Origin of the sequence: Paenibacillus sp. CCS19, assembly GCF_033239625.1 — a bacterium.
GTDB lineage: Bacteria > Bacillota > Bacilli > Paenibacillales > Paenibacillaceae > Paenibacillus_T.
Genome location: NZ_BTCK01000019.1, coordinates 1 through 57,671, shown reverse-complemented (window position 1 = coordinate 57,671; position 57,671 = coordinate 1). Strand labels below are relative to the sequence as shown.

The following is a 57,671-nucleotide window of genomic DNA, read 5'->3' as shown; positions in this document are numbered from 1 at the left end:
CTAAATAATTGCTTCAACTGCAAGGCAACGCCATGCAATTGGGAGTGGGACCCGCCCTCGAATACATTGATAATGGGCACATCGCGGTAAATTTTCTGGAACAACCCCCATTGCAATTCCTCTCTCAGAAAGAAGCGCGAACCGAGAACCGATACAAGCCGGTGAATACTAGATTCCAATAGAGTAGGGACCATATATTTCACAATCGGCGACCATACGCTGATCTGATCGGTATTGAAATGCCAAGCGCGCATCGTCGCTGTTGTCAGACAATCGCAAATATAGATGTCCAGCAGGACGTCCGCCATAATGGCTCGGGCATTCTCGATCTCATAGAGGCTCTTGCCATATAGCTGTCTCTCCTTAGCGAATGAGAGCGTCGTACGCAGAGCGGTGTCCGCAGCGCCAAGCATAAGTCCGGCGCACAGCGAACGCGTAATGAGTGTGCTTCGCGTAGCTAATAGAAGGCCATCGCCTTCTTGGCCGATCAAGGTATCTTTAGAAACCTTACAGTTGTCAAATGAAATGCCGCTGAGGTCGTGAGCGCGCAAGCCTAACGTTTTGATTTTGGGCAGGTGATGGTACTCGTCGGCGTTAAGCTCCGGCTTGTTGATGAATAACATGGAGTGGCCTCTTGGCCCTCCGCCCGGAGAAGTTCTGACATAAAGCGATAGCGCATCGCTTCGCGTTGCGTGACCGACGGTCCATTTGTACCCATTCAATACATAATCGCTCTGGGAGCGGACGGCCGCCAGTTCATTGGCCAGCAGATCATGCCCGTGTTCTTTCTCCGAAAGCGCGAATCCCAGCTTCTTATGCTCCGACAGCAAACGAGCGACGAGCTGCTGCTGCTCTTGTGTACCTGCTAGCCACACGGGAATGGAGCCGAGCAGGCAGACGCCATTGGCCACTGCAACGGTCAGATCCCGCCGCGCGATCGATCTGCTCAGCGCCGTCAACTGCTCCAGCGATACGAGCCTGCCGCCTGCGAATGTCGGAATATGATATTGCTGATACCCCCAACGATTGATTACATCGAACAGCTCTTGCGGGTAGGTTTCTGTTTCATCGTGTTCAAGCACGTTCCGATAGGAGAACAAGTTGTCCGAGTCGTTAGGATCGCCGAGGTGCCGTTCCAATTGCTCAACGATTTCGTATTGGCGAAGCCGAGTCCTCAAGGGTTCACCTTCTCTCGTTCAGGAGTTGCTGAAGGCTGTACCCAATCCTCAACCACTCGATTGCGAATAACGGCGAGCAGGGCGGGAAGGGTTTGGTCTAGGAATAACGATTTGCATTGCTTTCGTTGAATTTTGCCGCTCGTTGTTTTCGGGACGCCTCCGGGATTGCAAATAATTAATCCATAGAGCTGAAGGGAGTGCTCCTCCGCTATTATCGCCCGCACTGCTTTCACAACAGGCAGTAAATCTTCTTTGCGGAACTGCTTCTCGATTTCGACGACGACGACGAGCTGTTCATCCTGCTGCTCATCCAGAACCGAGAACGCTCCGCAGGCATCTTTATTGAGATTGGGGTGGCTATGCACGACACTCCATTCGATGTCGTTCGGATAATGGTTCTCTCCGCGAATCATTATGATGTCCTTCAACCTTCCTGCAATGAACAGCTCGCCGGACTGCTTGAAGCCAAGATCGCCAGTCCGGAGGAACGAGACACCTTCTTCGCCTGCAATTCGAGCGCGGAAGGTCGATTCCGTAGCCTCGGGGCGATTCCAGTAGCCCTGCGCAACCGCGGCGCCCGCCATCCAGATTTCCCCTATTCGATCAGGCGGACATACGATCCCGCTATCGGGATCAACGATTTGCAGGTTAAGCTCATCGCTGATCGGGCCGCAGTTGACCAGCTCCGTCAGCTCGTTTACATTCGGGCCTGCCAAGAAGTCGTCAGAGGCGATGACGATTCTGTTCTGGAGCAATGGCTTCTTATGCACGATAAGCGACTTCGGCGCTTGGTCGGATTGTGCTCCAGAAACCATCAGCGTAGCTTCGGCAAGACCGTAGGATGGACAGAATGCTTCGCTGCGGAAGCCTGCACGGGCAAACCTATTGATGAAATTGCGGGCCGTCGACATCTTGATCGGTTCTGCCCCGCACAAGGCGTGCGTAAATGCGGATAGATCCAGTGCATCGATTTGCTCTTCTTTAATTTTTCTGGCGCATAGGTCATAGGCGAAATTAGGCGCAGCCGTGATGTTGCCTTTATGCTTCGAAATTGCATTCAGCCAGGTGATCGGACTTTGAAGGAATGTAACAGGGGATAACAGGACGCAGTGAAATCCGTTGCATGCGGAGCTGAGCATCATTCCGATTAGCCCCATGTCATGAAATAAAGGCAGCCAGCTGACGAATACCCCTTCAGCGGGGAAGCGATATGTATTTCTCATCATTCGGATATTCGTCATGATGTTATCGTGCGTCACCATGACGCCTTTGGGAGAAGAGGTCGAACCAGAGGTGTATTGCAGGAAGGCCAAGGTGTCAGGCTCGCAAGGGTGAATATCGAACGAATCGAGCTGCTGCACGTCCTCATCCACCGTTGGCGTTAACCAGACCGTATCCTGCTTCAGGTATTCCGAGTTTCTGAGCTTCAGGCTGTTGAGAACGTTAGGCGATGTTACAACGATGGCTGCTCCGGAATCATCCAGAATGGAGTCGAAGCGAGCGTCCTTCTTAGACGTTCTGGGAGGATATACAGGTACGGCTATAGCTCCAGCCATCAGACATCCGAAGAAGGAGTAGATGTATTCCAAGCTGCTATTATAAGCGATAATAACCCGCTCGCCGGCTGCGCCGTGTTCACGGAGCGTACGGGCAACGGAATAAGAGCGTTCAAACAGCTGCTGATAAGTAATCGTTTCTTCAACTTCGCTGTCCATAAACGTGAAAGCCTTATCATTTGCTTGGTTGTGAAACCGTTCCTCTAGCACCTGCGTGATAGTTGGCGGTAGTTGAAGCATTAGAATGTAAATTCCCTCCTTCTATTCAAATCGTTTTGAGCATTTGCGAGCATGGAGACATGGATGGATTGCACGATGTCAGAGAGGTAATCGTGTATGAAGAAATGGCCGCCTTCGTATGGCTTGTATGCGAAGCGATTGTCTGTATGGGCTGCCCATTGGGCTGCATCCTGATCGCTTACAGTAGCGTCCTGCATACCTCCGAATACGTGAATCGAGCTTCTGAGCTTCAAGAAATTGACTCGCGGCTTATAGTTCGAGCAGAGCATGAAGTCGGCTCGAATCGTCGGCAGTATGATGTTGAGCAGCTCCGGCTGCTCCAGAATTTCCTTAGGCGTTCCGCCCAAATCGCGAAGCTTAGTCATGATATCGTCATCGCTGTACGACCGCGGTAATGATAACCAGCCGTTGGAATGGGGAGAACGGCAAGCTCCGATGAACAAGTGCTCGGAGTAGAGTCCATGCAGGTTTTGTAAATAATAAGCAAGCTCGTAGGCGATAATCCCGCCCATGCTGTACCCCATAAAGCTGAATGGGCGCTCAAGCATAGGAAGGATCTGAGGGGCCAAGCTCTCGATGAGGTTATGTACATGCAAGAAGGGTTGTTCGAACAGCCGTTCATCTCGGCCGGGCAATTGGATCGCCACGACATCGATATCTGGAAGCAATGCGCTCCACCTTTTGTAGAAGGAAGCGCTGCCACCGGCGAAAGGCAAACAAAACAAGATCGCTTTCGCGTCAGGTTTAGGCAAATAAGAAGACGAAACCCATTTATTCTCCAAGGCACCACCCCTCCTGTCAGTATCTTTTTTTAATACTATATTTTTCTTTTTTGGAAATCAATATAATTTACAACTGTTATATAATTGGTAAATGATTGGTTGGTCCGAACATCGATTGGATAGCGTTCAATAACTTTCGGACCATGTGAACGAATATAAATATTGACAACGAACATTGTGGGAGGTAAAAGTATTAAGTGAGCAATTTACCACTTTTTGATTAATTTGTCGAAATTATGAAGAGAGAGGTCGCGATCGGAATTTGATTAAGAAAGGCTGCTGGATCTGCTCAGCAAGTGTACTCGAACTATAGTTGGGGGGAATTTGATGATGTCGGATTGGATCGATCTGTCGTCCAATCAACAGCGTATTTATACCTTAGCGCAGCAATCGAACAACTGCTCGTTCGTATCCCGATGCGTCATACGATTGCAGGCGAGGCCGAATGCGGACAGGCTGGCCGCAAGCATAAGCAGCGTATTGTCTTTATATGCCGTAGGAACGGGACATTCATTCGAAATTATGAAAGCGCCTTTATCGCATCTGAAGCAAGAAGCGATCTTCTCCGCGTCAGAGCAGGATCGACTGGATCCAAGGGCTCCTGTTCTTCGTTCGAGATTAATGATCGCAGAACCGGATAAGTGGTACCTCGCATTAGAGATTTCTTCGCTCTACGCCGATAAGCTGGGGCTGCGTGTCTTGGCTAAAGCGATTATCGAGCAATATGCCGGCGATTGTCCGAGCGAAGTCGAAATTGCGAATCGGCCAACCTATGCGATGGTCGCGGAGTGGAAGAACACGTTATGTTCCGATGTAGAGGGAATGCATGCAAGAGCGTTCTGGCGGAACCTGATGGATGACTGCGAACAGAGCTTGAGCTCTGCGGCGGCAGGGGAATCGTTCATCTCCGAGGCAATCGAGCTGCCGCTGCCGATCTCAACGTGGCAAAGCATGGATAAGCTGTGCCGCGCTAATGGCTGGAGCAGCCAGTCTTTCATATGGTCTTGCTGGCAATCGTTGATATGGCGTGCTAGAGGACGATATGAGGAACATAGCGGTCTGGTCGTTTCGGGGCGAAATTACGCGGAGCTGCTTTCCATCGTCGGTCCATTGTCTGCTTGTGTGCCAACAAAGAAATATGACCTCCAATCCCTTCGTTTTAACCATCTCGTATCCCAGCTGGAAGCGGATCTGTCGGAATTCGAACAATTCCAAGAATACTTTTCTTATGACAAATTTTACGAATCGACGGCCTATATTCCCATTCAGTTTGAATATGCTCAAGATGTCGACCCTCAGTGGGAACAAACATACAACGTTATGATCGTAAGCGAACAGGAGCTGTCGGATCGATTCGAGTTGAAGCTCGAGTATATCGATTCCATGCATAGACCTGTCATTCGGCTCCATTATAACAGCGGCAATCTGTCCTTGGGCAGTGCCCAAAGTTACATATCTTGTCTCCAGACGTTGATTATTCATGCGATTGCTAATCCCAATCAACCGATTGAGGAGCTCGAATGGTTGGATGATGAAGAAAAGCAGCGCATTTTAAAGGATTTTAACCCGTCGGAATCGCCGATCGTGGGCCTTTATGCCCATGAGTGGTTCGAACAGGCTGCAGCGGAAATGCCTGATCATGTTGCGATCATGTTCGGCGAAGAAGAGATTACCTATCGAGAGCTGAATCAGATGGCTAACCGGTTGGCGCACTGCTTAAGAGCGAAAGGCGTCACTACGGACACCTTGGTCGGGATTTACATGGAAAGAACGCCTGAATTGATTATAGGAATTCTCGGCGTGTTAAAAGCTGGCGGCGCGTATTTGCCTCTAGAAACGCAATACCCACCGGAGCGGCTCGCGTATATGCTGGAGGACTCGGCATGTCCGATCGTACTTACATCAAGCTCCGCGAGTCTTAATCCTCCGGCAGGTAATCACGAAATCGTTCGCGTCGACGTGACCCAGCTGCAAGATGGACCTCACGACAACTTGAAGATTCTTATCGATGACAAGGATCTTGCTTATGTCATCTATACATCCGGTTCGACCGGCAGGCCGAAGGGGGTCATGATTGAGCATCATGGTCTTCGCAATTACTTGTCCTGGTGTTCGCTTGCCTATAGGAGCAAGCATCGTAATCGTTCACCTGTGCATTCATCGATCGGATTCGATTTGACCGTAACCAGTTTGTTCACTCCCTTAATCTCGGGTGACGCATTGCACTTGGTTGTTGGCGATGATCCGCTGAGCATTGTCGATGAGCTTGCACGATTAAGCGGATTAGGACTAGTAAAGATTACGCCAGCGCATCTTGAAATATTGTCACGAATGCTTCCCGGCGATAAAGCGGCGAATTGGGCGGAAACGATCGTTGTCGGCGGCGAGCAATTGTACGGAGACAATCTAAGCTTCTGGCGGGAATACGCACCTAACACCGTCATCGTGAATGAATATGGACCGACAGAGACCGTTGTTGGCTGCTCCGTCGCTTCCTTCAGCGCGGAAGATCGGCAGACCGGCCCCTTAACCATCGGCAGACCTATTCCCAATATGAGAATCCACATTCTCGATTCTAAGCTTAGGCCTGTGCCGGTCGGGGTAGTGGGAGAGTTATATATCGGCGGGGTTGGCGTGGCGCGGGGGTATTTGAACCGAGAGGATTTGACGCGGGAACGTTTCATCGCAGACCCATACGGGCCGCCTGGCTCGAGATTGTATAGAACGGGAGACCTAGGCAGTTATAGGCAGGATGGCCAACTCGACTATCATGGACGAATGGATGACCAAGTGAAAATTCGCGGCTATCGAATCGAGCTGCAGGAGATCGAGGCTGTCGTCGTTGCATTCCCGGGCATTCGCGAGTGCGCCGTATTCGTCGATGAGAGCAACGGCGGGGATAAGTCGTTGAAGGCCTGCTTTGTTCCGGTCCATCATCCTTATGCCCAGCTTAACGACCTCCTCGCTTACTTGCACGCCAACCTGCCCGGCTATATGGTTCCGATTCAATGGGTATCGCTCCCTCGACTGCCGCTTACGATTAACGGCAAGGTTGACCGCAGCAAGCTTGTACAGCTTGCTCGTGAGCATCAAGCTGCGGAAGTAATGCCTGCAGAAGAACGAACACTGACGGAGGAAGCGTTAGTTTCCCTATACAGAAACCTCCTTGGCAAAGAAGCGATCAGTATTACGCAAAGCTTCTTCGAGCTTGGCGGCAACTCGATCCAAGCGATTCAGTGCGTTTCTCGCATACAATCCATGTTCGGCGTCGAATTTCCGCTGCGCGACTTCTTCGATTACCCTACGATTCGGCAATTGTCTTCTCATTTGGACCAACTGCTGGAGCAGCAGCTTGCGTCGGAGCTTGAAGGTCTGAGCGAAGAAGAGGTTTTGGCATTGCTGAAGGAAGCTGAGGATAGTCCTATACGCTGATCGCTGCGGGACCCAATTCTTCCGCTGCAGGTAGCGCTGGCTTCCAAGCCAAAGGGCTGCTTGTATCCGCGTGGGATAAAGCAGCCCTTTGATAGCATTATTGATTCACGATTACAGCAGCCTTACATTCCTAAGTTCACATAGCTCTCTCATTCGTTTGGGCCATACGGAATGTTGAACCTCGCCGATATGCGCTTTCTCCAGCAAGAACATACACAAGCGGGATTGACCGATTCCGCCGCCGATCGAGTACGGCAGACGACGTTCAAGAACGGCCCGATGGAAGTTAAGATGAATGCGGTCCATATTGCCGGCAAGCTCTAACTGCGACAGCAGCGCTTCTTCATCGACGCGGATGCCCATGGAGGAAATTTCGAAGGCGGATTGCAGCAGCGGATTCCAGACGACGATGTCGCCGTTCAACTGCCAATCGTCATAGTCGGGCGAGCGTCCATCATGCTTCATTCCCGATTTCAACGCCCCTCCGATTTGTCCGATGAACACGGCTTTGAATTGTTCGGCAATCAAATCTTCTCGCTGCTTAGGCGTTGCATTCGGATACCGGTCTTCAAGCTCCTGCGTCGTAACGAAGGTGATATGCTCTGGCAGCTTATTGCTGAAGAGAGGATAGTTCCGATTAATCTCGGTTTCGGTCTCTTTCATGCACTCATAAATGATACGAACTGTATCGTGAAGTTTGTTCGAATGCCGCTCGCTCCTGTCGATGACTTGCTCCCAGTCCCACTGATCGACATAGATCGAATGAAGATGGCCGACCTCTTCGTCTTTCCGAATGGCTCTCATGTCCGTAACCAAGCCCGTGCCTGGCGCCATGTCATACCTGCCGAGGGCCGTTCGTTTCCACTTCGCCAAGGAATGAACAATCTCGAGCTTCTCGGAATCAATGTGGGATGCTTGAAAGCTTACAGGAGCTTCGATACCGTTCAACTGATCGTTGACGCCGGTACCGCTTTCTAGAAATAAAGGGGATGACACGCGTTTCAGGCTCAGTCGGCGTGCGAGATTCTGTTCGAAGTTCAGCTTCACCAGATGGATAGCATCGTTTACTTCGGTCAAGCTCTGAGCGGAAACATAGCCCTCCGGAAGAAGCTTTTGTTCAGTTAGCATGAATGTAATTTACCTCCCATATTTTATATAATTTGTAATTCATATCTAGAATAGTGCAACGTAAATGAGAAAACAACATGTCCTGCAAATTTATTTTCATTAGTTTAATTTGTTAAACTCAATTCATAAATGGAGGGATTCATAATGTCATCAACAATGTCGATGAACATCCGCACGTATTTCTTGAATGAGGGACAACGCTTGCCGCTCGTTGTTGAACCGCTGGAGCCTAATATCAATGCGGTTGAATGGGCAGTGGACAATAAGGACTGGATCAGGAATCAATTGGCGGAATACGGGGGCGTATTGTTTAGAGGGTTCCGCGTAAAGGATGAGTCGGTATTCGAACAAATGATACATGGGCTTTCGGGCGAGCTGCTTGAATATAAAGAACGTTCGTCACCTAGAAGCCAAATCGCCGGCAATATTTATACATCAACCGACTACCCGGCGCATCAACGCATTTTCTTCCACAATGAAAACTCCTACGCACATGCCTACCCGATGAAAATTTCCTTCTACTGCAAAACCCCCGCTCTCAAATGGGGAGAAACGCCGATTGCCGACGTCCGCAACGTATACAAGCGCATTCCCGAGCCTATTCGCACGAAGTTCGAACAAAAACGAGTGCTGTACATTCGTAATTTCAAGCAAGGCGTAGGGTTGTCCTGGGAATCCGTGTTCCAGTCCTCGGACCCTAAGGTTGTCGAACAATACTGCAAGGATGCGGGATACGCTTTTCAATGGATGCAGGACGGCGGCTTGCGCGTCGCGCGAACAGGCCCCGCAGTAATCGAGCATCCGATTACGAAGGAGCCGCTCTGGTTCAATCATGCCGCGTTCTTCCATGTTTCCACGCTGGACGAGAGTATCCGAGAAGCGCTGCTGACCATCTATAAGCCGATCGAATTGCCGAACAACACTTATTACGGGGACGGAACCGAGATCGAGCCGGAAGTTCTGGATCTGATCAGGGAAGCGTACGATGCCGAGTCTATTAAGTTCACATGGGAGCTTAACGACGTGCTGCTGCTTGATAATCTAATGGTCGCCCATGCCAGAGAACGGTTCGAAGGTCCGCGCAAGATTCTGGTGTGCATGTCGGAATTAACAAAGGGCTAGAAGCGGCTTTTGGAACCTATTAAACGACTTCTATTAGGGTTCAATTGCCGATCCCTTATTGTACAAGGAGGCTAACGTATTGGTCGACTCGCGAAACACCAACGATGATTATCCTGTGCCTAATGCCAAACAAGCTTTGCTAGCCCGACTGAAGGAAATGAAGACGAGAGCAGCGGTTGCGACGCTGGATCATAACGGTCAGACAATCCAGTCTTCCCCGCTGGCTGCCAAGCCGCTTTCTTATAATCAGCGCAGCATGTGGTTTCAAGAGCAATTAAACCCTGGGCTTCCATCGTACTATGTCCCTCTAGCCATTCGTCTTGAGGGGGCGCTTGACAGCGAGGCATTAGAGCGGGCGCTGCTGGAGGTGATGAACAGGCACGAAATATTGCGAAGCCGATATGCCGTCGTTAACGGCATTCCCCATCAACTGGTGGACGATGACTTTTCCTTCCGATTGCTTCCTATCGAGATTCCTCCCGGTTCGGAGCGGGAATCGAATCTTGCGTCTACGCTCCGCAAGGAAGCGTGCAGGCCGTTCCATTTAGAAGAAGGGAATCTAGTTCGCGGTTTGCTTGTTCGTCTTGGCGAGAAGGAGCATGTCCTATTCCTGACGATGCATCATATGGTTACGGACGGATGGTCTGTGGGCGTTCTTCTAAGTGAAATGAAAGCGCTGTACGAAGCGGAACTGGCAGGCCGGCCGGCCCAGTTGGCCCCACTTCACATTCAATATGGCGATTACGCGGTATGGCAGAATGAGACGGCCAACTCGGAAGCAATGAAGGGGAAGCTGGCCTATTGGAAGGAGCGGCTGCAAGGAGCCCCTAAGCTGCTCGATTATCCGCTTGATTATGCAAGGCCAAGAGCGGCGAGCGGGGCGGGCAAGTCGATTGCGTTCCAGCTGCCTGAACAGAAAGTGAAGGCATTGACTCAGATTGCGCAGCAAGAGAATGCTACGTTATTCATGGCTCTGCTGGCTTGTTATCATATGCTGCTATCCAAATTAGTAAGGGGGAATGACATCGTAATTGGGATTCCGTCGGCCAACCGCGAGTTGGTCGAGACGGAGCCACTGATCGGCAACTTCGTTCACACGTTGCCGGTCCGCATCGATTCGGAGGGCTTGCACTCATTTGGTGACATGCTCCAACATGTTCGGCATGCAACAACGCAGTCTTATCAGCATCAAGACGTACCGCTGGAATTAATCGTCGATGCGATGGGCGTCGCGCGTGATATCAGCTACACGCCGTTGTTTCAGACGCTGTTCGCGTTCAATAATACGCCGATTTCCGCATTGGCATTCGGGGGGCTTGTGGCGAGTCATCTGCATGTGGATACCAACACGGCTAAGTACGACGTCAGTATGGATCTATGGCCTACAGCGGAAGGACTGTCCGGCCGATTGGATTACAGCACCGATTTATTCCGAGACGAGACCGCTCAACTCATGCTGAATTATTGGTTGAGAATCGTTGACGCCGTTATTCAGTCGCCTGCGCTTCAACTGCAACAGCTGTCGTTGACGACGGAGGATGAGAAGAAGCAGCTGTTGGAGATGGCGGCGCCAAGCCGAGTCAACCGTGATGCCGATCTGTATGGTCTGCATCGCCGCTTCGAAGAACAAGTGGAACGGACGCCTGATGCTGCTGCATTATTCTGCGGCGGAGCGAGTTGGACGTATGGACAGTTGAATGAAAGAGCCAATCTTCTAGCATGGCAGCTTCGGAAGGAAGGCGTGACTGCGGGAACGCTCGTCGGTTTATATATGGCCAGAACAATGGATACCGTCGCTTCCATAATCGGCGTGCTCAAGGCTGGCGGCGCATACGTTCCTATCGATCCGAATAGCCCGAAGGATCGAATCTCGTATATTTTGGAAGACGCAGGTCTATCTGTCATCGTTACAACGTCCCGGCTGGCCGCGAATTTGTCCGATCTGCCTTGCACGCTCGTGGACATGGATAATCTCGATTATGAGGCAGACAAGAGCAATTTGGAGATAGCGGTCGATCCGGAACAACTCGCTTATATTATTTATACTTCCGGCTCGACGGGCAAACCCAAAGGCATCGAGATTGAACATCGCAACGTAGCGCGGCTGTTTACCTCGACTGAAACGTTCTATCGATTCGGCAGAGATGACGTCTGGACGTTGTTCCACTCCTTTGCATTCGACTTCTCCGTATGGGAAATGTGGGGCGGATTGCTGTACGGGGGCAAGGTTGTCGTCGTGACATATGAGGAAAGTCGAAATCCGGAAGCGTTCTATCGTCTGCTTATCGAAGCGAAAGTGACCGTATTGAATCAGACGCCAACGGCATTTCGTCAATTGCTGGCAGCGGAGCAGGAGGCATTGAATCGCGGCATTCCGCTTGTACAATCGCTTCGCTGGATTATTTTCGGAGGCGAGTCGCTGGAATTCCACATCCTGAAGCCGTGGTTCGAGAGACACGGAGAAGGCCGCACTGCGCTCGTGAATATGTACGGCATTACGGAAACGACAGTTCACGTTACCATTCAACCGATTAACGCTTCGGATGTGGACGAACGGAACTCCCTCATCGGGCAGCCGATTGAAGATTTGCAGCTCTATCTATTGGACGAGAACAGGAATCCATGCCCGATCGGCATTCCGGGAGAGCTCTATATCGGGGGAGCCGGATTGGCAAGAGGCTACTTCAACCGCCCGGAATTAACGAAGGAACGGTTCATCGCGAATCCATTCGCAGCGGGGGGACGACTCTATCGAACGGGCGACTTGGCAAGAAGATTGCCGGACGGGAATGTCGCTTATATCGGACGTGTCGATCATCAAGTCAAAATCCGCGGGTTCCGCATCGAGCTGGGCGAAATCGATTATCAGCTTAGCCTGCATCCTCATGTGCGTGATTGCGCATCTGTCATCCATGAAGACGAAGGAGGCAATAAGCGGATTTCTGCCCTTGTCGTACCTGAGGGGGAACACCGGCTGACGATATCGGAGCTTGGCATTTTTCTCCGGAGATCGCTCCCGGACTATATGGTCCCGCAGCTCTTCGTATTCGTTGACAGCATTCCTATGAATCATAACGGCAAGATCGACGTTACCGTATTGAATACCTACACTTACGACCGCGGCGATATGGGTATTTCTTGGGAGCCTCCGTCAACGGAAGCCGAGTCGCTGCTGCACGAAGTATGGATCGAGGTATTGGCTGGCACGGAAATCGGGGTCAACGATAACTTCTTCATGTTAGGCGGCGACTCCATCCGGGCCATTCAAGTCGTGGCGCTATCGAAGCAGCGAGGGCTTAATTTTACGCTGCAGCAGGTGTTTCTGCATCAGACGATTCGCGAATTGGCAGAGGTCTCCAGTCAGCAAACGACAGCCGACGATGTATGTCCGAGGACGCAGCGGTTCCACCGAATAGCGGAGGAAGATCGTTTGCGGATGCCTGAGGACGTGGAGGATGCTTATCCGCTGACGCAATTGCAGCTTGGGATGATCTACCACCTGGAATACAGCGACGATTCCACCTCGTATTTCAATACGACGGGTTTCAAGATTCGGGGAGAGCTCAAGAGAGAAGCGCTTCAGCAAGCGGTAGACGAAGTTGTGCGCAGACATGCCGTTCTTCGGACTACCTTCGACTTCACTTCTTATCGCGAACCGCTGCAGTTGGTGTATCGCGAAGCGAGTTTAATGCTCGAATTCGAAGACATCAGCGCCTTGGGCGCAGCGCAGCAAGAAGCTAGATTAGCGGCGTGGAACAAGGAGGAAATGCGGCGTCGTTTCGACCTGAAGCAAGCACCGCTGCTTCGAATCATGGTTCATGCGCTGAGCAAGGAAACGTTCCAATTCACGATTACCGAATGTCACGCCATATTGGATGGATGGAGCTTGACCTCCATTATGCGCGAAATATTCGATGTCTATCTACATTCGTTGAATGGAGGGGCTGCGCTTCCGTATGAACAACCAAGCCTCTCTTTCCGGGATTATGTCTGGTTGGAACGGGAGTTAATGGAGACGCCGAGACTGGAAAATTATTGGAAATTAAGGATGCTTGATTATAAGCCGACGACCGTGCCTCTATGGGACCCCAAGCAAGACCTTCCTGCGGAGGATCGGAGCTTCCAGCGTCGTCTGCAGTTTTTCTCCCATGAGCTTCAGCGCGGGATTCAAAGCTTGTCGGGCGAACTGAACGTACCGATCAAATACATTTTGCTGGCTGCGCATTTCAAGGTACTAAGCGTGCTCAATGGTCAATCCGACGTCGTGACGGGCGTCGTGGCGAATGGCCGTCCGGAAGGCGAAGACGGGGACCGCGTCAGAGGGCTATTCCTTAACACGCTGCCTTATCGCGTGGACGTAGGCAATCGGACATGGCAAGAGCTCATCCAGGCCGTGTTCGCGGCGGATGTCGAGATGATGCCGAATAGAAGGTATCCTTTGTTTGCGATTCAGAAGGCGTTGGGCGGCGAAGAGTTATTCGATACAAGCTTTAACTTCGTCCATTTCCACGAGCTTCGTCAGATTGAGCGATCCGGCCAGCTGGAATTCCTCGACCTTACCGAGGTCGCGGATACGAACTTCCTGCTGCAAGCGGCATTCAGCATCGTACCGATGACGGGCGGCATCCTGCTTATGCTGGATAGCGACGGCAGTCGTATTACGTCCGAGCAAAGCGACGCTATCGCTGGTTATTACATGAGGACGCTTGAAGCGATGGTGCGCAATCCGGCTCAACCTCATCATGCGTTCAGTGTGTTATCCGAACGTGAGCGGGCGGAAGTGCTTGGCGAATGGAGCGAAGGACCACGTGTCATGGCGGCAGAGCCGCAGCTGATCCATCGTTCCTTCACAGCGCAGGCGAAGCGTACGCCGGAAGCGGCGGCGATCGTGGACGAGCAAGTCGCGATGACCTATCGCGAGCTCGACAGACGATCGGATGTATTGGCGAGCATCTTGGCCGCCAAGGGCATTGGACCGGAGATGCGAGTCGGCTTATGCGCGGATCGTTCGGCGAGACTGATCGTCGGCATGCTCGGCATCCTGAAGGCGGGAGGCGCATACGTGCCGCTCGACCCTGCCTATCCGCAGGAACGGCTTGCGTTCATGCTGGCGGACAGCTCGGCTTCGGCGCTCGTCACCGAGCGGGGGCACGAGCAGCGTTTCGCGAATTACCGCGGGGACATCGTGCTGCTCGATGAGCTTGAAGCGGCTGCCGACGCGGACGCGAATGCCGATACCAATACAGATACAGATACAGATACAGGTGTGATCCAGCCAGCTTCAGCAGAGCCTCATCATCTGGCGTATGTCATGTACACATCGGGTTCGACCGGTCAGCCTAAGGGCGTCATGATCGAGCATCGGAACGTCATGAACTACGTCGACTGGGCCGCGGCGCATTACCGAGGGACAGAAGGAACGGGAGCGCCTGTCCATTCGTCGCTCGCCTTCGACTTGACGGTCACGAGCGTGCTCGTGCCGCTGCTGTCCGGCACAACCGTGCGGCTTCTGCCGGAAGGCAAGCGGCTGGCGGCGGAGGAACTGGCGGACACGTTGCGAGGGAAGGCGGACTATACGCTCGTGAAGCTGACGCCTGCGCATCTTGGCGCGCTAGGCCATCTGCTGTCGGAAGCCGATGGGGCGGAGAGCGCCCGAACGCTCGTCATCGGCGGCGAACAGCTGCTGGGCGAACAGCTGCGATACTGGAGAAACCATGCCCCGAACATTCGGCTCATTAACGAATATGGACCGACAGAAACGACGGTCGGCTGCTGCATCTATGAAGTGCAGCCTCAGGATCCATCGACGGGGGCAGTGCCGATCGGCCGTCCGATCGCGAATACGCGGTTGTATATTCTGGACGAGCGGATGCAGCCAGTGCCGGTCGGCGTGCAGGGCGAATTGTACATCGGCGGAGCGGGCGTGGCGCGCGGCTACTTGAACCGGCCAGAGCTGACCGAGCAGCGGTTTGTTCCCGATCCATTCGACGCCGAAGGCGGACGGTTGTATAAGACCGGCGACTTGGCGAGGTACCGAATGGATGGCGTAATTGAATATCTGGGACGGATGGATGATCAAGTCAAGATAAAGGGTTACCGCATCGAATTAGGCGAGGTCGAAGCGGCGCTTGTGCGATGCCCAGGCATACGTGAAGGAGCGGCGGCTGTTCGCACCGGCCAATCAGGCGACAAGCTGCTGGCGGCCTATCTGGTGCAGGACGATGAGGCGAAGTCAGGCACGAACGCAGCGGCGGTTCGAGAATGGCTGAAGGAGCGCTTGCCGGAGCATATGGTGCCGACGGCGTATCGGTTTATGAATAAGCTGCCGCTGACGATCAATGGCAAGGTGGATCGCGCGTCGCTGCCAGATCCCGAAGTGCCTGAACGGGAAGTAATCGAAGCAGCGTCCGAGGCGCCGAGAACCGAGATGGAGGAGAAGCTGGCTGCGATCTGGAGCGAGGTGCTCGGCGTGCCGCATATCGGCCTTCACGACAATTTCTTCGAGCTGGGCGGAGACTCGATCATGGCCTTCCGAGTCGTATCGATCGGCAATGCCAGAGGCATTCAATTGAAGCCGAAACAGCTATTCGAATGGCAAACCGTCAGCCGATTGGCGAAGGTTGCTTCTTATATTAATGGCGTAACGCCAGCCAATGATGACAAGGTGACGGGTGAGTTGAAGGCAACGCCGATCATTCGATGGTTCTACGACCAGAACATACCGAATCGATACCATTACAATCAATCGATGTTCATCCAAGTTCCTGGCCATATCGGCGAGGCGCAGCATCGCGAGATCTTGCAAGCGCTAATTCGGCATCATGACGCGCTGCGCATCCGAATGGATGTCCTTAATGATAGTCCCGTCCTGCGGCAAGCAGAGGTGAATGAAGAGCAGGACCCCCTCGTATGGATTGATGTGACCCATACAGAAGAGAAGGATATGCAGCAGTTGATTGAGTCGACCTGCGAACGATTGCAGCGAAGCTTGAATTTGGCGAACGGGCCAATCATGCGAGCAGGGCTGTTCTTCCGAGGCGTGGATCAAAGCGCATATTTGCTCCTTGTTGTCCATCACTTGGCCGTAGACGGCTTATCGTGGCGCATTCTTCTGGAGGATTGGCAAACGGCGCATAGTCAGCTCCAACAACGGAATTCGATTCAGCTTCCGAACAAAACTGCGTCTTTCCAGCGCTGGGCGGATATGCAGCATGAAGCTGCTCAGACGGAGCAAGTCAAGAAGGAGGCGGCATTCTGGAAGTCCCAAGTATCGGACGACAGCGCAGCAATTCCGGTGGATTGGCCGGAAGGCGACAACCTCGAACAATATAGCGGACGAATTACGATTGAGCTGGGAGAGGAAGAAACCCGAAATCTGTTATCGGATGCGAATAAAGCGTATCGTACGCAAATTAACGATCTGCTGCTAAGCGCGTTAGTCTCCAGCATGGAACCATGGACACTGCGTCCAACCTTGTCCATCGATCTGGAAGGACATGGACGGGAAGAGATCGGGACGACGTCAATCGATGTAACGAGAACGGTCGGATGGTTTACTTCGATGTATCCCGTATTGTTGGACAAGTCGGGGAAATCCGGTCCGGGAGAGACGCTCGTCGCCGTCAAGGAACAGCTGCGTCGAATCCCGAACAAAGGGGTTGCCTATGGCATGCTTCGGTACTTAACGACCGACCCGGCGATATCGGAAGCGCTTGCCTCGCTTGCACAGCGATCGGTTCGATTCAATTATCTAGGACAGTATCAATCACCGGACGAAGAACAGTCCGACAATGGGTTAGCGCCTTATCGATCAGGAGCAATGGTCGATCCCGGCAGCGTGAGTTCCCATCTGCTAGGCATCGACGGATGGGTCGTATCAGGCAAGCTTCATCTATCCTGGACATTCAGCGAGCGCAAGTTCCGTAAGGAGACGATTCAGAAGGCAGCTGATCGTTATCTAGAAGAGCTGCGTAAGCTGATCGCCCATTGTCTTGAAGTGAAAGAGCCTGCTTTCACGCCGTCCGACTTCCCGAATGCCCGGATTTCGGCTGACGATTTGAAATCCATCTTGAATAAATATTCGTTGAAACAAGGAGGGGCTTAGAGCATGAAGACTTCCCAAATTGAAAATATATACGAGTTGACGCCCGTTCAGAGAGGCATGTTGTTTCACAGCATCAACGAAACGGATTCGGAATTATACGTTGCCCAATTCAGATATACCTTGCAAGGGACGATCAAGGAGGCAGCCTTCGAGCGCTCCTGGAATACGATTGTGCAGCGCCATCCGGTGCTGCGATCCGCTTTCGTCTGGGAAGCCGTCGAGAAGCCGCTGCAAATCGTATTCGATCATGTCGACATTCCGATTGCGAAGCTGGACTGGCGGCATTTGAGTACGGATGAGCAGCATTCGGCCTTGCAGCGTTTTGTGGAAGAGGACCGTAAGCAAGGATTTGACATTACGAATCCGCCGCTGATGCGGCTGACGTTGATCTCGCTTGGACAAGATTCCTGCCACTTAGTATGGACGACGCACCACTTACTGCTGGATGGATGGTCGCTCGGCATTTTGTCCAAGGAGCTGTTCGCCTGCTATCGTGCTTATTCCCAATCAGCGGAACCGGAGCTCGCGCCTGTTATGCCATTCTCCTATTATGTGAACTGGCTGCAAAGCCAGGATGAAGCTGCCGCGCAATCGTATTGGGAGCAAGCGTTGAGCGGCTTTAATAAGCCGACAGCCTTGCAGATCGGGCAGCAAGCGGATACGGCCGACGCTGTCATTCGGATCGATGAACAGAGCTTCATGTTGTCCGCAGACGCGACCTCGAAGCTGGTTTCGTTCACCAGAGAGCATCGAATTACGCTTAATACGGCCATTCAAGGCGTCTGGGCGCATCTGTTAAGCGTTTATAGCGGCGATAAAGATGTTGTGTTCGGCGCGACGGTATCGGGACGGCCGGCGAGTCTGCCTCGGGTTGATGAAGTCGTCGGCATGACGATCAATACGATTCCCGTGCGCATTCAACTTCATGATGGGGAGTCTATCACCGCCATGCTGTCTCGTATTCAACGTGAGCATGCGGAGGCGCTGCAATATGAATTCACGCCGCTGAGCAGCATTCAGCGTTGGAGTCCGCTGCCTGCCGGCGTTCAACTGTTCCAGAGCATTGTCGTGTTCGAGAACTTCCCGATTGACGAATCGTTGACGGAGCGGGCGAAGGACATCGGTCTCGTCGATATCGATGCAACGGTTCGAACGAATTTCCCGCTGACCATCACGGTCGTGCCGGGAGAGCGTTTATTCGTTCGGATGGAGTACGACATTCAGCGGTTTAGCGATTCCGATGTGAACAGGCTGTTGAAGCATATGGGCTTGGTGTTGGAAACGATCGCGCAAGATTCGACCAAGCTTGCTGCGGAGCTGCCAAGTACGACCCTGCAGGAGCGGACGCAAATGCTCGCGGAATGGGGAGAAGGACCAAGCGTCACGGCAGCAGAGCCGCAGTTGATCCATCGTTCCTTCGCAGCGCAGGCGAAGCGTACGCCCGAAGCGGTGGCGATCGTGGACGAGCAAGGCGAGATGACCTATCGCGAGCTCGACAGACGATCGGACGTATTGGCGATGTGCTTGGCTGCCAAGGGCATTGGACCGGATATGCGAGTCGGCTTATGCGCGGATCGCTCGTCAAGTCTGATCGTCGGCATGCTCGGCATTCTGAAGGCGGGAGGCGCCTATGTGCCGCTCGACCCGGCCTATCCGCAGGAGCGGCTTGCGTTCATGTTGGAAGACAGCTCGGCGTCGGTGCTTGTCACCGAGCGGGGGCACGAGCAGCGCTTCGCGAATTATCGCGGTGACATCGTATTGCTCGACGGGCTTGAAGCTGTTGCTGGCGCGGACGCCGATACTGATGCAGATGCAGGTGCGATTCAGCAGCCAGCTTTAGCAGAGCCGCATCATCTAGCGTACGTCATGTACACATCGGGTTCGACCGGTCAGCCTAAGGGTGTCATGATCGAGCATCGGAACGTCATGAACTACGTCGCCTGGGCCGCGGCGCATTACCGAGGGACGGAAGGAACGGGAGCGCCTGTTCATTCGTCGCTCGCCTTCGACTTGACGGTCACGAGCGTGCTCGTGCCGCTGCTGTCCGGCACAACCGTGCGGCTTCTGCCGGAAGGCAAGCGGCTGGCGGCGGAGGAACTGGCGGACACGTTGCGAGGGAAGGCGGACTATACGCTCGTGAAGCTGACGCCTGCGCATCTTGGCGCGCTAGGCCATCTGCTGTCGGAAGCCGATGGGGCGGAGAGCGCCCGAACGCTCGTCATCGGCGGCGAACAGCTGCTGGGCGAACAGCTGCGATACTGGAGAAACCATGCCCCGAACATTCGGCTCATTAACGAATATGGACCGACAGAAACGACGGTCGGCTGCTGCATCTATGAAGTGCAGCCTCAGGATCCATCGACGGGGGCAGTGCCGATCGGCCGTCCGATCGCGAATACGCGGTTGTATATTCTGGACGAGCGGATGCAGCCAGTGCCGGTCGGCGTGCAGGGCGAATTGTACATCGGCGGAGCGGGCGTGGCGCGCGGCTACTTGAACCGGCCAGAGCTGACCGAGCAGCGGTTTGTTCCCGATCCATTCGACGCCGAAGGCGGACGGTTGTATAAGACCGGCGACTTGGCGAGGTACCGAATGGATGGCGTAATTGAATATCTGGGACGGATGGATGATCAAGTCAAGATACGGGGTTATCGGGTTGAATTAGGCGAGGTTGAAGCGGCGCTTGTGCGATGCCCAGGCATACGCGAAGGAGCGGCGGCTGTTCGCACCGGCCCTTCAGGCGAGAAGCTGCTGGCGGCCTATCTGGTGCAGGACGATGAGGCGAAGCAAGGAGCGAATGCAGCAACGGTTCGGGAATGGCTGAAGGAGCGCTTGCCGGAGCACATGGTGCCGACGACGTATACGTTTATGGATCAACTGCCGTTAACGGTCAATGGCAAAGTGGACCGCTCGTCGCTGCCGAATCCTGAAGCGCCGCCTGAGCAAGCCGAGAGCGAAGCTCAACAACAAGAGGCGCCAAGAACGGAGCTGGAAAAGAAACTGGCCGGAATCTGGAGCGAGGTGCTTGGTTTGCCGCAGATCGGCCTCCGCGACAACTTCTTCGAGCTCGGCGGAGATTCGATCCTAGGTATCCAGATTGTTGCGAAGGCGCATAAGCAAGGAATCCATTTTAGCCCGACTAAGTTATACAGCGCACCTTCGATAGCGGAATTAAGTGTTGCATTGAGCGAAGAGATCATCGAGGCCGCTTCCGTCGAAGCCGAAGACCAAGCCGAGCGGAAGCTGCTGACGCCGATTCAACGGTGGTTCTTCGAAACCGAAGGCATCCGCGTACCGAATTATTACAATCAATGCATGCTAGTAGAAGCGCAGATCGGGGTTCGTTACGAGGGGCTTCAGGCTGCCGTCGCTGCATTGATTGAACACCATGACGCATTGCGCTTTGCCTACCGGAAGGACGACTCCACTCATGAATGGTACGCAGAGATCGCGCATGTCCATCCTGAGCTGCTCTGCATACGCATTGACTTATCGCAGCTTACGGAAGAGGAGCAGGCCGCTAGTCTTGTCGAGCATTCCGAGAGGCTGCAATCGCAGCTTCAATTAGAGCGGGGCTCGCTGTTCCAGGCCGTATGGTTCGATTGCGGTCATGATCGTCCGAGTCAGGTGCTGTTCATCGCTCACCATCTCGTGACCGACGGCGTGTCCTGGCGAATTCTGCTGGAAGATCTTGCCCAAGCCTATGAGCAGTATGAGCAAGGAATGAAGCTTGCATTGCCTGGAAAAACAACATCCTTGCACGCATGGAGCAAGCACCTTATCGGCTATGCAAGCTCCTTGGAAATGTTGACGGAGCAGGCATACTGGACGTCTCCAGAAGGGGCTGCCTCAGCGCTGACGCTGGATATGCCGGAAGGTACGAACGAGGAAGCGTCGGCTTTATTGATAAGAGAGCAATTAAGCGAAGAAGAAACGCTCGCGCTGCTGCAGCAGATTCCGAAGCTGAACAAGCTGCAAATGAACGATCTGCTTCTAGCCGCTTTGTGGCTGACCTATCGGCATAAGACCGGTTCAAGCACGCTCCATGTCGAGATGGAAGGCCACGGCCGGGAGGATTTGTTCGACCATGCAGATCTATCCCGGACGGTGGGCTGGTTCACCTCTACCTATCCGTTGTCCCTTCATGTGGATGATCGGGAAGGCGAGGGCGCATTGCTTCGCCAGGTGAAGGAACAACTTCGCAAGGTGCCGAACAAAGGAATCGGTTATGGCGTGCTTCGCTACTTGCACCCGGATGAATCGGTAAGAGCAAGATTGAGGAACCGGCAGAAGCCGCAAATCATTCTGAATTACTTGGGCCAATTCGACCAACATCAAGCAGACAGCAGCCGTTTCTCCATCTCGCAGCACAATATCGGAAGGAACCGGCATGCGTCAACGATCAGAACCCACGAATTGCATTTGGACGGGTTCGTACTGGATAAGAAGCTGCATCTCATTCTGACTTACAGCGCGAATCAGTTCTATTCTGCGACCATGGAAGGCTTCATGGCATCGTTCAAGGAACAGCTGCAACGGTTGATCTCGTATTGTTTATCCACTGAGGAGACACGAGAAGAGGAGCAGGATTTCCTGTCCCAGATGAATCAGAATGACTTGCTCAGCATTATGAAACAAATCCAACAGGCAGAGGGTGAGTGAGCCGCTCGTGAATAAAGCGACAATCGAGGACGCATATCCTTTGACACCACTGCAAGAAGGACTCTTATTCCATACGCTGTATGAACCGGAAACGGGCGTATACATCGTTCAATCGACGCTCGATTTTCAAGGCCGAATGGATATCCCCGCTTTCGTCCAGAGCTGGAACGAAGTGATTCGACGGCATGCAGCGCTGCGCACGACTTTTCATTGGGAGGACGTCAGCGCTAACGTTCAGGCCGTGCATAGCGCGGCCGATGTGCCGATGCGGATGCTGGATTGGCGGACGCATGACCATGATGCCCAGCAGGCGATGATGTTCCATACGTTGAAGCACGAGCGCAGAGATTTCTCGCTCTCATCCGCTCCGCCTGCACGTTACCTCCTCATTCAATTAACGGAGGATGTTTTCCGGTTCGTATGGACCTACCATCATATCATTCTGGATGGATGGTCGGTGGGAATTGTATTAGGCGAGGTGTTCGAGGTTTACCGGCAGCTTCGGGCAGGCGGACAGGCTGCACTGCCGCAGCCGCCTTCGTACCGAGACTACATCGTCTGGCTCAAGAAAAGAAGGATGGACCATGCGAAGGCGTATTGGCAATCGGTTCTTGAAGGCTTCACGGAAACGACGAGCTTGCCGGACGCCAGGCTGAAGGCAGGCGATCCGTCGATAGAAGCGGAGAAGCTGACTTTCTCCGCAGCAGAGAGCAGGCAGCTGGAATCGTTCGCCAGAGAACAACGAATAACCGTCAACACGCTGTTCCAGACCGCATGGGCACTGCTTCTAAGTACATACAGTGGCAGCACGGATGTCGTCTTCGGCACCGTTGTATCGGGCAGGCCGCCCGATCTGCCTGGGGCGGACAAGATGGCAGGGCTGTTCATTAACAGCTTGCCCGTACGCATCACTTACACGGTTGAAGACAAAGTCGCCGAGCTGCTGAGGCGCGTCCATGTGGAACAGGCGAAAGCGCGGGAGTATTTCCATGTGCCGCTAACGGAGATTCATCGTTGGAGCAGCTTAAATCGTCAGCCGCTGTTTCAAAGTTTGCTTCTATTCGAGAATTTGCAGCGCAACGATGTTTTTGGCGTGCAGGATGAGGAGATTACGTTCCGGTCGCTGCACATTGATGAACAAACGAATTATCCGATGACCGTTACCGTTGCGCCGGAGGACGAATACGTCATTCTCATGCAATATGACAAGAACTGGTTCGAAGCGGCGTCCGTGAATCAACTCATTCGTCAATTGCGTGCTTTAGTGCTGGATATGGCCAAGCGCCCTGAGGCTGAGGCCGGCAGTTTGTCCATGCTTACCGAGCAGGAGCTGGCCGTCCTGTTGGAGGCGCATGGGCGAACGAAAGCCCGCATTCCGAAGGGCGGCATCCATCAGCTGTTCGAAGCGATGGCGGAACGATATTCGGATCAGCCGGCTGTTAGATTCCAAGATGGCGTCTTATCGTATGACGGGCTCAATCGCCGTGCCAATCAAATCGCTCATCGGCTGCAAGCGATGGGCGTCCAGAACGGCTCGCTTGTTGCCATATGCTTAGAGCGTTCATCTGATCTGGTGGCAGCCGTACTAGGGGTGTTGAAGGCGGGGGGCTGTTATGTGCCTCTCGACCCTGCTTATCCGGCAGATCGGTTGAATTGGATCGTTGAGGATGCAGAGCCGGCCGCTATCATTAGCACTTCTCAGTCTATTCTAATATTTGGCGGAATTGACATGCCTCAGCTGCTCTTGGATCAAGCTCAGGTCAGCTTGAGCTTGAGCGAGAAGCAAGACAGCAACTTGAATCTGATGTGCGACCCTGCTCAATTAGCGTATGTGATATACACCTCGGGTTCGACCGGAAGGCCCAAAGGCGTTGAGCTGACCCATCGAAGCGCCGTTAACTTCCTGTCCTCGATGAGACGAAGACCGGGAATCAAACGCAAGGATGTGCTCCTTGCCGTAACCTCCTTGTCGTTCGATATTTCGCTGCTTGAGCTGTTCCTGCCATTAACGGTCGGGGCAGTCGTCGTCATTGCATCGGCCCAAGATGTGCTTGACGGAGATCGGTTGATGAAGCTTATGAAGCAGAGCGGAATCACCATGATGCAAGCGACGCCGGCGACTTGGCGATTGATGCTGGATGCAGGCTGGAGAGGCGATCGCATAACGGCGCTGTGCGGCGGCGAAGCGCTGTCGAATGAGTTGGCTACACGGCTGCTGGACCGATGCGAAGCATTGTGGAACATGTATGGTCCGACCGAAACGACGGTGTGGTCGACCGTGCACCGCGTCGAGTGGGGAGCCTTGAACGGCGCAAGCGTCAGTCTTGGACATCCGATCGATAACACGAGCGTATATGTGCTCGACGACCGGTTGAAGCCGGTAGCGCCAGGGGTGCCCGGCGAGTTATTTATTGGAGGGGAAGGACTGGCCAGAGGTTATCGGAATCGCCCCGATTTGACGCAGGAACGGTTCGTAGAAGATCCGTTCCGGCCCTTTAAGACAGCGAGCCGAATGTACCGCACGGGCGATCTCGTGAAGAGGCGAGAAAATGGCACGCTTGAATATATTCGGCGAATGGATGATCAGATCAAGCTGCGGGGTTACCGCATCGAGCTTGGCGAGATCGAAGCGGCGGTTCGCCGAGCTTCTGGCGTCGGCGAAGGGGTGGTCCTCGTTCACGAAGGAGACCAATCGGTGAAACGGATCGTCGCTTACGTTGTGCCGACTTCGGGGTTCACGCTTGACTCGGCGGCGATCAAGCGCGAATTAAGAGCCTTCTTGCCAGACTACATGATACCCTCCGAAATTATCGTATGTGAATCCCTGCCATTGACGCCCAACGGTAAGGTGGATCGCAAGCAGCTGCTGGATATAAAACCTACTAGCAGAGCGCGAGAGATCGTTGAACCCGTAACGGATACAGAGCGCGCAATCGCCGAGGCATGGAGAACGGTTCTTCAAGTCGAACGCATCAGCTTAACGGACAATTTCTTCGATCTAGGCGGAAACTCGTTATTGGTCATGCAGATGGTGGGGCAGATACGCAAGCGGCTTGGGGTCGATGTACCGATGAGAGAGGTATACGAGGCGGAGAGCTTGTCTGTTCTAGCCGAACGAATTGTCGACCTTCAACACAGCTTAATACCACGCTAGGAGGAAAGCCTAGGATGACGACTGTTTATGACGTTCAGCAGCTGTACAAAAGATACGACGCCAAATCTCCCTACGCGAATGAAGATATCACGCTTCAAATCATGCAAGGCGAGGTCTACGGCTTACTTGGCCCGAACGGGGCTGGCAAGAGCACATTCATTAGACAGCTGGCCGGGCTGTCGCGGCCTACTTCCGGCGTCATTACCTTGTTCAATCAGGATCTGGTTGCCCATCCTGAGGTTGCTGCGAATTTGATCGCCGTGCAGCCTCAGGGCTCCTCCCTGCCGGTGCAGTCCAATCCTGCAGAAGTGATCGAAATTACGGGCAGGCTGAGAGGTCTAAGTCATGATGCAGCGAGAGCTGCAATGAAAGAGCTGCTGGAGAGGTTCGGCTTAACCAAGCATGCGAACAAAAGAATCGTACAGCTCTCCGGCGGGCTTCGGCGTTTGGTTAATATCGCGGCCACGTTAATCGCTGAACGTCCCGTTCTTATTCTGGATGAACCAACCAACGATTTGGATCCAGAGATTAGGCGGACGATATGGCAGTGTATCCGAGATACAGCCCGTAACGGTTCGACTATTCTGCTTGTCACCCATAATGTGGTGGAGGCCGAACAAGCGCTGGACCGCGTCGCCATTATTAAGAATGGGAGAATATTGGCGGAGGGCACGCCAAGCGCCCTCAAAGGCAAGGTCGAGAATAAAGTGCGAATGGAATTAACGCTTCGCGAGGGAGCTGCGGCGTTTGCCTTTCCGCAGGGGGTCGAGATGACGGATGTAGGAAAAAACAGACATGTGCTCATCGTAGAGCGAGAGGATGCGGAGAAACAGATCGCCTATGTGATGAATCAGTTTCACGTGATCGAGGATTTTCGAATTCTAACGCCTACATTAGAGGACGTGTATATTCAAATCAGCGGAGGTGAACGGCTTGTCGGAAGCGCTAACTAAAGAAATTTCGCTCGGCGCAAGGCAGCAGGTTAGCGGCGCTCAGATGCCGATCATGAAGGAGTTTATGCTGCTGCTTCGGCTCCAATACTCGGATTATCGCGGCAACGCTCCTTTCATCGTATTATTCGGGTTTGTTATTCCGCTTGGTTTATTCTGGGTGCTGCAAACCTATGTGACGATCGGAACGGGCAGCGAATGGCTGGTTGCCGGCAATATCGTGATGTCCGTCTGTTACGGCAGCATGAATTTCTCCATGCAGCGAATCGCTTGGATGAAGCATGCGGGCGAGATGGATTATTATGGAACGCTGCCGATACGCAAGAGCGTGTTCGTGTCTGTTATTTTCGTGCTTGGACTGTTGTCCTCCCTGCCTGGAGTCATCTCTAATTTGATTCTTGGAGTCATCTATATGGATCTTGGCATTAACAATATTTTGATTGCGATACCGGTTATTCTCGTTGCCTCTCTCAGTTTATCGGTGATTGGGGTCGGCATCGGGAGCATCGTCAAGTCGATGCCCCAGCTCAGCCTGTATTTCTATTTAAGCTATGCGATCGTCACGTTCCTATGTCCGGTCATGGTGCCGCTGGAGAAGCTGCCGTGGGCATTAAAGGCGACCTCATATGTGCTGCCGCCAGGACAAGCTGTCCTAGCGGTCAGAAAAGCGTTAGTAGGGAATTTGGATACCATGTTCTGGATCATGTCAGGGGCTGTTGCTTTCTGGTTATTAGCAGCTGGATTACTTGGCATTCGCAGGTTGGATTGGCGGCGCGACTAGTTATTTGCGGCGGCCTGGCTTGTGCAGATTGCGGATGGAATCCGCCAGGAAGCTTTCGCTTTCAACGAGCGGGAGCAAGTAGTCTCGCACCGGCGTTCGGAACGTATAGCTGCCGCTTATGACCATCTTCTTGATCGACCTTAGAAAAGTATCCCAGAGCGTTATATTTTGTTGTAGGTGATAAACGGTTCTTTCTACTTTATCCTTCGGAAACGAAGAATGCCGTTTGAGGAGAAGCTGCTCTAGAATGGCTCTTCTATTCCGGACTTGATTGAATTTCCAGTGAAGCAAATCTCCGTTCGATACGGCTGAGTTTCCGCCGGATGGCTCGCTTAATTGGATCATGTCCTCCTCGAGCATGCGGTACAAGCGTTCAAGGCCTTCTGCATGGAACCCAAGGGAGTTATCGCCTGATGCGGCGGCCGACGCCTTCGACAGCTTCTTCTCGAGATTGGACGTTTCTCGCAAATAGTCCTCCAGATAAGCATCGCAGTCCATACCTTGGTGCGCCTCGCGATCGAGTTCGATTTTGTCGTATTTGACGAAGCAGTCGAAGGCGTGGAGCAGATCTGATTTGGATATGACGCCAACGGACTTATTCTCCGGTATGCCGACGTGGCCGATTTCCCGCAGACTCCAAGGGGCTTCCGCATAGTAAAGCTCATTCTGCGTATGTCCGATGGCGATGAATGTATGCGGAGTCCCGCTGTGATGTCCCGTGTAAGGCTCCGTGAAGGAACGGAATGCATGAAAGAACGGAACTCGTTTCTCGTACGTCTGAAATGGAACGATATATCCTTCGTCCAGCAGCTTGCCGATGCCTTGCATGCCTTGCATGCCGATGGAAGTGTAGGATTCGGCGCGAAAAGCGCCATGCGGTTTACGGTTGTACAGCTCGATATCCATGAGGGAGGCAGGCGCGAAGCTGACGGAAAACCAGAGATGCTCTACGAAGTATTCGAACGGTTGGGAATGGGGGTATTGCTTACACAACGTGAAGTAATGGGACAACTGCTGACACTCGAGCCAGGACGCCATTAGATTGGCGGAGCCGTCGGTATGGTGGAAATAGGTCAGAAACCGGTTGTCCAACATTTGCAGCGACATAATCAACCTCCTTGATCGGATGGGATAGGATAAATCTACTATATTATAATATTAATATAATATTTTTCCATCTATTTATAGGGCGATCTGATCGAAAATTTCGCATCAAAAGGCATACCATTTTATCGAAAAGGAGAGAGAAGCTTTGCAAAAAGAACAAATCATGAGCGGCATTACCGCGATCGTTAATGCTTTCAAGAAATCCGATCTCGACTTTCAATCGGTCAGCAAGATGATCTATGAGGAGCATGCCGTTACTTCGTTAGAATATATTGCGCTGCTCGTTGAACTCGAGAAACAATTTGATGTTGTATTCGATGACAACATGCTGGTGATGGATGCCGTTCCCGATTTGCATGGAATCGTCGATTACATGGAGCAGCAGTTGACGGCTGCAAGCAGGAAGTAATGCAGATGAGGAAGGTATTGCCGATTCAGACGCCAAGCGTGGCGGGGTATAAGCGGTATGCGCATTTTCTGGCGATTATGGAGAACGATCCGGCTTCGGTGCCATGGATATACAACCATTTTCTGCAGCTGCATACCGAGAAGGCGATGGAGCAGGATATTCATTGGTTAAGCTTCTATATGGGCGAATATTATATGTTTCGGCATACGAATAACCCTTTTCTCTATTATCAGGAAGTAGAAGTGCCGTTCATGAGCACTATCGTCGCGATGGACGAATTGATTAGGCGCTGCATAGATCGCGGACAATACGTATTTATCGAATGCGATTGCTTCTATCTGACTCATTCCGGTTACTTCGAGCAGACTCATCGGCGCAGTCAAGTGCTGGTCATAGGTTATGATCCAGCTGGCGAACAATTTATCGTCATGGATTATTCAAGCCGTAATAATCAGTATGAGGCTATTGAAATGAGCGCAGCGCAGCTCTTAACGGCAGCGAAGTCCGCTTATGAGATCGAAGCGAACAATCGATCCAAAATGATTATTATCGAGCAGGTGAAGGACGCCTCCTATCCTTTTAATCTCGACTTAGCCTATCATCTGCTGGAGGACTATCTGTTGGGAAGAAACACGTATGAACGCTTCCCGATATTCAGCAGGCCAAGAGAGAACGCGGTGTATGGCATTCGCGTATACGACGAGCTGCGCAGGCATATCGGACTGATGCGTGCGAATGATGGCAAGGTGAGGTCATCCCTACTGCCGTATCACATCCTATGGGAGCATAAGAAATGCTTGTCGGGGCTAGTCGATTATTTGGTGACGAACAAGCAAATAGAGGAGCGTCCCGAGCTGCAAGCTCAGCTGAACGCTGTCGAGAAGCAAGCGCTTCTCATTCGCAATGCAATGCTTAGGTATTTCATCTCCGACCAGAATGAGAGGCTGATTGCCTCCATAGACGAGAAGCTGGACCAGCTGCAGACATCGGAAGCTGCTGCCTTGGAGCAGCTGCTTGCGGCAATGAGACAGCCAGTAGGGAAAAAGTCGATCCGATAAGCTGCAATCCCGCTGACAGTACTTGCTGGCAGCGGGATTGTTATTTCTGCAACTTAGTAGAACCGGTCTGCGTTATGGTACAATTGTACGATGATTCATTCGATACAAGAGTGCGAGAGGAGATCGTACAGCGCCATGACGATGTATGGGAACGACAATAATGAGCAAGCTGCACAGCTTGCATCCGATAACGAGCGGCTTCAGCGCGAGATAGACCTGCTTAAACAGGAGCTGTCGAAGTGCAAATCGGAGCTTGCCAGCGCGAAGCAAGAGCTGCACCGGTTGAAGGGAAAAAGAGGAGCAGCAGCGCGCAAGCCGGAGGCGATGTCGACGATGTCGACTCGGCTGCGCGACGCGCTATACGAATAGATGATGAACGAGTATGTGTACGTCTATGCCCATCACGAGGACGAAGCCGAGCTGTGCGGAATGGAGCTTAGGGCGCTGCTTGGCATTCCGAAGGCGGAATGGGCGAAGGAAGAGGGCTTCCGTTATGCGGTGAGCAAGCTTAACGTACCGCCTTCGCGGAGCCCTTTCGTCAAATTGCGAATTCAGGTGGAAGCGGCCAGCGAGACGCTGGACGGTCTGGCGGCGTAGGCAGATAAGCTGGATGCAGGCAGCGGCACGTTCAAGGTGTTGTTCGCGGATACAGGAGATTCGAGGGCCTCATATGACTTCGAGGAGAAGCGGGCGATTGAACGCCAGCTTGGTGCCGTCATTCGGGGAACGGCTAGCATGCGGCGTCCGGATCGATTGTTCGGCGTTGCGTATGCAGACTGCCGCTGGGTGATGGGCGAGGCCGTAGAGGGAGACGCCGTATGGCTGCGTCACAATGAGAAGCCGCAGAAGTATTCGACGGCACTAAGCACCCGCGTGGCGAGAGCCGTCGCTAACCTTGCCGTCCCTGATCCAACAGGTATTCGTGCGGTAGACCCGTGCTGCGGCATCGGCACTGTCGTCATTGAAGCGCAGTCGATGGGCATCGATATGCAAGGCTGTGACCGGAACCCGCTGGCGCTCCGAGGAGCTAGAATCAATCTGGCTCATTTCGGCTATCCAACGACGCTTGCTGTGAAGGCGGATATGCTGACGCTAGAAGGCGGGTACGATGCGGCAGTGCTGGATTTGCCCTACAATCTATGCTCCAAGCTGCCCGAAGAGGAGGAGCTTGCGATGCTCGCAGCTCTCCGCAGGCTTGCGCCAAGAGCGATTATCGTAGCGACCTCGCCGCTGGAAGAGAAGCTGTCGCGGACCGGCTGGCAGGTGATCGACGACTGCCAAGTACGCAAGAGCAGCTTCGTCCGCTACTTGTATCTCGTTGTCACGCCAGCACGATAAATGCAGGCCAGTTGAGTGATTTTTCACCAAATCGAGAGGATCGAAAGGGTTTTCGGTCCTGTAAGTCGAATAGTTATGGCAGCGCTACCAATACGATAACGATACAAGGAGTGTGGCCATGACACTGCAAATGAATTACCCGTACCTAGATACGAGTTTAACGATTGACGAGCGAGTATCCGACCTTCTATCGCGACTTACATTGGATGAGAAAATCGCTCTAATGCCGACGCGCCAAGCGGCTGTTCCAAGATTGGGTTTGGAAGAAGTATGGGTTGGCGGCGAGGCGGCACACGGTATCGTCAACCGCGGCGGCATTGCAGCAACCGTATTCCCGCAGCCAATCGGGCTTGCGAATACGTGGAACACAGAGTTGATGCATCGCATCGGGAGCGTTATTGGCGACGAAGCGCGCGCGCTGAACAATGAAGACGGTCGGCATGGGCTTATGCGCTGGGCACCGACGATCGATATGGAGCGCGATCCGCGCTGGGGACGCAATGAAGAGGCGTACGGCGAAGATCCGCATCTGACGGGCAAGCTGGCCGCTTCCCTTATTCGGGGGATGCAAGGTGACCATGACAAGTATGTGAAGCTGGTCGCTTCGCCGAAGCATTTCTATGGCAACAACAATGAAGTCGGCAGGCTGGACGGCTCCTCGAGCATCGATCCACGCAACCGTAGAGAATATTATTTGAAGGCTTTCGAGCCGGCCTTTACCGAGGGCGGCGCGCTGTCGATCATGACGGCTTACAATGAGATCAATGGCACGCCGGCGTTGGAGCACGCAGATATTCGCGGGGTATTGAAGAATGAATGGGGTCTGCGCGGCTTCACCGTATGCGACGGCGGCGACTTGTCCCAGACGGTAGACTTCCATAATCGGTACGAGTCCCATGCGGAATCGGCAGCGGCGGCGATCAAAGCCGGCATCGATACGCTGACGGATGACGCCAAGCTCGTCTGCGATGCGGTGCGAGAGGCGCTTGAACGGGAGCTGCTGACGGAAGCCGATCTGGATGAAGCGTTGACGAATATGCTGCGCGTTCGGTACATGCTCGGCATGATGGATCCGCCGGAAGGTAATCCGTACAAGTCGATTCCGATGTCCGTCGTTGCATCGAAGGAGCATGGAGACGCTGCGCTGCAGGCGGCAAGAGAATCGATCGTTCTGCTGCGCAACGAGAATAACCTGCTGCCGTTATCGGCGGAGAAGCTGCCATCAGCGGCGGTCATTGGACCACTCGCTGACCACTTGCTTCGCGGTTGGTACTGCGGCGATTTGCCGTACGCGATCACACCTCTGGAAGGCATTCAAGCGCGGCTTGGATCGAAAACGGTTTCGAAAATAGATGGGCTCGATCGTATCGGGTGGCGTTCCCTTCGGAATGGACAGTATTTGAAGGTTCGGGAAGCAGCGGAAGGGGAGAAGCCTGGCGTAGCTGCGGCTTCTGCTGAGCTGGATGGAGCCGAAATTTTCGCTCATAACGATTGGGGCTGGAATGCGCACACGTTCCTCGCATCTTCGAATGGCAAATTCGTCTCGACGGAGACGGATAAGAAGGCAACCGCGTCCGCTGACGAAGTGTTCGGCTGGTTCGTGAAGGAAAGCTTCCAGCTCGTACCGCAGTCTTCTGATGATTCATCAGACAATGCTGGTAAGTCGGTCTATCGATTGCTGAGCTGGAACGGCCAACCGGTCGCGACGGCTGATAATGGCGAGTTGGTCGTCGGGGAGAAAACAGCGGAGCTGGATTCGAGCAGTCTGTATGAGCGTATCGTGCTGCAGGATGGCGCAGAGGAAGCGGCACAGGCTGCGACTCAAGCAGCGGCAGCGATCGTGTTCGTCGGCAACAATCCCGTACTTAATGGCAAAGAAGAGATCGATCGTCCCGGCCTTGAGCTGCCGCTTTCGCAGGAGCGTCTCATCCGCCGCGTTGCGGCTGCGAATCCGAACACGATCGTCGTCATCGTCGGCAGCTATCCGTATGCGCTTGGCGATCTGGCAGAGCTTGTGCAGGCGATCGTCTATATGCCGCATGGGGGCCAGGAGGCAGGTACTGCGATTGCGGAGGCGCTGTTCGGCGATTATGCACCGGCAGGCAGACTGCCGATGACTTGGTATGCTTCAGAGGACCAGCTGCCGAGCATTCTCGAATACGACATTCGCAAAGGAAAGCGGACGTATCAATATTTTGACGGGGAGCCGCTTTATCCGTTCGGGTATGGTCTTACGTATTCGCCATTCGAGTATCGCGAACTCGCTCAGAGCAGCACCGTGCTGCAAGGAGCGGAGGACGTGCTGGAGCTGTCGTTCACGATTGAGAACGTTGGCAGTCTGGCGAGCGACGAGGTTCCGCAGCTGTACGTACGTGCAGAGCAGTCCTCCGTTGAACGTCCGATCAAGCAGCTTCGCGGATTTACACGGGTTCGGGTAGAGGCTGGCGCTGGCGAGCGTATCACGTTCCGTCTGCCTGCGTCGGAGCTGGCATTCTGGGACGTATCGCGCGAGCGGTACTGCGTGGAGAGCGGGGAGTACACGCTCCTTGTCGGTCGGTCGTCAACTGATATTCGGTTAAGCGCACGCATGAAGGTCGAGGGCGAAATCGTGCCGCCGCGCGGCTTGTTCGACTGGACTTGGGCGGAGAATTACAATGAGTACGAGTCGGTACGACTCGAAGAGTGCCGCGAGGGCGGAACGGCTGTCGCTCCGGTTGACGGCGCGGGTTGGGTTCGTTACGACCAAGTTGACTTTGAAGCGGGCGTTTCTCTCTTCGAGGCCAAAGTGTCGGCGGGCGAATCAAGAGGCGGAACGATTACGGTGAGACTGGATGCCATTGATGGACCGGTTGCGGCCGTTTATCCGATTACGTCAACAGGCGGCTGGCATAACTGGATGACGATTAGCGGCAGCGTCGAGTCCTTTAGCGGTCAGCATACCGTATTCGTGCAGCTGGAAGGCGCGGTTCGATTGAACCGTCTCCGTTTTCTGGCATAAATAGTTATCGTCTGTAAAAGGGCTGCTTCGCTCGCCGATCATTCGGGGGTGCGAAGCAGCCCTCTTCTGCATGTCCTTGCATTTGCATACAAAATGTTGCGAATAAGCACGTTCACGGAAATCCTAACGATTGCTATAGTCATAAATGATAAGCGCTTTCAATGCGCAACCATCATGACGACAAGAGAAAGGGGATTTGAACGTGAGAAGAAAAGCAATAAGCATGGTAATGGCCCTGCTGTTGGCGTTCAGTTCATCCTGGTTTGGCTTGGGGGCAGTGTCTGTATCAGCTGCGGATGCGCCGAATGCAGGAGTTGTTAACGGCGGATTCGAATCGGATTTCTGGACGGACGGTTCATGGCAGCTTGGTCCATCTGACTATTGGAAGAATGTTACGATTCAGCAGAAGGGTCAGCCAGACGTAACACCTGATGAAGGAGCGAAAGCTCTTAACTATTGGATCAACAATACGGCTGCAAGCAGCCAGACATTCACCGTCAAGCAGACGATCGCTTCGCTGCCAGCGGGGAGTTACAGGTTGTCGGCTCGTTCTATGGGCGGGGACGGAAACACGGCCGGCAATATTCAATTGTTTGCCGGCTCTGCGAAAGGGACAGCGGCAGCGACGACCGGCAATAATGCATGGGGGACGGTCGGCTTCGACTTCGAGCTTGCGGCGGACGCGTCGAATCTTGAGATCGGTGCAGTGATTAGCGGTTCACCTAGCGCTTGGGGTTACCTGGACAATGTGAAGCTTGAGAAAATCGAGCCAGCCACTCCGCTGCTTGCGAACGGCGGCTTCGAATCGGACTTCTGGACGGATCAATCCTGGACGTTCGACCCAATCGATTGGGGCAGCGTGGATCCAAAGCGTTTCAAGTATGCAGATAATGTTGCTATAAAAGGCGGCGTAGAAGCGTATGGTCTCAATTACTGGATCAGGGATACGGCAGCAACTGCGCAGTCGTTTACGGTAAAACAGTCGGTACCGGCATTGTCTGCCGGCACTTATGAGCTGTCGGTGAAATCGATGGGCGGCTCGGGCGACGAAGCGGGCAGCGTTCAACTGTTCGCGGCAGGGCAGAATGGAAGCTCAGCGTTGACTACCGGCTTTGATACGTGGAATACGGTCAAGCTGACGTTCGTCGTGGCCCAGGATGCGACGAATGTAGCGATCGGTGCAATCGTCAGCGGAGCTCCTCGTGCATGGGGCTACTTGGACAGCTTCGAATTGAAGCAGACGAGCACGGATACGGAGCTGCCGCAGCAGCCTGTACCGCCAGTGCAAGCGGACATCTTCGTGCAGAAGGTGGACGGGCTGTCGGATGATTTTATCAAAGGCGTGGACATCTCCAGCATTCTGACGCTCGAAGAGAGCGGCGTCAAGTTCTACAACGAAGCGGGAATCGAACAGGATATTTTCAAGACGCTTCGCGATGATGGCGTGAACTATGTTCGCGTACGCGTATGGAACGATCCATTCGACTCGCAGGACCGGGGTTATGGCGGCGGCAATAACGACCTGGCGCATGCGATCGAGATCGGGAAGCGCGCGACGGATAATGGCATGAAGGTGCTCGTAGACTTCCATTACTCCGATTTCTGGGCAGATCCAGGCAAGCAGCATGTGCCGAAGGCATGGGCGAATCTCAGCTTTGAAGATAAGAAGACGGCTTTGTACAACTATACGAAAGAAAGCCTGCAAGAGATGCTGGATGCAGGCATCGACATCGGCATGGTGCAGGTCGGCAATGAAACGAACGGCAGATTCGTCGGCGAGACGGATTGGACGAAGATGAGCGGCTTGTTCAGCGCAGGCAGCAAAGCGATCCGGGATCTCGATCCTAATCGTTCGATCTTGATCGCTCTGCATTTTACCAATCCAGAGACTTCGGGACGTTATGCAGATTATGCGAAGAAGCTGAAAGGCAACAACGTCGACTACGACGTATTCGCAAGCTCCTATTATCCGTTCTGGCACGGTACGCTGATCAATCTGACGTCTGTGCTGAAGGAAGTAGCCACAACGTATGGCAAGAAGGTGATGGTTGCCGAGACTTCCTATGCATATACAGCAGCAGACGGGGATGGCCACGGCAACACGGCGCCGCAGAGCAGCGGTCAGACGCTGGACTACCCGATTACGGTGCAAGGACAAGCGACTTCGCTTCGGAACGTCATTGACGCGGTAGCGAAGGTAGGCGCTGCAGGACTTGGCGTATTCTATTGGGAGCCGGCATGGCTGCCGGTCGGACCGGCTTCCGAGCTTGCGCAGAACAAGCTGAAGTGGGAGCAATACGGCTCCGGCTGGGCATCCAGCTACGCTGGCGAGTATGATCCGGTCGATGCAGGCAAATGGTTCGGCGGCAGCGCGGTCGATAACCAAGCGCTGTTCGATTTTGACGGACATCCGCTTGCTTCGTTGAAGGTGTTCCAATACGTGAACAATGGCGCGGTTGCGGATCGTAAGATTGACGAGGTCAAGGACGCTGCGGTTTCAGTCAATGCAGGTGAAACGATTACGCTGCCGTCCACTGTTGCGGTAACGTTCAATGACAATTCTAAGGGTACAACAACTGTAACTTGGAATCAGGAGCAGCTCGCAGCGGCACAGGCTGGCGGAGTTGGCAGCTACGTCATCAACGGCCTAACGGAAGATCAGCATGCGGTGAAGGCTTGGCTGACCGTTAAGAAACAGAACTTTGTCGTGAACGGAAGCTTCGAGAACGATGATAGAAAGATGTGGGAAATTACGCCGCTAGATGGCGCAAAGAATCCTACGGACTATCTGAAGAAAGCAAGCGATGCAAAAACAGGTGATTACTCGCTTCACTTCTACTCGGAAACAGCCGTTAACTTCAAGGTTGAACAGAAGATTACAGGTCTGAAGTCAGGTTATTATAACTTGTCGATGAATATCCAAGGCGGCGACGCTGCCAATGCGGATATGAAGTTGTTCGCAATCGCCGGCGGCACGGAGAAGACGGCAGCAACAGGCGTCAATGGATGGGTCGTGTGGAACACGCCTGAGATCCAGAACATCCTCGTCACGGACGGCACGATTACGATTGGCGCTAATATTAAGGCTGACAGCGGCGCATGGGGAACGTTGGACGATTTCTATCTCAGCTATGCCAGCGATTATGTTCCGACGTCGCCAATCGTCGCGAACCCGGATTCGGGCTTCAATAAAGAAGTAATCAAAATTACACTGGATGGCGGTACAGCGATTGACGTACAGCGGACGACGAAGCCGGATGGTACGAAGAAGGATGAGCTGACACTCCCAGCCGATAAGGCGAAGGATGCAGTGCAGAAAGCAGCCGCTGACGGGCGTGACACGGTGAAGATCGTAATTCCAGATTCGAAGGATGAAGTATCCGAGATCGATGTCAAGCTGCCTGCCGATGCGGTTCAAGCATTCGCGGCTGGCGGTGTCGGTCTTGAATTGACAGCAGGCGGCGCTGCAGTCATTGTGCCGGCAGAGACAATTCAATCGCTCGAAGGTGAAGCTGTTTTCCACTTTACGCCGCTGAAGAGCAGCGCGGATGCGCAAGATGTCCTTAAACGCGCGAATAGTGAGCAGTTTGTCGTTACGGTAGCAGGCGATGGCGGTACGCAAATCGTTGGTCGTCCGATGGCGATCGAATCGAATGTGAAGCCGGTCGATCTGATTCTGCCGCTTCCAAGCCAAGCGATTCCAACGGATGAAGCGAAACGCGCTGAATTCCTGGCGAGTCTGGCCATCTACATCGAGCATAGCGATGGCGACAAAGAGCTTGTCCAGCCTCAGCTCGTGGAGAATGCTGACGGCAGTTACGGATTGCAGTTCCGCGTAGGCAAATTCAGTACGTTCGCCATTCTCTCGATCGATAACTTGGCAGCGTTCCTAGAGCAGTCGTTCGCTTATGTCAATGGCTATCCAGACGGAACGTTCCGCCCGAGCCAAGCCGTAACGCGTGCGGAGATGGCATCGATTCTCTCTCGTGCAGCAGGCGATGAAGACAGCTCCGAAGCAGTCAGCTTCACAGACGGCGCATCGTTCGGATGGGCTGCCGACGCGATTGCGAATGTGTCGTCGCTTGGTCTCATGACGGGCTACGAGGATGGAAGCTTCCAACCTTCGAAGGCGATCACGAGAGCAGAGATGGCCGTGATTGTTGCCCGTTGGCTCGGACTTGAAGGCGATGCGACGTCGTCGTTCACGGATACGGCCGACCATTGGTCGGCGTCTTACATCGCGCTTGTCGCTGAAGCAGGCATTATGACCGGTTATCCGGATGGCAGCTTCAAGCCGGAGCAATACCTGAGCCGTGCAGAAGCGGTCACGATCATTAACCGCATTCTAGGCTTGGAACTGACGACGGATGTGTCAACGCCGACATGGTCAGACGTTCCGGCCACGCATTGGGCATTCGAAGCGATTGAAGCAGCATCGGGTAGAAAAGAATAACAATAGCGTCTATACCTGCAAACCTAAGCCACGTCCAGTTATTGGACGTGGCTTTTTAGGTTGCACCCAACATTGACGTGAGGGCCAAATTCGATTTCAGACTGGTAAAGATCTTGAATAAATGACACTTTTCGTTGGTTTGAATAGTATTTTTGAAAGCGTAATCAAACTAAAATATGGATGTAAATTGATCGGAGGAGGCTAGGATATGGACAGGCGCAGCAGCTTGAAACGGAAGACGAAGCAGTGGGCATCCATCGCGCTTTGTTTATTTATTTTGAGCGGGCACATGCCGGCAGCAAGGGCGGCATCCGCACAAGAAGCTGGGCAGACAGGGCAAGATGATCTGACTGGCCACTGGGCGGAGAACGAAATCCGCGATTGGAACGGAAAAGGATTAATCGCGGGTTTCGAGGACGGTACCTATCGTCCTAATCAAAGCGTGACACGGGCGCAGTTTGCTAAGCTGATCAACAGTCTATTCGGATTTACGGCTCAATCGGCGGAGAAAGTCCCGTTCACGGACGTTGCCGACAGTGCGTGGTATGCGAATACGGTCAGCACCGCGAAGCAGGCCGGTTATATTAAAGGGTATCCGGACGGCTCTTTCAAGCCCGACGCGGCCGTAACCCGCCAAGAGGCGGCGGCGATGGCGGCATCGCTCTTTCATTTGAAAGCGGCTTCAAACCGCTCGCTTGATGGCTTCAAGGATGCAGGTCGCGTCGGCGCCTTCGCGAAGGAAGCGCTCGCCAGCATGGTGTCAGGCGAATTTCTGAAAGGGTTTGCAGACGATACGATCCGGCCGGCTCAAGCAATGTCGCGCGCGGAAGCGGTCGTTCTGCTCGATCGTCTGGCCGGTGAGTTGCTGAACAAGTCCGGCAAGCGTGAAGGGTTGAACGAGCCGGGCAATCTGATGATTACGACGACTGGCGTGGAGCTCGGCAAGTCGGAGATCGGAAGAGATCTGCTGCTGACGGCAGGCATCGGCGAAGGTGATGCCAAGCTGAGCGGCGTAAACGTGAAAGGCATGGCGTATATCAACGGCGGCGGCGTGCATAGCATTTATTTTAACGATTCGCAGCTAAGCGGCATGGAAGTGAATAAACCGGGTTCGCCGGTTCGCATTGTATTCACTAGCACCGATAGCACGGGACAGTTGAAAGTGGATACCGAGGCTGTCATCGAGATGGACGAAGGCAGCTCGATCGGACAATTAATCGTCGGGCCGAACGCTACCGGCTCGACGATTACGACGAGCGGAACGATCGGCATTCTGACGGTCAACGCTGAAGGCGTTACGTTGAACGGTCAGCCTGTGCAGCAAGGGTCGACGCTGGAAATCGTGGACGGCCGCATCAAGTCGACCACGCCAGGCGACACGGCTGGAAGCAATACGGGCAGCGGAAACATTGGCAGCAATCCGGGCGGTAATTCGGGGGAGAATCCTAGCGAGTGGCAGCTTACGTGGAGCGACGAGTTCGACCGCAGCGGCTCCCGCCTCGATTCGAACGGCGTCGATCTGGACAAGTGGGCGTATCAAGAAGGCACAGGCGCTCAATATGGACTGGACGGTTGGGGCAACAACGAGCAGGAATATTACCGCAAAGATAACATCAAGGTACAAGACGGCAAGCTGATCATCGAAGCGCGCAAGGGCGACTTCGGCGGCAAACCGTATACGTCGGGCAGATTGTATACGCAGCCGACCTTCAACAAGACGTACGGCAAATTCGAAGCGAAGATCAAGATGCCGGCAGGGCAAGGCATTTGGCCAGCGTTCTGGATGATGCCCCAGGACAACGAGTACGGCGTATGGGCCTCTTCCGGCGAGCTCGACATTATGGAGGCGAGAGGCCGCTTGCCGCAAGAAGTGGCCGGCACGATCCATTACGGCAAATCTTGGCCGAATAACAAATCGGCAGGCGCAGATTATGATTTCCCTGCCGGCGAGGACATTACAGGCGAGCATGTATACGGCGTAGAGTGGGAGCCCGGCGAGATCCGTTGGTACGTCGATGGTCACCTGTTCCAGAAGCTGAACAATTGGGATAGCACAGGCGACAATATGCCGGCCAAATACGCCTATCCGGCACCGTTCGATAAGCCGTTCTATATGATTCTGAACTTGGCGATCGGCGGCAATTTCGATGGCGGCAGAATGCCGGATGACAGCATGCTTCCGGCTCAAATGATCGTCGATTACGTTCGCGTATACGACAAGGTCGGCGGATATAACACGACGCCAGCCGAACCGCAGATCCAGAAAGAAACGATCCAAGAGCCATATAAGCATGCCGAGAACGGCAGCTTTGTTTATGACCCGCAATATGCGCATGGATTCAAGTCGATCAATGCGGACAGCGATGTGCTTGATGCGTCGTATTGGAACTTCGTGAAGCTCGCTTCGTTCAGCGGAGATGCGGCTGTATCGACGGAACAGCTGAGCGGCACGCCATTCGCGAAGGTCGATATTACGGCAGGCGGCAGCGCCGCACATGCCGTCCAGCTGATCCAGAACGTAACGCTGGGCAAAGGCCGCTGGTACAAGCTTTCGTTCGATGCGAAGTCTAATGGCGGCCGGACGATGGCCGTCAAGCTCGGGGGAGGCGCCGACCGCGGTTGGGGCACATACTCCGACACGCTGGAAGCGGCATTAACGGACCAGCTGCAATCGTATCAATTGACGTTCCGAATGGACGCGAATACGGATCCGCTCGCCCGACTGGAGTTTAATATGGGTCTGAATACGAAGCCGGTATGGCTTGGCAACGTGAAGCTCGTCGAAGTCGACGAGGATGATCCTTATCATGAAGACGCGGCGAAGGAGCCGATCGGCGGCAACCATGTCTACAATGGCATGTTCGACCTCGGTCGGGTAGACCGGATGACGTATTGGCACTTCAACGCAGGCAGCGGCGCAGCTGCAACAGCATCCGTTAACCCGGATCGTCAGTTCGTTGCCTCCATTACCAGCGGCGGCGCAAGCACAGACGCAGTGAAGCTGTTGCAGAAGGGCATCTCGTTCGTAGAAGGCAACGATTACGAGCTGACATTCAAGGCGAAGGCTTCGAAGGATCGCTCGATTGCGATCAGTGCCGCCAAATCGGACGGCACATCGTTTATTGCGCCAGTTACGAAGGCACTTACGTCGGCTTGGACAACGTATACGGTACATTTCACGACGGGAGCAGGCGTAACCGATCCGGAAGGGCAATTGCTGCTGCTGCTCGGCGGCGATAACGGCAATGTAACGCTCGACGACGTGAAGCTCGTTCGATTGACGAACAACAACGTGGGAGAGCTTCCGCTTGCCGAACAATTCCCGCTCAAGAATGGCGATTTCTCCATTGGCAAGACGGCTTGGAGCGAGCATGTTCAAGGCCGCTACGACGGCTGGGGATCGAGCGCTGACTTCAGTGTGACGCCGCAAGGCGAGATGAAGATCGCCATCGCAAGCGAAGGCGTCAATCCTTGGGACGTTATGCTGATGCAGACGGACTTCGGCCTGCATAAGGACAATGTTTACGTCGTTTCCGCAGACATTCGTTCGACGAAGCCGCGCGCTGCGGAAATCGTCGTCGACGCAGGCGGACAACGTTACGTGTCAGAGAAGGTTAATCTGACCGCTTCGGCCCAGACGTTCAGCTACGAGCTGCCGGCGGATACCGATTTGACGGCATCGTTCAAGCTGCTGCTTGGCAAGCTTGAAGGCGAAGCGGCGTTGACGGCGCACGATGTTTACGTCGATAACGTTCGCGTCGAGCTGAAGAACGCGCGCAGCCGCGCATTCCTCATTCAGAACGGAGACTTTGCGGCAGGCCGCAGCGAATGGAGCACGCATCTGCAAGGCGATTACGACGGCGATTCCCGCGCCAGCGTATCGTTCGATAACGGCGCTTATCATGCCGCGATCGGCAACGAAGGTGCGAATCCATGGGATGTCATGCTGATCCAGGAGCCGCTGCAGCTTGTGAAAGGCAAGACGTATGTCGCCACGTTCACTGCGCGCTCCACGAAGCCAAGAACAATAGACTTGTCGGTCGAGAACAGCTCATTCTTCCGTTATTTGAACGAGACGGTGCAGCTGGACGATACGACGAATACGTACAGCTACGAGTTCACGGTGGACAAGGATGATATCGCAGGTCTGAAGTTTCTGATGGGCAAACCGTCCGGCGCTGCAGCCGCAGGCGCGCACGACGTATGGATCGACAACGTACGAGTTGACGTGAAAGGCGCATTGGAGGCGGCGGGCGAACGTGTAAGCAGCCGCGATGATATTCATCTGACAACGCCGCCGGCATTGTCGCCGGATGCATCGGACAACGTCCTCGGTCAGCCGATCACGATTACGTTCGCGGATCAGTCGGCTTGGCGCAGCGCAATTACATCGGTATGGGTAGATGGCCATGAGGCCAATGCACAGTTATATACGGTTGGAAGCGGAGCGATCACGCTTGCCGATTCGTTATTCGACGAGGAGCGCAATTACGAGATCGTCGTGAAAGCATCCGGCTACGAGAAGGCAACCGTCACGCAGCAAATCGACAAGCCGAGCGACTGGAGCCTCGTCTGGCAGGACGAGTTTGATGGCAGCGGCACGAATCTCGATTCGAACGGCATCAATTTGGACAAATGGGCTTATCAGCTGGGCACAGGCTCGCAATACGGCTTGGACGGCTGGGGCAATAACGAACAGCAGTACTACCGCTCAGAGAATATGACGGTCGAGGACGGCAATCTGGTCATCACAGCTAAGAACGACGGTTATAGCGGCAAGCCGTACACGTCTGGGCGGGTATATACGCAGCCGACCTTCACGCAAACCTATGGACGGTTCGAGGCGCGGATGCAATTGCCGACAGGCGACGGCATATGGCCGGCATTCTGGATGATGCCGGCAGGCAGCGACTACGGAACGTGGGCTTCCTCCGGCGAGATCGACATCATGGAGGCAAGGGGACGACTGCCGCAGGAAGTGGCGGGCACGATCCATTACGGCAAGGCTGCGCCGAACAATAAGTCGACAGGCGGAACCTACGATTTCCCGAGCGGCGAATCGATCGCTGACTATCATACGTACGCGGTTGAATGGGAGCCAGGCGAAATTCGCTGGTACGTAGACGGCAACCTGTTCAAGACCGCGAACAATTGGGATAGCACGGGTGCGGGCCAACCGGATAAGTATGCCTATCCGGCACCGTTCGATAAACCGTTCTACATGATTCTGAACTTGGCGGTCGGCGGCGCATTCGACGGCAACCGCTTGCCGGATGCATCGAAGATTCCGGCTGTAATGAAAGTAGACTATGTGCGGGTATACGACTTAACGGGTCGTCCATATCGAACGCCGACGGAGCCGGTTATTACGAAGGAGCCTTTCCCAAGCAACGGCAAGGCGCCGATCGATGGCAATTTGCTCTATGACAAGAGCTATGCCCGCGGTTTGAAAGACGTTGCAGCTTCGGGCACGCCGCTTGATCCGACCTATTGGAGCTTCCTGCATACGCCTGATTTCGGCGGAGCGGCCAGCGCTTCGATCGATAACATCAGCGGCGTACCGTATGCGAAAGCTTCGATAACAAACGGCGGCAATCAGTCCTATGCGATTCAAATGATCCAATATGCAACGCTGACGCGCGGTCACACCTACAAGGTCAGCTTCGATGCGAAAGCGTCGGAGAACCGCGCGATGAGTCTGAAGTTCGGCGGCGACGACGACAACGGATGGGCGACGTACTCGGACAGCTTCGACGTATCGCTCAAGACGGGAATGCAGCATTACGAATACCGGTTCACGATGAATGCGGAGACGGATAATGCAGCAAGACTCGAATTTAATATGGGCCTGAGCACGGGCAGCATTTGGATCGGCAACGTTGTGCTCGAAGAAACGGATCTTCTGTCCGATCCGAACGGCAGCAAGGAACCGCTTGCCGACGGCAACCATGTCTACAACGGCACGTTCGACCTTGGCACGATGGACCGGATGAAGTATTGGAGCTTCATAACGAAGTCCGGGGCGGCCGCGACAGCTTCCGTCGATTCGAACAGGCGACAATTGGAGGCTGGCCTAACAAGCGGCGGCAGCGCATCGAATGCGGTGACGCTGGAGCAGCAGGGCATTCAATTGCTTCAAACCGACGACTATAAGCTGACCTTCGACGCGAAGGCGTCGGCGGCAAGAACGATCGGCGTACGTTTGGTAAGTACGGACGGCGCGGTCGTGTACGCGGAGCAAGCGAATATCTCGCTCGGAACCGCTATGGCTTCGCAGACGTTCACGTTTACGATGCCGCAGGGAGTATCCGTGAACGACGGACGACTGGTCTTCCTGCTTGGCGGCAGCGACGAAGACGTCGCGCTCGACAACGTCAAGCTTGTTCGTCTGTCGAATCGCAACGTAGATTTCTCCGGCATCGAGTTGTTCCCGCTCAAGAACGGCGATTTGTCCGCTGGCCTTTCGGCATGGGAACCGTTCACGCAAGGCGGCGCAGCGAGCTTCCAACCGGAAGCCGGCGCGGCGAAAATCTCCGTAACGAACGTTGGCGGCGAATCGTGGAACGTCATGTTCAACCAATCGAACCTGAAGCTGAGCAAGGGGATGACGTACGTCGTATCGTTCCGGGCCAAATCAAGCGTGCCGCGTGAAATCCAAGCGACGCTGGAGAATGCCACATACACGCGGCGGTTCGACACGGGCTCGATCGGCTTGACGACGGATTGGCAGACGTTCCAGTACAGCTTCAAGATGACGGCCGACGAAAGCGTCGCCTTGAAATTCCTGCTCGGCAAGCTAGGCAACGTACCGGCAGGCGCGCACGACATCTATATCGATGACGTAGTGGTCGAAATTCAGAACGCGCCAGTGAAGCGTCCGCCGATGGTAATTGCCGACGCTGTCGACAACCGAGTAGGTCAGCCGATTCAGTTGACGTTCACGCCGGATGCGGCATGGGAAGCAGCTGTGCGGTCCGTAACGGTCAACGGCACGGCGCTTAGAGCGGCCCAATACAGCGTTCAGTCCGGCGTCATCGAGCTTGCGGCAGGCGTATTCGCCCAAGACCAGACGTATGCCGTTACTGTGAAGGCGGACGGATATGCGGATACGGCGGTTAACCAGACCGTATACGCGCAGAATGGCAGCATCGTGTTGAACGGAAGTTTCGCAAGCGGCGATACGGGCTGGGATACATGGGTGGGCGAGAGCGGCGTCTCGACGTTCGCCGTGGAGAATGGCTCCGCCAAGCTCGATATCGCGTACCATGGCGGCATTCATCCGCAGTGGAACGTACCGGTGTCTTGGTCGACCCAGCTGCTTCAATCAGGCATCGTGCTTGAGTCCGGCAAGTCCTATGAATTGAGCTTCCGAGCTTGGTCGACTGCCGATCGGCCGATTCTGATCGAGCTTGGCGGCTATAACAACAACCAGCAGACGGCATTCAATATTACGTCGGACAGCAGCAAGACGTATGCGACGAGTCTTCGCGCAGGGGCGGCAACGACGCTGACGCTCAAGTATTTGCTCGGCAACGTCGTAACGTCGGACAGCAGCACGCCTAACGCGCCGCATACGATTTATATCGACGATGTCGTCATCCGGGAAGTGAAATCGGGGCCGGTGCTGCAAGCCGATTCCACGGACAATAAGATCGGCAGCGGCATCGATATTGCTTTTGCGGACGATGCGGCATGGAGAAGCTCGATCGGCAGCGTTACGATTGACGGCGCGGCGGTGCCGAGCGGCAAGGTGACGATCGACGCTGGCGTTATTCATGTTGATGCATCGTTGTTCCCGACGATCAAGACGTATTCGATCGTTATTCAAGCCAACGGTTATGCTGCGGCATCCGTGATACAGGAAGTGAAGTCGGCCGCGTCCAACGTCGCGCTCGGCAAAACCGCGACAGCATCAACGACGTCGCAGCCGGCAGCGAATGCATTCGATGGCGCAGTCGGCACGCGCTGGGAATCGGCGGCTGCCGATCCGCAGTGGATTGCCGTTGATCTGGGCAAGCTGCACCTTCTCGACACGGTTGTCTTGAACTGGGAGGGCGCATACGCCAAGACGTACCGCATTCAAGTGTCTACCGCTGATGTTCCGCAAGAAAGCGATTGGACCGACGTATATGCCGAGCCCGCAGGCAATGGCGGACTGGATACGATTGCGATGAATGGCGCTGTAGCGCGGCATGTTCGGATGTACGGATTGACTCGCGGCACCCCATATGGCTATTCGTTATGGGAGTTCGAAGTATACGGCACCCCGGCAGGCGGCGGTACGGATCCAGGTAATGGAGGCGATCCGGACCCCGGCAACGGAGGGGACCCTGGAACTGGCGGCGGTCAGCCATCCGCTGGAACGAATCTGGCGCTGCATGCGTCGGCCGCGGCTTCCAGCGCGAACGGCAGCGCCTCGCTCCTGACGGACGGCGTTTTGACGAACCGCTGGGAAGCGGATTGGGCAGCCAACAATTCGGCGACGCCTTCGCCGGAGTGGGTTGTCGTCGATCTAGGTGCAGGCAAGTCGTTAACCTCGCTCAAGCTGTATTGGGAACGGGCTTATGCGTCCAAGCTGCTCGTGCAAGTATCGGACAATGGCAGCGATTGGACGACTGTTCAATCGCTTGACCGTACACTCGCGATCGATGTCGGGCAATCGTACGCGGAGTCGATCGATATGAGCGGATCTTCAGGCCGGTACATCCGTGTGTACATGACGGACAAAGGCTTCCCGCCATATGGACCGTCCTTATACGAGATAGAAGTTTACTAAGAGAGGTGTCAACATAATAGCGGTATGGTGAGCTGCTTCGGTACCGGCTGCAATGGACAACGTCCAGCAGCCGGCACATAAGCCGGGGCAGCTCTTTCTATACAAAAAATGCGTATGCATTTCCTATTCTGTTAATGCACACGCAACACAATTAAAGGAGGCAAGTAATGAAGAACAGAGGTTTTGGAACAAAAGCCGCACGCAGATTGGGGATTTCGGCGTTAATTGCAGCTATGCTCGGCACGATCGTCTCGCTCGCGCCGGCGAAGCAAGCGGATGCGGCGGCAGGCTCGTATTTATTATCGCTTAACCGCACGGCGTACGCTTCGTCGGTCGAAGGCAACAATGCGGCCAATCTGGCAGTGGACGGCAATGCCGGATCCCGTTGGTCAAGCGCTTGGGGAACGGACCCGCAGTGGATTTACATTGATCTAGGTGCAAACGCCTCGATTGATCGCGTCAAAATCCAATGGGAAGGCGCCTACGCCACCGCATATCAAGTGCAAACGTCAAACGACGAGTCCAACTGGACGAACATTTATGCCACGACGACTGGCGACGGCGGTATCGACGACCTGACCGTATCGGGTACGGGACGGTTCGTCCGCGTCCTCGGGACGCAGCGTTCGCTTGCAGCTTACGGTTATTCGATATTCGAATTCGAGGTTTATGGTACGGGGGGCGTGAATCAGCCGCCGGTTCAATACGGTCCGAACGTTGCGCTCAATAAGCCGGTGACGGCATCTTCGTTCGAGCAATCCGGCTACCTGCCGCCTGGCGCTACGGTTGCCGCGAATGCAGTGGACGGCAATTCGTCGACGCGCTGGGGCTCGAACCAGACGGACAACGAGTGGATCTACGTCGATCTAGGCAATAAACGGACGATCGGCCGCATCGTTCTGAACTGGGAATCTTACGGCCGCGTATTCGATCTGCAGGTATCCGACGATGTCTCCAATTGGAATACCGTCTATCGCGAGATTCATGGCGCAGGCGGCAAACAGGACATTCCGGTCTATGCTTCCGGCCGTTATGTTCGAATGAAAGGCATTGGCAGAGGCACGAGCTTCGGCTACAGTCTTTACGATTTCGAAGTGTACGACTATATCGCGGGACAGCCGCAGCCGGTCTATACGATTCAGCCGCTTCCGACGCCTTCCAAAGTATCGGTTGGAACGGGCAGCTACTTGACGAACGATTGGACGTTCCCGCAGCCGAACTATCCAGGCAACAAGACGGCAGCGGTCAACACGCCGATCGCATCGAACGACTGGTGGCAATCATTGCTTATTAAGCCGCTCGGCGATTATCTCATCACGCTTCCGCTCAAATCGAAGTTTTTCAAGCAAGGCCTCGGCCTGCTGAATCCGGGAGCGGGCTGGCTCAGCGCAGACGGCAAAGCCGTCAATGCGGACGGCAATCCGGATGTGTACGTTATGGCAAGCAACATTAACACGTCGACGATGGCCAACCGCGTGACTGGTTACGGCGACTTCTCGGTCAGCACCGTGCTGAGCGACAACGCGGCGGACAAAATGAAAGCGACGTTCACGAAGGGTTCGCCATACGTGTTCACCGAATTCAGCGATCCGAGCTCGGTCGAGCTGTATTCGACGCTCATCGCAGGAGCGACTGACCCGAGCGGCGCTGCGATTCTGACGACGGAAGGCTCCACGTATACGGGAGACCGCATTGGCCTTCGCATCCAGAACGCGGACGGCCGTCCGAATCCGGTCATGACGAACCGGTATTACGGCATTTTTGCCCCTCCGGGAACGGTATTCAAGAAAGTCGGCGCTAAGATTAAAATTCAACTTGGCAGCGGCGGTAACTACATGTCCATCGCGACGATGCCTGCGGCGTCGGATCTGGACCTGTACTACCAGCATGCGTACGCTTTCGTAACCGGATCGAGCGCAGCGTATTCGTATAACGAAGCGACGTCCGACGTGACGACGACGCTCAGCGTGACGACGCAGCTGAAACGCACCGGCTTCACCGATCAGACGATGCTCGCGCTGTATCCGCATCAATGGAAGAAAACGACGAACGCGCTGACAACCCGCGCGTACCCTTCGGTTCGCGGCAATTTGAAAGTCAAGGAAGGCAACGCCTTCACGACGGTAGATAAATTCTATGGCATGGTTCCGACGTTCACCGAGCCGGGCAATGCGGAATACGCGCGTCAGCAAATGGAAAGCTACCTGGCGGTTCTCGATCAGGAAACGACTAACAACATTATGAACGGCGACGCATATTGGCAGGGCAAAGCGCTTCATCCGCTCGCGATGGGCGTGCTCGAGGCGAACGAAATCGGCGACACGGCGCTGCGCAATAAGTTCCTGACGCGCATCAAGACGATTCTGACGGATTGGTATACGTATACGGAAGGCGAACCGGAATATTTCATGTACTACAATAACGACTGGGGCACAATGTATTACCGGAACAGCGGCTTCGGCGCGAATTACGGCATTACGGACCACCATTTTACTTATGGCTATTATGTGTTTGCATCGGCCATCCTGGCGACGTTCGACGACAGCTTCCGCACGAATTACGGCGGCATGGTCGAGCAGCTCGTTCGCGACTACGCGAACCCGTCGCATTCGGATCCGCAATACCCGGCTTTCCGCAATTTCGATCCATACGAAGGCCACTCGTGGGCAGGAGGCTACGCAGACAACGATAGCGGCAACAACCAAGAGGCGGCCGGCGAATCGCTGTTCGGCTGGGTAGGCGAATATATGTGGGGCCTGCTGACGGGCAATGTGGACTACCGGAATGCAGCTATTTACGGCTTTACGACGGAATTGAACGCGGTTCAGCAATATTGGTTCAACTACGACGGAGACAACTGGCTGCCGGAATGGACGCACAAATCGGTCGGACAAGTATATGGCTCCTCCAACTTCTTCGGTACGTTCTTCAGCGGCGAGCCCGTGCACGTATACGGCATCCACTGGCTGCCGACGGCTGAATACTTGACGAGCTACGGCCTGAATAAGGACAAAGCAGCCGCATTGTACAACGGCTTCGTCGCGGATAACGGCGGCACGCCGGGCACGGACTGGCAGCATATCGTCTGGCCGATTCGGGCGCTCAGCGATCCGCAGTCGGTGCTTGCCGGCTGGAACACGACGAATATGCAGCGCAACGAAATTTTCAACACTTACTGGTTCGTTAACGGCATGGCCTCGCTTGGCGAGCGTACGAAAGACGTATGGGCGACTGGTTGGAGCAGCGCGACCGTATATAAGAAGAACAATGTCTATACGGCGCAAGTGTGGAATCCGACGTCCAACACGGTTACGGTGACGTTCAAGAATGCTTCCGGAACGACCGGTACGGCGGTTGTCGGTCCGCACTCGCTGGTGAAGGTTAATCCGATGACGAACTCGAACGCATCTGATCAATGGGTCGCATGGGATGGCACATCTGGCGGCGGCAGCGGCGGCGATGGAGGAAATGTCGGCACGCAGCAACCAGGCGCCAATCTCGCGTTGAATAAGGCGGTTACCGTATCGTCCACGGAAGCGCCGTTCGCCGAATCCAATGCAACAGACGGCAATGCGGCTACTCGCTGGGCTTCCGTGCCGAATGTCGACGCTCAGTGGCTCACGGTTGATCTTGGCAGCGTTCAGACGCTAACGAAAGTGAAGCTGACATGGGAAGTCGCATACGGCAAGTCGTATAAAATCCAGCTGTCGAACGACAACGCGTCGTGGACGGACGTATATGCCACAACGACAGGCGACGGTGGCACCGACGAAGTTGCCATTACTGGCTCCGGACGCTACCTGCGCATCAACATGACGGAGCGCGGCACGATCTATGGCTACTCGCTTTATGAAGTGGAAGCGTACAACGACGGCACAACGACTCCGCCCCCAACTTCGGCGCTGCTCTCGCTGAACAAATCGGCAGCCGCGTCGACGGTCGAAGGACCGTTCGCTGCCAGCGCGGCGGTGGATGCCGACCTGAACACCCGCTGGGGTTCGGCTCTTGGCGTGGATGGACAGTGGATCTCGATCGATCTCGGTCAAGTCCGCACGATCACGCGCATTGCGCTCAACTGGGAAGCGGCGTACGGCAAGTCCTACAAGCTGCAAGTTTCGGGCGACGGCTCGAACTGGACCGATGTGTACAGCACGACGACCGGCGACGGGGGCAATGACGACGTCGTAGTCAGCGGCACGGGACGTTACGTTCGGATGTATGGCACGGAGCGCGGCACGCCTTACGGCTATTCGCTTTATAATTTCGAAGTGTACGGCTACTAAAAGTAGTGTAAGTTATAGTAACGTCAAAACAACAAGGCTGCTCCAGTGCCGAGTCTTCGGTACAGAGCAGCCTTGTTTCTTATGGTAACAAGAAGTCCATGCTATACGCGCCAAATATGCTTGAAGTCTATCCAGCCAAGTGAATTAATTCGTACGCCCTTGAACGAAGGATGATAATCCGTATAGAAACGGCTGTGAACCATGAATAAGACCTGGTACTCACTCCGAAGTTTCTGTTCGATTTGAGCATATGCAGCCATACGGTCCTTAGGTTCCTTGTAAGCAAGGGCATTATCCAATCGATCGAGAGCCCATCTGACAAGCGCCGGCGACATCATCAATCTTAAGAAGTTATCTTCCTGCTCATAGCTCTCGATCAAACTAGCTTCCTTCTCTGCGAATACGAGAGCATGGAACACTGCATCAGCCTCATCCAATCGATCATGAAGCTTCTCTGGTGCCTCGATCTGGATCTGCACTTGTATCCCATAGTCCATGCACTTCTTCTGAATCCAGTAGACATCCTCCTGGCGGCCATTATGTGAGGTTATTGTAATGGGCAATCGATCGAAGCCGAGACGTTTAATACGTTCTCGCAGTTCCTCATCGGAAATTGGTTCTCTATTAATTGCTGAAGGCTCGGATTCTGGAAAAAAACCAGCAGCCGGCAAATATCGGTAGCCTCCCAGTTCCGTAATCATTTCTTCTCGGTCTAGCAGCTGATCTACTGCGCTGCGGAACTGCTCCGACTGATGCGGCCCCTCCTTATTCATGTTCCAGCTCAGTACACTTGTGCAGACGTTATTCGATTCAAGCTGGATTAGGCTGCTCTCATCCGTCATCTCTTGCAGCTGGGGATTGATCAACTGTTTCCAGCTTGTTATATTCGCTTTTATCGCTTCCTGCTTCGGTATATACACGATCTCGACTTGATCGAGAAGCGGACGTGTTTGATAATAATGCACGTTTGCGCCAAGCAATAATTTGCCTTGGGTCCACTCTTCGATCTGGAATGCGCCTGTGCCGATCGGATGCTTCCAGAACCGCTCTTCCGTGTGCCCCAGCAATCCGGAAGGAAGGATAGACATCGCGACGTTATTGCAATATTGGAGGAATAACCAGTTGGGTTTATAGAGATGGAAACGGACAATGCGTTCCGACACCGCTTCGACGCTGTCCACTGTTCGTACAATCCAACTGTTGTTCATCTTTTCTCTTCTAAGGCGTTCAACGGTGAAGACAACATCTTGCGCGGTCAATTCCGTCCCATCGTGAAAAAATACACCTTTCCGCAAATGAAAGGTCCACGTTGTCGCGTTCTCATTACATTCCCATTCATGGGCGATTCCCGGCAGAATCAGGCCTGTTTGCTCTTCCAGCATGACAAGTCTATCCCAGATCTGCTGAATCAAATGCGCATCTAACGAGAACAAACATTGTGCCGGATCAAGGGTAATAATCGTCTTCGTAATAGGGAGGCGCAGAATGTCAGCATGTTTTCCTTGCTGCTTATGGAAACCGAAGTTTCCGCTCATCCACTCCATGAATTTGTCGTTGGCCGCCGTCCCCTCGCCGAAGGTGTGAAGAAGATGAAAAGCTTGATTGTATTGACCTTCTTCGGCATATTGCCTTGAGAGATCCAGCAGCAGCTTCTCCCGATCTTGCAAAAATGTAATTTGCGAGCGGTTGCCTCTTCCTCTGCCTGCCTTCCATTCGATGAAGCCTTTACCCGTCAGTTTACGAAGGATGAGCTTCGCATTTCTTTCCGAGCAGTGCAGCACCTCAGCGACTTGTTCTAATGATGCCTCTACCGCCGCCCCGGCTCCAAGCTCGCCTGCAAACCGACGATAAAGCGTCAAGTAACGTTCCAATGCCAACATGTATATCTCGCACCTCGCATAAAAGGGGAAATCAATTGCGTTTATTCTACACTTTTTACCCCTTTCTTTCACCCGCATAATGGAATTAACTATTAGGGCTGCACGAGCCCTCGTCGAAGGGGATGCCATGATGACATACGACGATTACCATACTGCAGAGCAGCTGCATAAACTTCGCCAAGCCGAAATCGATCGGGCCATTCGCTTAGGCTTGCATGTGAAGTACGATGAGATGAAGAAGCCCACAAAAGCACGCAGAATAGTTTTTCTTCACACACTGTTGCATTTCGTGAAGCTAGTGAAGCGAATTCATTTGCGTTTTAACAAGAGAAGGAATAAGATATTGTAAATTTATTGCGTAAACTTGATCGAATTGGATCATAAGACTTTGCATGAAACCGTATGCGAGCTTCAAATAATGTAGATACGACTTTATCTTCTTCTAATGACATCACGGAGGAACATACGATGATGACGACTCCCTTAACGGTTTATTTAATGGCCGGCGTAGCGACAGCGAATCAGATGTTCAATGAGTGCTGCCGCAAGCTCGAGAATATCCTGAAGCAGGAAACGAGTAAGTTGGACATTCATGTACTGTATCCGTACGGCAACAACAGCCGCAAGCTGTGGGCGCAAGTGCTTGAAGTAGGCAGCGATTTGACGAATCGGCCGCCGCTGTTTCGAATCGGCGGACGCAAGGCCGCAGAAGAAATCAAGGCGACTTATCACGGAGACGGTCCAGTGCTGCTGGTTGGTCATAGCGGCGGTGGCGCTGCTGCGTATCAGGCGGCAGTCAAATTGCACAAGGATGGCGTTCTCCAGGACTTCCGTGTCGTACAGATCGGCTCGCCGCGCATCCGCGTCCTGCCGGCGCTCAAGGACCGCGTCAGTTATTTTCATGCCATTGATGCCAGCGGCAAGCTGAACGATCCGATCAGCCGGATCGGCAGCTGGGGCGGGTGGAGCAGAAGCGGCAAGCGGGGAGTCGTTCCGCAGTGGAACCATTTCAAGTATGCGCCGGGTTATGTGGAAGGTATGCCGATCGTTGGCGGCCATGCGGATTACTTCAAGCATTCGAATCCATTCGTCGATTCGGAAGCCGTGTGCAATTTGGACAAAACGATTGATCGTATTCGCAGCAGGTTGAACGGTTGGATTTGATTCGATACACTAAGGGTATTAAGGTGTATCGGAGGGATCGCTATGATCGATATTCGCAGAGCGGCATCGACCGCTTCTAATGACGCAGGATGGCTGCAAAGCTGGCATCACTTCTCGTTCGGCAGTTATTTCGAGGAGAGTAACCGGTTTTTCGGTCCTCTTTGCGTTTTCAACCATGATATTATTGCGGGCGGACGGGGCTTCGGCGCTCACCCTCATCGCGAGATGGAGATCGTCTCTGTCGTATTGCGCGGCGAGCTGAAGCACGAGGACAGCGCAGGCAATACAGCGCTCACGACGTTCGGCGGCATTCAGCGGATGACGGCTGGCACAGGCATCATACACTCGGAGACGAATCCGGGCGAGGAGCCCGTCGAACTGCTGCAAATATGGTTTATGCCCGAACAGGCTCGTCTGGCGCCGGATTATGAAACGACGCATTACGATACGAACGCGCTGCGCGGCCGCTGGCTGCCCGTTGTGAAGCGTGAAGGCGGTCCGAACATCGCGGCTATCCATCAGGATGCAGCGATTTACCTGACGCAGCTCGAGCCAGGCCAAGTCGTCAGCTACGAGGCGCAATCCGAGCGTCTGCACTATTTGTTCATCGTGAGAGGGTCTGCGGAGCTGACGATTAATCGGGCATCCCATACGTTGTCGGAAGGCGATGCCGTACGATTGACGGATGAAACAGCCATTCGATTGTCGGCAATCGGTGAGCATCCGCTGCTCGCCTTGCTGATCGACATGACGCCGAATCCTGTTCGCGAAGGAGGCGACCAGGCATGACAGGTACACAAGCTGCCTATGAACCGAAGCGTCCGGGCCACCAGTCACCGCCGCCTGAAGGATCGAAGGCGCTCATTAAGCTGGCGATCGGCCGGCTGCTAATCGATACAGCGATTGCGGGGCTGTCGTTCGACGTTCGAGAGTCGGATGGCCGATGGACGATTGAAGTGTTTGGCGTGAATGCCGAGGACGCAGCATTTATTGCGCGCAATGCACCGTTCCTGAATTTATTTTACTTTGAAGCGGTACCGGCGAATGAAGCATCTGGTGAAGCTGCCATTCAGAAATATTGGATGTACGATGAGCATCAACCGGTCGTTGGGTATGATGCGGAACGGCTGGCTCTGTCATTGACGGTCGATTCATATATGGCGTACTCCAACGAGAAGGTTTAATTTCATGGCGAATACACATACCTATACGAGACGTGAAGAGGTTGCGAATGCGATCACGCACGGTATTGGCGTCGCACTAAGCATAGCTGCCCTCGTGCTGCTTGTTGTGTTCGCCGCATGGAAAGGCACGGCGGAGCACGTCGTGAGCTTCACGATCTACGGCACGTCGATGCTGCTGCTCTACACGGCTTCGACGCTTGTGCACAGTTTTCCGGAAGGCAAAGCGAAAAATTTGTTCGAGGTGCTCGATCATTCGTGCATCTACGTATTTATCGCGGGGACCTATACGCCCATTCTGTTCCATATCGTGAAGGGCGCGCTCGGCTGGTCGCTGTTCGGAGTCGTATGGGGAGTGGCCATTGCGGGAGTCGTGTTCAAATCGTTCTTCGCCAGCCGTTTTCTGTTCACTTCCACGCTGCTCTATATTGCAATGGGCTGGATTATCGTCATCGCTTGGGGGCCGCTCGTTGAAGGATTGGCGCCTGGCGGCCTGCATTTGCTCATAACGGGCGGCCTCCTGTATACGTTCGGCACCGTGTTCTACATGTGGCGGAGCTTCCCTTACCATCATGCGGTATGGCATCTGTTCGTGCTTGGCGGGTCGATTCTCCACTTCTTTGCGATTCTGTTGTTTATCCTTTGATTGGAATGGTTATGACTAAGGCGGCCCGTACGGGTCGCCGTTTCTGCATAAAGGTCTAGTTCCATTGCCGCACCAATGCGTACAATAAAATGAGAAGGAAGTCATGCTTTACTAAAAATGGATGTCCGAATGCTGTTCTTCATTTGACAAAAGGTTGGTATATTCATATACTTTTATATACTTACAAAAAGTAACCGAAGAAATGAATTTGATCAATACCGCCAGGCAACACTAGATAGAACTAACGCCGATGGTGGAGGGGAGCAGAAGCATGCACACCATTCAGACGGACATCATTTCGATATTGAAACGCAAAATCACCACTGTGCCAAGCGGCGACAAGATGATTTATTTGGTCGGCCCGGTTCGGCTGCCTGTTTCCTTGGGTGGCGAAACGCATATATTCCAATGGTACTGCTGGCTTCGCTGCGACAAAATGGCAGGCGATACTTGCCAGGATGAGCAGCAGTCGACGGAGCAAATCATTTCGCGGCTGTCGGCATCCAATCTGGCGGAGATGCAGCAATCAAGCGTTCTTGTGTACGGCGACTTCGCGAATGCGCCGGATGCAGTGATTCGTATGCACAGCATCTGCCATACTGGCGATATCTTTGGCAGCAAGCGCTGCGATTGCGGCTACCAGCTTGAGCAGTCCATGAAGATGATCGTCAAGCACGGCCATGGCGCGCTCTTCTACTTGGCGAACCATGAGGGCCGCGGCATCGGCCTGTTCAGCAAAGCGATGGCGTACGTGCTGCAAGAAGAAGGTTATGACACGGTTGACGCCAACCTGCAGCTTGGCTTCCAAGACGATATCCGCAGCTACGACGATGCGATTCAAGTGCTGAAGGAGCTTCGTTCCAAGCCGGTAACGCTCATCACGAACAATCCGCGCAAGCTTGACGCGCTCGTTGCTTCCGGTGCGGATGTATCAGGTCGCGTACCTCTGTGGGGCGACGTATCCGAGTTCAACAAACGGTACTTGGAAACAAAAGTCCGCCGATCCGGCCATTTTGACAGCAGCAGCAGAACCAACCCAACATCTTAGTAATTTCAAAAATAATACAAAAACCAAGGACGGGCGACTGCTCGTCCTTTTTGTATTATTCAAGGAAGCATGCGCTCGAACAAAAGTTGTGCCCAAAGGGTACACGACTCTTATCGGAGTCTCGTTATTGGGTGGTGACAGGTGCACACGATCGAACAAAGGATGCAGACGTAATCAAGTATCTAGATACAGTAATCCAGAAGCTTTGCCGCAAGGCGGCAAGAGCGGGCACACGACCACA

The 57,671-nt window shown here is 53.9% G+C and carries 27 protein-coding genes (1 of these 27 running past the window's edge); 21 read left to right on the top strand and 6 right to left on the bottom strand.

From position 1 onward, the window contains the following. The 3 genes in view from SBI19_RS14800 to SBI19_RS14790 are tightly spaced (each overlapping or abutting the next) and all read right to left on the bottom strand, a layout consistent with a single transcriptional unit that may run on beyond the window. A protein-coding gene (locus SBI19_RS14800; RefSeq protein WP_317969456.1) for an acyl-CoA dehydrogenase family protein crosses the window boundary here: on the bottom strand, positions 1–1,178 show its 5' portion. 574 nt of this gene lie to the left of the window's left edge; the window shows 1,178 of its 1,752 coding nt (coding positions 1–1,178); the start codon lies at positions 1,176–1,178; the stop codon falls past the left edge of the window. Next, on the bottom strand, positions 1,175–2,974 hold the full coding sequence (locus tag SBI19_RS14795; RefSeq protein ID WP_317969454.1) for a fatty acyl-AMP ligase: 1,800 nt from the start codon (positions 2,972–2,974) through the stop codon (positions 1,175–1,177). Before SBI19_RS14795 ends, SBI19_RS14800 begins: the two co-directional genes overlap by 4 nt. After that, entirely contained in the window at positions 2,974–3,756 is a 783-nt protein-coding gene (locus SBI19_RS14790; protein WP_317969452.1) for a thioesterase II family protein, read from the bottom strand. Before SBI19_RS14790 ends, SBI19_RS14795 begins: the two co-directional genes overlap by 1 nt. A 327-nt stretch (positions 3,757–4,083) precedes the next feature. Between SBI19_RS14790 and SBI19_RS14785 the strand changes: the two genes are divergently transcribed. Then, on the top strand, positions 4,084–7,188 hold the full coding sequence (locus SBI19_RS14785) for a non-ribosomal peptide synthetase (protein ID WP_317969450.1): 3,105 nt from the start codon (positions 4,084–4,086) through the stop codon (positions 7,186–7,188). A gap of 111 nt (positions 7,189–7,299) precedes the next feature. On the opposite strand, the gene asnA is transcribed toward SBI19_RS14785, so the two are convergent. Further along, positions 7,300–8,316: an aspartate--ammonia ligase gene (gene asnA / locus SBI19_RS14780; RefSeq protein ID WP_317969448.1), complete on the bottom strand. Its 1,017-nt coding sequence runs from the start codon at positions 8,314–8,316 to the stop codon at positions 7,300–7,302. A 144-nt stretch (positions 8,317–8,460) separates the two neighbouring features. Here asnA and SBI19_RS14775 point away from each other — a divergent pair, with 144 nt between their 5' ends. The 6 genes from SBI19_RS14775 (at position 8,461) to SBI19_RS14750 (ending at position 27,089) form a co-directional block, all read left to right on the top strand. Next, positions 8,461–9,438 carry a TauD/TfdA family dioxygenase gene (locus SBI19_RS14775; protein ID WP_317969446.1) on the top strand — a complete coding sequence of 326 codons (978 nt, stop codon included), beginning with the start codon at positions 8,461–8,463 and terminating at the stop codon, positions 9,436–9,438. 79 nt (positions 9,439–9,517) lie between these two features. Further along, a complete protein-coding gene (locus SBI19_RS14770) occupies positions 9,518–17,542 on the top strand; it encodes a non-ribosomal peptide synthetase (RefSeq protein WP_317969444.1) in 8,025 nt (2,674 codons plus the stop codon). Between the two features lie 3 nt (positions 17,543–17,545). Beyond that, complete coding sequence (locus SBI19_RS14765; protein ID WP_317969442.1) at positions 17,546–22,204, top strand: non-ribosomal peptide synthetase; 4,659 nt, start codon at positions 17,546–17,548, stop codon at positions 22,202–22,204. After that, on the top strand, positions 22,197–25,358 hold the full coding sequence (locus SBI19_RS14760) for a non-ribosomal peptide synthetase (protein WP_317969440.1): 3,162 nt from the start codon (positions 22,197–22,199) through the stop codon (positions 25,356–25,358). Before SBI19_RS14765 ends, SBI19_RS14760 begins: the two co-directional genes overlap by 8 nt. A gap of 14 nt (positions 25,359–25,372) precedes the next feature. Then, positions 25,373–26,311: an ABC transporter ATP-binding protein gene (locus SBI19_RS14755; protein WP_317969438.1), complete on the top strand. Its 939-nt coding sequence runs from the start codon at positions 25,373–25,375 to the stop codon at positions 26,309–26,311. Then, positions 26,292–27,089, top strand: coding sequence for an ABC transporter permease (locus SBI19_RS14750; RefSeq protein WP_317969436.1), 798 nt, complete (start codon positions 26,292–26,294; stop codon positions 27,087–27,089). Before SBI19_RS14755 ends, SBI19_RS14750 begins: the two co-directional genes overlap by 20 nt. Here the strand turns inward: SBI19_RS14750 and SBI19_RS14745 are convergent, their stop codons facing one another. Next, a complete protein-coding gene (locus tag SBI19_RS14745) occupies positions 27,090–28,196 on the bottom strand; it encodes a hypothetical protein (protein WP_317969434.1) in 1,107 nt (368 codons plus the stop codon). Positions 28,197–28,341: 145 nt separating this feature from the next. Here SBI19_RS14745 and SBI19_RS14740 point away from each other — a divergent pair, with 145 nt between their 5' ends. From SBI19_RS14740 to SBI19_RS14700, 9 genes are all read left to right on the top strand, one after another. Further along, positions 28,342–28,605 (top strand): acyl carrier protein, encoded by a 264-nt coding sequence (locus SBI19_RS14740; RefSeq protein WP_317969432.1) that lies wholly within the window; start codon positions 28,342–28,344, stop codon positions 28,603–28,605. A gap of 5 nt (positions 28,606–28,610) precedes the next feature. Next, positions 28,611–29,663 (top strand): hypothetical protein, encoded by a 1,053-nt coding sequence (locus SBI19_RS14735; protein ID WP_317969430.1) that lies wholly within the window; start codon positions 28,611–28,613, stop codon positions 29,661–29,663. Positions 29,664–29,798: 135 nt separating this feature from the next. After that, positions 29,799–30,032, top strand: coding sequence for a hypothetical protein (locus tag SBI19_RS14730; RefSeq protein ID WP_317969428.1), 234 nt, complete (start codon positions 29,799–29,801; stop codon positions 30,030–30,032). Beyond that, on the top strand, positions 30,033–30,260 hold the full coding sequence (locus tag SBI19_RS14725; RefSeq protein WP_317969426.1) for a hypothetical protein: 228 nt from the start codon (positions 30,033–30,035) through the stop codon (positions 30,258–30,260). Positions 30,261–30,296: 36 nt separating this feature from the next. Beyond that, positions 30,297–31,001 carry a TRM11 family SAM-dependent methyltransferase gene (locus SBI19_RS14720; RefSeq protein ID WP_317969424.1) on the top strand — a complete coding sequence of 235 codons (705 nt, stop codon included), beginning with the start codon at positions 30,297–30,299 and terminating at the stop codon, positions 30,999–31,001. Between the two features lie 118 nt (positions 31,002–31,119). Beyond that, positions 31,120–33,999, top strand: a complete 2,880-nt coding sequence (locus SBI19_RS14715; RefSeq protein WP_317969422.1) for a glycoside hydrolase family 3 protein — start codon at positions 31,120–31,122, stop codon at positions 33,997–33,999. 202 nt (positions 34,000–34,201) lie between these two features. Next, positions 34,202–38,452 carry a glycosyl hydrolase 53 family protein gene (locus tag SBI19_RS14710; protein ID WP_317969420.1) on the top strand — a complete coding sequence of 1,417 codons (4,251 nt, stop codon included), beginning with the start codon at positions 34,202–34,204 and terminating at the stop codon, positions 38,450–38,452. A gap of 208 nt (positions 38,453–38,660) precedes the next feature. After that, entirely contained in the window at positions 38,661–47,228 is an 8,568-nt protein-coding gene (locus SBI19_RS14705; protein ID WP_317969418.1) for a carbohydrate binding domain-containing protein, read from the top strand. A 167-nt stretch (positions 47,229–47,395) separates the two neighbouring features. After that, the gene (locus SBI19_RS14700; RefSeq protein WP_317969417.1) at positions 47,396–51,511 is read left to right on the top strand and encodes a discoidin domain-containing protein; all 4,116 of its coding nucleotides are present in this window, start codon (positions 47,396–47,398) and stop codon (positions 51,509–51,511) included. A gap of 101 nt (positions 51,512–51,612) precedes the next feature. On the opposite strand, the gene SBI19_RS14695 is transcribed toward SBI19_RS14700, so the two are convergent. Continuing rightward, positions 51,613–53,391, bottom strand: coding sequence for an ABC transporter substrate-binding protein (locus tag SBI19_RS14695; protein WP_317969416.1), 1,779 nt, complete (start codon positions 53,389–53,391; stop codon positions 51,613–51,615). Positions 53,392–53,859: 468 nt separating this feature from the next. Here SBI19_RS14695 and SBI19_RS14690 point away from each other — a divergent pair, with 468 nt between their 5' ends. The 5 genes from SBI19_RS14690 (at position 53,860) to SBI19_RS14670 (ending at position 57,430) form a co-directional block, all read left to right on the top strand. Next, complete coding sequence (locus SBI19_RS14690) at positions 53,860–54,555, top strand: hypothetical protein (RefSeq protein ID WP_317969415.1); 696 nt, start codon at positions 53,860–53,862, stop codon at positions 54,553–54,555. A 42-nt stretch (positions 54,556–54,597) separates the two neighbouring features. Further along, positions 54,598–55,344 (top strand): pirin family protein, encoded by a 747-nt coding sequence (locus SBI19_RS14685; RefSeq protein WP_317969414.1) that lies wholly within the window; start codon positions 54,598–54,600, stop codon positions 55,342–55,344. Next, on the top strand, positions 55,341–55,739 hold the full coding sequence (locus SBI19_RS14680) for a hypothetical protein (RefSeq protein WP_317969413.1): 399 nt from the start codon (positions 55,341–55,343) through the stop codon (positions 55,737–55,739). The genes SBI19_RS14685 and SBI19_RS14680 overlap by 4 nt, the downstream gene beginning before the upstream one ends. Positions 55,740–55,743: 4 nt before the next feature. After that, entirely contained in the window at positions 55,744–56,382 is a 639-nt protein-coding gene (gene trhA, locus SBI19_RS14675) for a PAQR family membrane homeostasis protein TrhA (RefSeq protein WP_317969411.1), read from the top strand. A 271-nt stretch (positions 56,383–56,653) separates the two neighbouring features. After that, positions 56,654–57,430: a GTP cyclohydrolase II gene (locus SBI19_RS14670; protein WP_317969410.1), complete on the top strand. Its 777-nt coding sequence runs from the start codon at positions 56,654–56,656 to the stop codon at positions 57,428–57,430. The last annotated feature ends 241 nt before the right edge of the window (positions 57,431–57,671 follow it).

Bases quoted from the DNA above. Each gene is read 5' to 3' on its own strand.
- SBI19_RS14795 (WP_317969454.1), bottom strand. From the start codon at position 2,974: ATGCTTCAACTACCGCCAACTATCACGCAGGTGCTAGAGGAACGGTTT.
- SBI19_RS14785 (WP_317969450.1), top strand. From the start codon at position 4,084: ATGATGTCGGATTGGATCGATCTGTCGTCCAATCAACAGCGTATTTAT.
- asnA (WP_317969448.1), bottom strand. From the start codon at position 8,316: ATGCTAACTGAACAAAAGCTTCTTCCGGAGGGCTATGTTTCCGCTCAG.
- SBI19_RS14775 (WP_317969446.1), top strand. From the start codon at position 8,461: ATGTCATCAACAATGTCGATGAACATCCGCACGTATTTCTTGAATGAG.
- SBI19_RS14765 (WP_317969442.1), top strand. From the start codon at position 17,546: ATGAAGACTTCCCAAATTGAAAATATATACGAGTTGACGCCCGTTCAG.
- SBI19_RS14755 (WP_317969438.1), top strand. From the start codon at position 25,373: ATGACGACTGTTTATGACGTTCAGCAGCTGTACAAAAGATACGACGCC.
- SBI19_RS14745 (WP_317969434.1), bottom strand. From the start codon at position 28,196: ATGTCGCTGCAAATGTTGGACAACCGGTTTCTGACCTATTTCCACCAT.
- SBI19_RS14735 (WP_317969430.1), top strand. From the start codon at position 28,611: ATGAGGAAGGTATTGCCGATTCAGACGCCAAGCGTGGCGGGGTATAAG.
- SBI19_RS14730 (WP_317969428.1), top strand. From the start codon at position 29,799: ATGACGATGTATGGGAACGACAATAATGAGCAAGCTGCACAGCTTGCA.
- SBI19_RS14725 (WP_317969426.1), top strand. From the start codon at position 30,033: ATGATGAACGAGTATGTGTACGTCTATGCCCATCACGAGGACGAAGCC.
- SBI19_RS14715 (WP_317969422.1), top strand. From the start codon at position 31,120: ATGACACTGCAAATGAATTACCCGTACCTAGATACGAGTTTAACGATT.
- SBI19_RS14705 (WP_317969418.1), top strand. From the start codon at position 38,661: ATGGACAGGCGCAGCAGCTTGAAACGGAAGACGAAGCAGTGGGCATCC.
- SBI19_RS14700 (WP_317969417.1), top strand. From the start codon at position 47,396: ATGAAGAACAGAGGTTTTGGAACAAAAGCCGCACGCAGATTGGGGATT.
- SBI19_RS14695 (WP_317969416.1), bottom strand. From the start codon at position 53,391: ATGTTGGCATTGGAACGTTACTTGACGCTTTATCGTCGGTTTGCAGGC.
- SBI19_RS14690 (WP_317969415.1), top strand. From the start codon at position 53,860: ATGATGACGACTCCCTTAACGGTTTATTTAATGGCCGGCGTAGCGACA.
- SBI19_RS14685 (WP_317969414.1), top strand. From the start codon at position 54,598: ATGATCGATATTCGCAGAGCGGCATCGACCGCTTCTAATGACGCAGGA.
- SBI19_RS14680 (WP_317969413.1), top strand. From the start codon at position 55,341: ATGACAGGTACACAAGCTGCCTATGAACCGAAGCGTCCGGGCCACCAG.
- trhA (WP_317969411.1), top strand. From the start codon at position 55,744: ATGGCGAATACACATACCTATACGAGACGTGAAGAGGTTGCGAATGCG.
- SBI19_RS14670 (WP_317969410.1), top strand. From the start codon at position 56,654: ATGCACACCATTCAGACGGACATCATTTCGATATTGAAACGCAAAATC.